This is a genomic window from Mesorhizobium sp. M0139 (assembly GCF_040322455.1).
Lineage (GTDB): Bacteria > Pseudomonadota > Alphaproteobacteria > Rhizobiales > Rhizobiaceae > Mesorhizobium.
Genome location: NZ_JAMYTN010000002.1, coordinates 446,104 through 490,564, shown reverse-complemented (window position 1 = coordinate 490,564; position 44,461 = coordinate 446,104). Strand labels below are relative to the sequence as shown.

The following is a 44,461-nucleotide window of genomic DNA, read 5'->3' as shown; positions in this document are numbered from 1 at the left end:
TCCATGCCCACCCGCTCGGCATCATCGACACACGGCACATGAAGCTTGTCCGCCGCAGCGCCGCGCCAACCAATCCGCTTGGCGCTGCGGCGGACACATAGGGGGAGAGAAGTGTCACCTATGTATCCGGTTCAAAGTGTTACCCATCTATCGGCTGGACATCGGCAGGACAATGAGGGGCAGCACGCATGCAGGCGATTGGCGAACGGCCTTAGCAGTTGGCGCCTTCTGACAATCGGTTCAGCATCGAACTACAATTTGCAGGCGTTGGCGCCGCCCCTCATCCGCCTGCCGGCACCTTCTCCCCGTATAGTGACGGGGAGAAGGGGGCGAACTTCGATCAGTCTTCGTTGGCCTTGACGTGGACGCCCAGCGTCTTGGTCAGGTCGGCCGGGTTGGACATGGCGCCGGCCATGATCAGCGCGAACGGCACCGCTGCGGGCGGCTCGGCCGAAATCTCGAGGCTCTTCGGATCGTCGAGATACTTGCTCACCGCGGCCGTCACTTCGGCGGTCAGTTCGGGATTGTTGAGCTGCGCCATGCCGAACGGCACGATCGCCTTGGCCTGGTTGGCGATGTCCTTGCCCGACATGCCCTGCTGCTTGCCGACATACTCAAGCACTTTGCCGGTGAGCGAATCGTCGTCGAAGCGGATCGATGCGCTGTTGAAGGAGAGCTGCTGCAATAGTCCGAGCAGGGCCATGCCTTGCGCCGAATTGTCGGCGCCTTCCGGCTGCGCCGCCATCTTCTTCTGCATCTCCTGCAGCGACTTGACGAAGTCGACCGTGTAGCCGCCGAGGCCGAAGGTCATGCCGAGCGTGCCGGCATTCTCGACCGAGATGTCGTATTTCGACAGGTCCATCTTGCCGTCGCTCGGCTGCCAGGTGCCGCCGATTTCGATATTGCCCGAGATGTTCTGGTAGCCGAGGGCCTCGATGGCTTCCTTGGATTTCGCATCGTCGACCAGGGTCAGGTCGGCGTTGAACTTTTCCGTGGTGGCGGAAAACTCCATCGCCTTGCCGTCGGCCGGCGGCGTGATCTGGACAGCAAGCCCATCCACCGAGAAGGCGGTCTTGTCGGCAACCTTGACCGTCAGGTTTTCGAGTTCGGCCGACTTGTAGATCATCATCGAGCCGAGCGGGCCTGTAGCGCCCTCAGCCGGGATGTTGGCGTCGTGGATGACGAAGGGGGTGAGGTTGAGCGTGACGCCGTCCTTGCTGTGCTCGAAGGCCGAAGTCGTGATGGTCGCGACATCGAAGCCGCCATTGGCTTCGGTCACGCCCTCGAGCTTGACGTCGCCGATCGGCAGCGCCTCCTTTTCGGCCGCCGGTTTGACCGACACGCCCTGCAGCACCATGCTGGAATTGTCGCCGGTAACGCCGGTCCAGGTGATATCGACGCCCTGGACGGCAAGTGCGGCCTTCAGTCGGTCGGCAACCGCCGTGTCTTGCGCAAAGGCGGCATTCAGCGGCAGCGTCAGCAAAAAGGTCGAAAAAGCAAGTTTCTTGAGTGTCGAACGTTGGATTGTCATCGCGAGTTCCCTGAGAGAGTCCTGAAAAAAGTGTTTTCTCAATTCTACGCCATCACCATTCCGTGACGAACTGGACGGGAAAAAGGCGCCTTCCCGCAGATTTGTCGAAAATCACGGCGAAAGGCAAATCGGAGCGGGAGCCTTCGCCCGATGCGGTGAATATGTCATGAAGGTCGGGCTCCCCTGCGTACCGTCTCCTGCCTTAGAGAGGGCGTGTAACAGATTGATGTTGGTTGGCAACAGCACTGCTACCGTTGCTGTTGCACAGGGACGGCAAGGGGGAACATGAAGTCCGTCACATCCATTGTCGGACCTTGAGCCGCCCTCGTAAGCCCAAAGGCTGCAAAGTGCGGATTTCCGCAGCCCCGCCTTGCCGCGAATCACCCGCTCGGCTAGTCCAGCCGCATGGGAAAAAGGATTTTGCCGCCTGAAAATGGCGGCGGTGACCACATCGAACCGGTCGATCTGAAGAAGGCGCTGGAAGAGCGCTATCTCGCCTATGCGCTCTCGACCATCATGCACCGGGCGCTGCCTGACGTGCGAGACGGGCTGAAGCCTGTGCATCGCCGCATCATGCATGCCATGCGGCTGCTCAGGCTCAACCCCGACCAGGGCTTTGCCAAATGCGCCCGCATCGTCGGCGACGTGATGGGCAAGTTCCATCCGCACGGCGACCAGTCGATCTACGACGCGCTGGTGCGCCTGGCGCAGGATTTCTCCATGCGCTATCCCCTCGTCGACGGGCAGGGCAATTTCGGCAATATCGACGGCGATAACGCCGCCGCCATGCGCTATACCGAGGCGCGCATGACCGAGGTGGCGAGCGATTTGCTTGCCGGCATCACCGAGGACGCCGTCGATTTCCGGCCGACCTACAATGAGGAGGATGAGGAGCCAGTGGTGCTCCCCGGCGCCTTCCCGAATCTGCTCGCCAACGGCTCCTCCGGCATTGCGGTCGGCATGGCGACGTCCATCCCGCCGCACAATGCCGCCGAGCTTTGCAACGCAGCGCTGCAGCTGATCGAGCAACCGGACGCGCCGGTGACAAAGCTGATGGAGTTCGTCCAGGGACCGGATTTCCCGACCGGCGGCATCATCGTCGACAGCCGCGCTTCCATCCTGGAGGCCTATGAGACCGGCCGCGGCGGTTTTCGCGTGCGCGCCAAATGGGGCCAGGAGGACCAGGGCAGGGGCACCTGGAGCATCGTCGTCACCGAAATCCCCTACGGCATCCAGAAGGCCAGGCTGATCGAAAAGATCGCCGAGCTTTTGATCGCGCGCAAATTGCCGCTGCTCGAGGATGTCAGGGATGAAAGCGCCGAGGACGTCCGCATTGTGCTGGTGCCGAAGAGCCGTTCAGTAGATCCCGGCATTCTGATGGAATCGCTGTTCAAGCTGACCGAGCTTGAAAGCCGCTTTCCCCTCAACATGAACGTTTTGTCGCGGGGCAAGGTGCCTAACGTCCTGTCGCTGAAGGGCGTGCTGAAGGAGTGGCTCGACCATCGCCGCGATGTGCTGATCCGCCGCTCGAAGCATCGGCTTGGCGAGATCGAGAAGCGGCTGGAAATCCTTGCCGGCTACCTGATCGCCTATTTGAACATCGACGAGGTCATCAGGATCATCCGCGAGGAGGATGAGCCCAAGCAGGTGATGATGGCCCGCTGGTCGCTCACCGACACCCAGGCCGAAGCCATCCTCAACATGCGGCTGCGCGCCTTGCGCAAGCTGGAAGAGTTCGAGATCCGCAAGGAGTTCGACGGTCTCACCACCGAAAAGAAGCAGATCGAGGCATTGCTGGCATCCGACGCCAAGCAATGGTCGACGATCAAATGGGAAGTCACGCAGGTTCGCGACAAGTTCGGCCCCGAGACCGAACTCGGCAAGCGCCGTACCCAGTTCGCCGACGCGCCGGAGCATGACCTGACCGACATTGCGCACGCCATGATCGAGCGCGAGCCGGTCACCGTGGTGGTCTCGGAAAAAGGCTGGCTGCGAGCGATGAAAGGCCATCTGGCCGACCATTCCACGCTCACCTTCAAGGAAGGCGACAGCCTCAAGCTCGCCTTCCATGCCCAGACCACCGACAAGATCCTGGTCTTCACCACCGGCGGCAAATTCTACACCATCGGCGCTGACCGGCTGCCAGGCGGCCGCGGCCATGGTGAACCGATCCGCATCATCGTCGACATGGACAACGACCAGGACATCGTCACCGCTTTCGTCCACGACCCGAAGCGCAAGCTGCTGCTCGTCTCCTACGATGCCAATGGTTTCGTCGTGCCGGAGGAGGAGGTCGTCGCCAACACCCGAAAGGGCAAGCAGGTGATGAACGTCAAGGCGCCCGACGAGGCCAAGGCCTGCGTCCCCGTGTCAGGCGATCATCTCGCCATTGTCGGCGAGAACCGCAAGATGCTGGTGTTTGCGCTCTCCGAAATTCCGGAGATGGGCCGCGGCAAGGGCGTTCGCCTGCAGAAATACAAGGATGGCGGTCTGCTCGACCTGAAACCCTTCACGCTGGCGAGCGGCCTGTCGTGGCAGGATTCCGCAGACCGCACCTTCGTCAGGTCGCGCGAGGAGCTGGCGGAATGGATCGGCGCGAGAGCGTCGGCCGGTCGCATGGTGCCGAAGGGATTCCCGCGGACCGGGAAATTTGGTTGAAGCTGCTGATCTCCCCCCAAGTGGGGGAGATGGCCGGCAGGCCAGAGGGGGGCGCTGTCCCGCCAGCGCATCAAATGGTCATGGCTCGCCACTCGGTCGCAACTCTTGGGTCTTCAATGTCGGGTGCCAGGCTGGCGATCCTTCGCGACCCCCTCTGGCCTGCCGGACATCTCCCCCACAAGGGGGGAGATTGGCAGCTTCACCAACCATTTGGACTATCGTCACGATTGCGGCACTATAACAGTGCATAAACGCTGTTAGGCCGGGGAGAATTGACCGTTTGAAGGAAGCGAAGATCCAGAAGCCTGAGCGTCAGCAGCGCCTGTTCGGCCTGTCGACTCCGTTGCGATCAGCTGTCATTCCTCCGCTGTCGGCGGCGCGCTGGCTGTTGGTGCTGATCGTCGCCGCCGGCGTTTATTTCTTCCACGGGTTCCTGTTTCCCGTGCTGGCAGCCCTCGTCATTGCTTTTGCCAGCTGGCCGCTCTACCGCCGGCTGCTTGCCGGTGTCGGCGGTAACCGCACCGTCGCCGCGACGCTCGCCATCCTATTCATCCTCGCCTTCCTGGTGGTGCCGATAGCGCTCGCCGGCACCTACGCCATCAACGAGGTCCGCGAATGGGTCGGCTGGGCGATCGAGACCAACAGGCACGGCGCGGTCACACCGCACTGGATCACCTCGCTGCCTGTCGTCGGCGAGTGGCTGAACGAACAGTGGATCGACAATTTCGGCCATCCCGGCGGCATCGGCGAGCTGATCCAGCTGGTCAGCGGCGCTAATATCGGCAGCATCTATCGCGGCGTGCTGGCTGCCGGCGGCAGCGCCTTCGGCCTGTTGCTGACGCTGCTGTTCATGATGATCGCGCTGTTCTTCGCCTACCGCGACGGCGAACACTTTGCCAGCCAGATCGACCGGCTCGGCGAACGCATCCTGCCGACGCGCTGGGAGCGGATTTCGCGCGTCGTGCCGGCGACCATTTCCTCGACCGTTACCGGCATGACCGTGATCGCCATCGGCGAGGGGCTGGTGCTCGGCATCGCCTACTGGCTGGCCGGGGTGCCGTCGCCGGTGACGCTGGGCGCATTGACCGGCGTGATGGCGCTGATCCCCGGTGGCGCGCCGCTGTCGTTTACGCTTGTGTCGATCTACCTCGCCGCCAGCGGCTCGCCGATGGCGGGTCTGGCGCTGTTCATCTGGGGCGCAGTGGAACTGTTCATCGTCGACAAGACCTTGCGCCCGAAGCTGGTCGGCGGGCCGATCAAGCTGCCCTTCCTGCCGACCTTTTTCGGCCTGATCGGCGGCGTAAAGACAATGGGCTTTCTCGGCCTGTTCATCGGCCCGGTGCTGATGGCGCTGCTCGTCGCGATCTGGCGCGAATGGCTGCGCGAGGTGGAACTGGCCGAAGACACCGTTCCCGACGCGGCGGCCGAGCTCGAAGGCGGGCCGCCGCAGATCGAGATTGTCGCCGGCCCGGCGAAGAAAAGTCAGGCTGGGTAAGCGACGGCGAGCGCTGCCCGGCGCTTGCGCCCTTCATGCAACTGCCACAGGGAATGGGCAACCAGCGTGACGATCAGGATCACGCCGCCGATCAAGCTGTTGCGCGACGGCGTCTCGGCAAAGATCATCCATATCCAGACCGGCGCCAAAACCGTTTCCAGGAGATAGAACATCGCCACTTCCGGGCCGGAAATGTATTTCGGCCCGTTGGCCAGGCAGAAGAAGGCGAACGGCATGATGACGGCGCCGTTGAAAATGATCCACCATGGCGCTTCCACCTGGAAACCGGTCCTGGAGACCATGAGCGCCGCCAGCCAGAACGGCAGCAGGACGCCGGTCAGCGCGGTGAATCCCATATCCCTGCCGCTGGCGCGTGAAACGGTGATGGCGCAGGCAATCGCCAAGGCCGAACACAGCGCCATCACATCGCCGAACAGATTTCCCGTGCCGACGGAATCGCCGACGATGATCGCGATGCCGACGATCATCAGCGCCATTGCCGCAACCGTCAGCGGCTGCGGTCGCTCCTTCAGAAACAGCCACGACAGCAGCGCCGAGAACATGGTGGAGAAGGCCAGGATGAAAACCAGATTGGCGGTCGAGGTGTTGTAGACGGCGGTGATGAAGGCGATTGCGCCGAGCCCGTAGAGTGTGGCGACCACGAGCCCCGACCAGCCGGGTATCAGCTGCGGAGCATTCTTGCTGAACGAGCGCCAGATGGCCCATACGATCAGCCCTGCCACGAAGGTGCAGCCGGTGCGCAGCAAAAGGATCGTCCAGGCTTCGCCATGGGCGAGCCGGATCAGGGGAATGTCGATGGTCAGCGCCAGCCCGCCAAGCGCGGTGAGCAGAAGTCCTTTGGTGTGGGCATTGTGAGAGGACATGCAACGGCTTTCGCAATGAGTTGAGCAGATGCCGGTCGGCGCAATCGCCCGCCAACGGGCGGAAGACCAGCATCGTCTCGGCTGAAAATGTTTAGATCAGGATCTGGTAAGAAGAAAAATCAGCGCGTGACCGCTTCGTGGTCGTAGCGTTCCCAGCCCTTCGGGCCGAGATGCTCCTGCGGCATGAAGCGCATTTTATAGTTCATCTTGCGCGAGCCGTTGACCCAGTAGCCGAGATAGACATGGGGCAAGCCCATGGCCCGGGCGCGGGCGATATGGTCGAGGATCATGAAGGTGCCGAGCGAGCGGTCCTCGAACTCGGGATTGAAGTAGGAATAGACCATCGACAGGCCATCGGCCATCTTGTCGGTCAGCGCCACGGCGATCAGCTCGCCCTGGCCCTTGCCGGTGATAAATGTGTCGGGGCCGCGGCGCCGGTATTCGATCACCTTGGTGTCAACATGGGTATCCTCGACCATCATGGCGTAATCGAGCACCGTCATGTCGGACATGCCGCCGCGGCGGTGGCGGGCGTCGAGATAGCCGCGAAACAGCGAATACTGCTCGGTCGACGGCTGCGCGTCGTGCATGGCGCCGATGAGATCGGAATTGCGCTGGATCACCCGCTTCATGTTGCGGCTGGCGGTGAACTCCTGCGCCAGGATGCGCACCGAGACGCAGGCGCGGCAGGTCTCGCAGGCGGGACGGTAAGCGATGTTCTGCGAGCGCCGGAAACCGCCTTGCGTCAACAGGTCGTTCATCTCCGGCGCCTTGTCGCCGACCAGATGCGTGAACACCTTGCGTTCGAACTGGCCCTCAAGATACGGACACGGCGATGGCGCGGTCAGGAAGAACTGCGGCGACTGGGTCGGATGGTGCGTCATCGAACCTTGGGAACACTCCTGCGAATCGCTCTACCTTTGGCTTGGCTGGCGAAAAATTCAACAGGATTGTGAAGGCGGGGTTGAACGGACCCCTTCACATTTGCGCACAAATGCCTGTTGGCGTCGGTTGAACGCCGGTTCAACGGTCGCTGCGGCTGACGACGGTGCCAAGCAGCAGGTCGTGCAGTGTGCGCTTGCGATCGGAAAACAGCGTCACCAGGAGGACGAGCGGCGTCAGGATGACCGTGCTCGCCCAGAACAGCACCGAATGGACAACGGCGGTGAGGCCGTCGATACGGCTGCCGTCGAGACGATCGAGCCGAATGCCCATCATCTTCATGCCTGATGTGGCCTGGTTGCGACCGCCCAGCGTGTTCCAGATGTAGAGAATGGCGACCGCCGGCACGAGGATGGAATACAGCGCCCAGCCAAGACCGAATGTCAAAAGGCCAAGCACGGCCACCAGGATCGCGAACGGAATGGTGAGCAGCGCCACGATGCAATAGTCGATGATGAAGGCCAGGATGCGCCGCGTGCGCACACCGTCATAGGCCCTGACGTCGTCGAGCCTGCTGGTGATGATTTCGCCGTCAAGTACGCGCGCGTTCATGTCATGTCCTCATAACAGGCGCCACGCTAGGGTGCGCCGCCACTGAAATGGTGAAGACCGCGGGCGGAATCAAGATCGGTTCGTCCATCGGTCCGGCTCGGCAGTGTGACGCGGTTGAGCCGATTGAATTTGGTGGACGGATGGCGTTAGCTTGCTGCGGCGCAACAAGACGCCGAGGGGACGGGGTTACATGGATTACGACATGCTGGTCATCGGCAGCGGCCCTTCCGGGCGCCGCGCCGCGGTGCAATCGGCCAAGCTCGGCAAATCGGTGCTGGTGGTCGACAGGGGCCGGCGCCTCGGCGGCGTCTCGGTGCACACCGGCACCATCCCGTCGAAGACGCTGCGCGAGACGGTGCTGAACCTGTCCGGCTGGCGCGAGCGGGGCTTTTACGGCCGCGGCTACCGGGTCAAGCAGGACATCTCCATCGCCGACCTGGTCGAGCGGCTGCACAAGACGCTCGACCACGAGGTCGAGGTGCTGCAGCACCAGTTTATGCGCAACGCCGTCAAAAGCGTGCGCGCCATGGCGAAATTCGTCGGCCCAAACAAGGTCAGCCTGACGGCAGACAATGGCGACTACTCGGAGGTTGGTTTCACCAATGCGCTGATCGCGGTCGGCACCAGGCCGCACCGGCCGCGCGACGTGCCTTTCGACAAGATCCGCGTCTTCGACAGCGATGAGATGCTGGAACTCGACCATCTGCCGCGCACGCTGACGGTGATCGGCGCCGGCGTCATCGGCGTTGAATATGCGACGATCTTTTCGGCGCTCGACGTGCCGGTGACGCTGGTGGAGCCGCGCAACACCATCCTCGATTTCGTCGACCGCGAGATCGTCGACGACTTCATCCACCAGATGCGCGACCGCGGCATGACCATTCGCCTCGGCAGTACGGTCAAGGAAATCGTCTCAAAACCCGACTATGCCGAAGTGACGCTCGCCGATGGCCGCACCATCCGCTCCGAGATCGTGCTTTACGCCGCCGGCCGCAGCGGCAATCTCGGCAGCCTCGGCCTCGACGTGGTCGGCATCGAGGCCGATTCCCGGGGCCGCATCAAGGTCGATCCGCAGACCTTCCAGACCAGTGCGCCCAACATCTATGCCACCGGCGACGTCATCGGTTTCCCCAGCCTTGCCTCGACATCGATGGAGCAGGGCAGGGTGGCCGCCTGCCACGCCTTCGGCGTGCAACTGCCACCGCCGCCGGAAACCTTCCCCTATGGCATCTACGCCGTGCCGGAAATCTCCACCGTTGGTCAGTCGGAGGAGCAGGTGCGCGAGAGCGGCGCTGCTTATGAAGTCGGTCTGGCGCGGTTCCGCGAAACCTCGCGCGGCCACATAATGGGCGTCAACTCCGGCTTTCTGAAACTGCTGTTCTCGGTCGAAACGCGCCGCCTGCTCGGCGCCCACATCGTCGGCGAAGGCGCCACCGAACTGATCCATATCGGCCAGGCGGTGATCAACCTCGGCGGCACGGTTGATTTCTTCGTCAACAACACCTTCAACTATCCGACGCTGGCCGAAGCCTACAAGATCGCCGGGCTCGATGCCTGGAACCGGATGGGACAGGGCTAGGCGACGAGCATCTGCTCAGCCGTTCCGCCGGGCGCCGATGCGGTCTACCAAGGTCTCTTAGCCTGCCTGGCGTGCGACCAATGCTGGTCCCGCCAGCCATTGCCGGACGATGGCGGCATCCGGGTCGCCGATTTCGTGACCTGAAGGCACGATGCGCGCATCGACCTCGGCGCCATGTTTGTTGAGCAGCCTCACCAGTGGCGGCGCAAACGGCCCGTAGGTCTCATCGGCGGCACCGGCGACAATCAGGACGCGCGTTCCGGTCAGATTGGTTGCCGGCGCATCGTCAAGCACGGGCATTGCTCTCAGCAACGCCGCTTTTCGGACGAGGCCGGAGTTGAGCAGCATCAGGCTGGAAACCAGATTGGCGCCGTTGGAATAGCCGAGGAAAGTCGCCCGGGCGAGGTCGAGCCCGTGGCGCTTTGCGGCCTCGCTTGCGAAGGCGGCAAAGGCCAATGTTTCGGCACGGATGCTCGCCTGTTCGAAACTGGTCGGCGTGATCCGCTCGAACCAGCGGAAGCCGTCTTCTTGGCGGATGCGGCCACGCACCGCGACCAGCGTGGCGTTGGGGGCGATCTGCCTCGCAATCGGCACCATCGTCGTTTCGTCGACACCCGATCCGTGCAGTAAAAACAGGCTCTCGCCGCCGGCATTCTCCGGCTTGAGGAGGCGGTAGGGAAACGCCAGATCCTGATGCAGAAAGGCGTTCTCGTCGCTATATCGATGCACGCTCATATCTCATTGATTTCACGGAGACATTGGTCCTTTGCCAGCTTCAAAACGGAATATTTTCACGCTCCGCGAAATGTGATTGCAACAGGCTCATTTCAGACCGTTTCTGCGCCGATATGCTCCCTGCGGGAGGAATCGAAGCGGTGTGCGCCGATGGTCGCATCCCGGCATGAACAACGCGAGCACCCTTGCTCTCCTTTGAGGCCTTTTGTCGATGACCCTGCCAGTTCCGCCCGATCGCGCCCCGCGTATCGCCGATCGCGCTCCGCGTATCGCCGATCGCGCTCCGCGTATCCCCGATCGCGACACGCGCATTGACGTGTTCCGTGCGCTCGCACTCCTGACCATCTATATCGACCACGTGCCGGGCACCGTCTTCGAAACGCTGACCTACAAGAATTTCGGATTCTCGGACGCGGCGGAAGCCTTCGTGCTGATTTCCGGCATGTCGGTCGCACTCGCATATGGCACCAAGTTCCAGCCGGGCGGCCGGCTGCTGGCGATGTTGAAGATGTGGCGCCGGGCCGGCGTGCTTTACAGCGCCCACATCGTCACCACCATGGTTGTGATGGCGTTGTTCTGCGCCGCGGCGGTGTTCGGCCGGCGGCCGGAACTGCTCAAGCTGATCAACATCGAGCCGCTGATGAAGAACACGCCGGAGGTCATGATCGGCATTGTCACGCTCGGCCACCAGCTTGGCTACAACAACATCCTGCCGGTCTATGCGGCGCTGCTGTTGATGGCGCCGCTCTTCCTGCTCTTCGTCAGCTACCGGCCGCTGCCGGCGCTGGTCTTTTCCGGCGCGCTGTGGCTCGTCGCCGGCCTCTGGCAGATCGCGCCGCCGAACTATCCCGAGCCCGGCTTCTGGTTCCTCAACCCGCTGTCCTGGCAATTCCTGTTCAACATCGGCCTTGCCGGCATGCTGCATGTCAGGCGCGGCGGCACAATTCCCGTCAATCGTTGGCTGGTGGGCGCCGCGGCGACCTATGTCGCGGCAGCGGCGGTCTGGGTGCACAGCCCGCTCTGGGGCGAGATAACGTGGTTTAACCTGCCCGTGGTGATCGGCGGCTTCGACAAGACGTTCCTGTCGCTGCCGCGGCTCCTGCACATATTGGCGGTGAGCTATCTGATCGTCGCCCTGCCGGCTTTCTCGAACCTGTTCCGTCTCAGCCCGGACCATCCGCTTGCCCTGCTCGGCAAGCGCTCCTTGCCGGTGTTCCTCGCCGGCACGCTGATCGCCATGGCGGCGCAGGTGATGAAGCTGATCAATCCGGGCGGCTTTGCCTATGACGTCTTGCTGATTTCGGCCGGCATCGCCATGCAATTCGCGCTCGCCTTCTATCTTGAGTGGCTGTCCGGCATCGGCTTGGGCAAAAAGCCGGTTCGCAAAGAAGCGCCAGCCGTTCACCAGACCTTCGGCATGCCCGCGATGCCAAGGCTAAGCCGATGATCCCACATCAGCCGCCTAGCTAGCAGGCGAGGGGCCGGACGACCCCCGCACCACAAGATCGACCGGCAGCAATTGCCGGTGCTGCGAGCCGTCATTTTCGAGGATCGCCTTGACGGCCAGCCGGCCCATCTCGGCGATCGGCTGGGCGACAGTGGTTAGTGGCGGCTCGGAGTCGGCGCCTTCCGGCACGCCGTCGAAGCCGACGATTGACACATCGCCCGGCACGGCAATGTTACGCTCGCGCAGCCAGTCGAGCGCATGCAGCGCGATCTTGTCCGACATGGCCAGGATTGCCGTCGGCGTCTGCGGCAGCGCGAAAATATGATCGAGGCCGGCCCGAACGCTCGCCTCGTCATTGAGGGTTTCGTAGATTGGCACTTGCGAGACGTCGATGCCGAAGCGGGAGAGCTCGCCGAAATAGCCACGCAGACGGTCGCGTGTGCCCGAGTAGAGGGATGTCGTCTCGACTTGCTCCTGCGTGACGGGACCAAAGCCAGCGTCGGCAGATTCCAGGGCGAGTACGGCAAAGCTGCGATGGCCGAACTCGGCCAGATGGCGCGCCGCCAGACCCGCGCCGGCGACGTTGTCGACGCCGATCGCAGCGACCGCCTCATTTTCCGAATCGAGATCAAGCGCCACGAAAGGCAGTTTGCGTTCGCGCGCCAGTTCGACCAGCCGCGACCCACCCTCGATGCAGAACACGATGAAGCCGTCGACCAGGGCGCTCTGGATGTTCCAGGCGAGCTGCTCGCTGTTGGCGGCCGAGACCAGCGAAATTCCGGCGCCGGTGGCGTCGCAGGCCTGCGAAATGCTGGCCATCATGACGCGGGCAAAGGGATCGTCGAAGAAATAGGACAATGGTTCTGCCGTTGCCACGCCGATGGCGTTGACCTTGCCGGCGCGCAGCAGCCGGCCCTTGGGATCCGGGCCGGCATAGCCCATCGCTTCCGCCGCCGCCTTGACCCGCTCGCGGACCTCTTCGCGCACGATTTCCGGGCGAGCGAACACGTTGGACGCGGTACCGTGCGAGACCCCGGCCGCCTTGGCGATGTCGGCAAGCCGCACTGGTCTCGTCTTGCCGGAGGTCAATGCCGTCATTTTCGTCTCCTGAACCGGAGCCTGTTTAGCACTTTCGTTGGATCGGTTCAAATTTTCCCTTGATCGGACGGCGGAGAGAGTCTATATTTGAATCGATCCAAGGGATTCACCAAGTACAACATGGATCGATTCAAGAGGAGGGTGCCATGCATCCCGTGAATTATCTGTTCGAAGACATCTATGGCAATGATTGGGGCATAGTCTCCGACGCCGCCACCCGCAAGCGCCGCGACAAGGTCGGGCCGTGGAGGCGTGACCTGCAATACCTTGTGAAACGCAAGCGCAACTGATCGGCCCCGGCATTTTCGTGCCAGCTGATTGGATCGATTCAAGTTCTTGAAGAGGAGAACGAACATGCATCCCGTGAAGCATCTGTTCGAAGACATTTATCGCAACTACTGGGGTATCTCGCCTGCCACGGAGCAGCCGGAAAGGCGGCGGCCGACCAAGTCTGCCAAGCGCAACCGCGACCTGCTGCCGCAAAACCGGCAGGATTAAGCCTCGTGTGATATCTGATGGGGCAGGGTTCTTGGCTCGTCAGGACCGTTGCCGCACGAGCGCCGAGGCCGCGATCACCAGCCAGCCCGCGATGAGCAAGGTGCCGCCGATCGGCGCCGACATCGGGAACAGCCGCGATCCCACGAAATCCCGTGCCAGCAGATCGCCGCAGAACAGAACAAGCCCGACGAGCAGCACCAGGCTGCCGATCCGCAAGATCCGGTTTGCGCCGGCGAGGCCGACGGCCAAAAACACCGGCGCATGCATGAGCAGGAAGGATGCGGCCGTGCCGACGAACGCGCCGCCGAGATGCGCTGAAGCCGCCGACAGCGCCACGCCCGCCGCGCCGGCAATGCCGCCGGCGAAAACGAGGATGCGCGCGCTGTTTGCTGGTGCTGACTCGGCGATGCTCATGTCTCGGGCTCCGTGATTGACGATAGGCGGCGCGACCTGTCTGTCAGGATTTTTCCGATATCGCCAGCATGTCGCGCGTGCGGCGCGCCTGGGCCAGCCAATTATACGCGGCACCGCCCGCCATCAGCACCGACGTGCCGAGAAACACCGCGCGCATGCCGAAATGGCCGCCGACGAAGCCGCCCAGCAGCGGCCCCGCGACCTGGCCGACATATTGCGCCGAGATTGCCAGGCCCAGCACATTGCCGCCGACCCCATCGGGAACATTGTGGCGGATGACGCTGGTGATGCAGGGCAACAGCCCGCCCAGCACCAGACCCATAAGGAACCGCAGCCCGACCAACTGCCAGCTCTCGGTGACGAAGGCCTGCGGTATCAACAGCAGCGCCGAGACGGCCAGCGATGCGACGATGACGTTCCAGTGGCCGATGCGGTCGGCGAGCTTACCCAGCCGTGACGCCGACAGGATGGCGCCCAGCGCCGCCGCCGACATGACGACACCGGAGACCAGCGTCACCCGGCTTGCGTCCGCGACCAGTTGCTGGACGTAGACGGTGATGATCGGCTCGATCGACATGTTGGCGAAGGTGAACAGCATGCCGGTTGCCAGCATCGCCACGACAGGGCGTTTGTCGGGGATCTGCGCCCAACCGCCCTTTGGTTTCTCCTTGGGTTGTGCCTGCATTGGCGGGCGAGGCATCTCCTTGATCAGGAACGTCGTCGCCAGCGCCGCCAGGAAAATGACGCCGCCCGCGATGAGGAAGGTGGCGCGAATACCGATCAATGGCGGCAGCGCGCCGCCAAGCAACGGGCCGACCAGGGAGCCTGCGGTGATGCCGGCCGACAGCACGCCAAGCGCCCAGCCGGAGCGCTCCTTCGGCGTCTGCATGGCGACAAGGATCGTCGAGCCTGAGGAATAACCGCCGGCAAAGCCGATCAACAGGCGCAAAAGCACCAATTGCCAGACGGTCTGCACCATGCCGGTCAGCGACATGCAGATCGCCATGCCGAAACTGGCGCGCACCAGCATCACCTTGCGGCCATAACGGTCACCCAGCCGTCCCCACAGTGGCGCGACAAGGGCGGCGGCAAGGAAGGTGGCGCCGAAAGCAATGCCGGACCATTGCACGATCGCCGCGTGGCCCACGGCGCCCAGCTGTTCGACATAGAGCGGCAGGAACGGCAGCAGCAACGTCATCGCCACAAGCGTGCTGAATGATCCGGCAAAGCACACGAACAGGTTGCGCCGCCAATGAATGTTGTAGGTGGAAGGCGCTTCGGCGGCCTGCGCTGCACTGTCCTGCGGCATGTCCTGTCCTGTCCGCTTGCTGCGGATACCATTTTGGGATACCAACTTGGTACCTCATGGACGCAAAGCCCGGCTGCTGTCAATCAGGCGCTCTCAAAGTGATCGGCAAGACCAACGGCCGATCGCCAGCAATGGAAGCAACTATGTCGCAGATGCAGATCGTCGAAAAAGCGCTTCGCGAGATGATCCTTGGCCTCGAGATCGGTCCTGGCGAGCGGCTGACGGAGCGCTGGATCGAGAGCCGCTTCGGCGCCTCGCGCACGCCGGTCAGGGCAGCCCTGCTGCGGCTGGAGACGGAAGGGCTGATCTGCCGCGACGGGCGCGGTTGGACCGTGTCGCCGATCAACCTTGCCGAATTGGAACAGATCGCTGTGTACCGCGAAGCGGTCGAGGTCGCGGCGGTCAGGCTGACTTCGGCGCTGGCCGACAGGAGCGCAGCCGATGTCATCGAGGCGATGCTGGACTCCTGCGACACTGCCACGCCGCGCGAGGAATGGCACCGCGTCGGCATGGATTTCCATATCGAACTGGCGCGGCTCTCCGGCAACGAGTTCCTGTTTCGGGCCGTGCGCGATGCCATGACGCGCCTGTCGCGGGCGCGCTGGCTGGAGGTGCGCGACGAGGCGGCGCTTGGCCGCGCCTGGAGCGAGCATCACGCCATTCTGGCAGCGGTGCGGGCCGGCGATGCCGATGCGGCGGCGGCGCGACTTTCCGCCCATATCGCCGGCAGCCGCGCCCGCCTGGTGACGTCGTTGCACAATGACCGGCGCGGCCTGCGCGCCAGGGGTTTTGCCGTCGTCGCCGCTTGATACCGGTCACGAAAACGAAAGAACGCCGACGCCATCCGCTTTCGGCCTCGCTTCGCGGACGCCGATGGCGTAAGAGGCGGCCATGGAAAACAACCGATTTGAAACACCCGTGACCGTTAAGTCGGGCACGGAGGGAAGCACTCAGCTCTTGCGTACGGTGCGCGAGGCTTCCGATTACCTGCTCAACAGCTGGCCCGGCAAGCGCAGCCCCAAGCACCGCGAAGCGCTGCAGGCCTGCCATGACGCGCTGGCCGGCGACAAGCCGGCGATGATTGCAAGACGCGCCTTCATCGCCGCCGCGCGCGAGGTCAACGTCTTCGTCAGCGACAAGGCCCCGGCCTGATCACATCGGCCTGATCACACCGGCATTTTGCCAGGATCCGGCCCGTTTCGCGGGCCGGTGATCCTGTCTTGCCTATTTTTCTGTCTCGGTGTCGGTTTTGGAACTTGCCTCGTTCTCAGGCTCGGCGCGCTCCTTGGCCGCGACCTTGGCGGCGAGCTTCTCCGCCTTCTTGGCGGCCTTCTGCCGGTCGCGCTCTTTGCGTTCCTGACCGTAATTCGGTGGTCGAGCCATATCGTTTCCTTTCGCTGTGCCTGATCCTGCCTAGAAGCATTGGCCGGCAAACACAACAGCGCCGCGAGGGCAGATGCCAGCGGTTCTGGACTTGCGTGATGGCGAACACAATGGTTTAGAAAAGGCTGCGGGACAGTTGCTGGAGCCGCCGCCGACCGATTTCGAATCAAAACGACCGATGGCCACGCTTCAAAGAAACGCACAGAAGCTGATCTACTATGCGCGCAACGCCATGCGCGACATCGCGCCGCCGGTTCTTTTCCGGCGCCGGCTCGGCCGGCTGCTCGATCAGGCCAGGCTTTCCGACGCATCGGTCCGCCAGCGGCTCAATTACTACAACACGCTGCGGGAGCCTTTTAGCCCCAGCCCCGAGGCCGTGCCGGTCAGCCGGCTGCCGTCGGACCGCAGCATGTACTATTACGATCTGAAGGAGTTCACCCGTTATTTCGACCCAGATCTGCGCATCGACCTGGAATTCGGCGACGTCATCGAAGTGCCGAAGATGCCGTCGATCGTCAAGGACCGGCCGATAGCGGGCGACAACGGCAACGGCGTCCTGTTCAAGCTGAACAAGTTCCGTCATTTCTACATGCCGGCCGACGATGTCGCCTTCGCCGACAAGCATCCGCTCGTCGTTTGGCGCGGCGAACTCAACAATCCGATCCGCACCTTGTTGCTGGATGCAGCCCGCAATCTGCCGTTCTGCGATGTCGGCACGCCGAGGGCGACAGCACTTGCGGAATACCGCAAGCCCTATCTCAGCATCGATCAGCAGCGCCGCTATCGCTACATCATCTCGCTCGAAGGCAATGATGTCGCGACCAATCTGAAATGGATCATGAGCTCGAACTCGCTCTGCCTGATGCCGCCGCCGACTTACGAGACCTGGTTCGCCGAGGGGCAACTCGAGCCCGATGTCCATTATGTGCCGCTGGCGCCCGACTTCAGCGATCTGGCCGAGCGGGTGCATCATCTCGAGCAGCATCCGGCCGAGGCCCAGCGCATCGTTGCGGCGGCCAACGCCTATTGCCGCAAATTCGCCGACGAGCGGGCCGAGCAGGCGATCTGCCTGCTCGTGCTCTACAAATATTTCGTGCTCAGCGGCCAGATCGAGCCCGATCCGCAGGTCTGGCGGTTTATCGCGGGCTAGCCGCTTCCGGCGCCCTTAAGTCAGATAACGCTGCGGTCCATAACCAGATCGGCCGGGCCGAAGCGGTCCTTCGCCGTAAACTGCTGGTGCCAGTAGGGATAGAGCACCGGCGGCCGGCTGACGGCATCGAGGCGCTGGCGTTCATCAAAGGACAGCGTCAGGCTTGCCGCGGCGAGATTGTCTTTCAACTGGGCCTCGTTGCGTGCGCCAATCACCAGCGAACTGACGGCCGGCCGGCCAAGCAGCCAGGCCAGCGCCACCTGGGCCGCCGAGACGCCGCGAGTGGCGCCGATGTCGACCAGCACGTCGACGATCCGCCACAGCCGGTCCTCGTCGCGGATCGGTGGTTCCGACCAGCCGCCGATCTGGCGCGCCGTCGGACTGTCGCGGCGGTATTTTCCCGACATCAGGCCGCCGGCGAGCGGGCTCCACACCAGCACGCCAAGGCCCTGGTCGACCGAGATCGGCAAGAGCTCATACTCGGCCTCGCGTGCTTCCAGCGTGTAGTGGATCTGCTGGGTGACGAAGCGCGGCTGGTGCTGGCTGTCGCTGATGCCGAGCGCCTTCATGACCTGCCAGCCGGAATAGTTGGAGCAGCCGACATAGCGGATCTTGCCCTGGGCAACCAGCGTGTCGAGCGCGGCGATGGTTTCCTCGAGCGGCGTCGCGCCATCCCATTCGTGCAGGAAATAGATGTCGATGACATCTGTCCTGAGGCGCTTCAGGCTCTTCTCGCATTCGCGGATCAGATGATGGCGCGACAGGCCCTCGTCATTGGGGCCCTTGCCGATCCGCATGCGCGCCTTGGAGGCGATCAGCACGTCGTTCTTGCGCTTGCCGCCGAGCGCCTCGCCGATGATCTCTTCCGACAATCCGTTCGAATAGACATTGGCGGTGTCGATGAGATTGATGCCGGCATCGATGCAAGTGTCGATGATGCGCGAGGCCTCCGCGAGATCGGAATTGCCGACGGCAGCGAACGGCCCGCTGCCGCCGAAGGTCATGGTTCCCAAGGTCAGCGTCGAAACTTTCAAGCCGGAACGGCCAAGCGTGCGGTATTCCATGTCGGTCCTCGCAATTTTGGTGGGTGGGGATTTACTGGAGAAGGGCGGGCAGCCCGAACGGGTCGGCCATTTGTAGGACAATTTGAGCGGCTTGTCGCCATGCCACGGCGATGGATCAGCCATGCCTCGCCGATTTGCAGCGATGATCGGCTGGCTGGCGGGTTGCAATAAAACCGTCATTGCCGGCCTATATCAAGTCGGCTCAGGGTTTCATGTCAGCCGGCAAGCGGAGCAGTGGAAATGACCGAGTTGAAGCAGAATTCTCCGGCCAGGGATTGGCTGGAAGCCGAACTCGCCGACATGCTCGACGAGGACTATGAGCTTGAAATGTCGGAGCCGGCGCTGTCGCTGGAGATCTCCAAGATCTACAAGAACGCGCATCCGCCGTCGATCGACCGCATGCAGTATTTCCGCGACCTGATCGGCTTGCAGTCGGAACTAATCAAGCTGCAGTCCTGGGTCGCCTACCACAAGAAGAAGCTGGTGGTGGTTTTCGAAGGACGCGATTCCGCCGGCAAGGGCGGCGTCATCAAGCGCATCACCCAGCGCCTCAACCCGCGCATCTGCCGCGTCGTGGCGCTGCCGGCGCCGACCGAGCGCGAAAAATCGCAGTGGTATTTCCAGCGCTACGTGCCGCATCTGCCGGCCGGCGGCGAGATCGTGCTGTTCGACCGCTCCTGGTACAACCGCTCCGGCGTCGAGCGGGTGATGGGCTTTGCCGAACCCGATCAGGTCGAAGAGTTCTTCCGCGACGTGCCGGAGTTCGAGCGCATGCTGGTCCGCTCCGGCGTCACGCTGGTCAAATACTGGTTCTCGATCACCGACGAGGAACAGCAGATGCGCTTCATGATGCGCATCCACGACCCGATGAAGCAGTGGAAGCTGTCGCCGATGGACCTGCAGTCGCGCGTGCGCTGGGAGCAGTACACCAAGGCCAAGGAAGAGACGTTTGCCCGCACCAACATCCCAGAGGCACCGTGGTACATCGTCGAAGGCAACGACAAGAAGCGGGCGCGGCTGAACTGCATCGACCATCTCCTCAAACAGCTGCCCTATGAGGACGTGCCGCACGAAGAAATCACGCTGCCCGAGCGGGTGTTCAACCCGGAGTACGAGCGCCAGGTCCTGCCGCGCGAGCTTTACGTGCCGGAGAAGTATTGAGCGTCTTCGCAATTGAAGACACGAGAGGACGGCATTCTTTCGCGCCCCCCTCTGTCCTGCCGGACATCTCCCCCACAAGGGGGGAGATTGGCAGCTTCGCCGATGGCGCCCTTCTTGCTACGTTGATGAGTGGCGAAAGCCGGCGCGACATCCGATCTCCCCCGGCGTGGGGGAGATGTCCGGAAGGACAGAGGGGGCGCGACGGATCGCAATTTTCCCAAATGAGGCTTACACCCGCTTGATCGTCACATGCGTGGCGAGCGCTGTCGCCACCTGCTCGGTGCACTGGTAACCCAGCTTCAGCATATCCAGCCCGGCAAACAGGCTCTCGCCCCTCCCGAGCAACACCGGCGACACCGCCAGATGCAACTCGTCGATGAGCTTCTCTTGCAGATATTGCCGGATGGTGGAAACGCCGCCGCCGACGCGGACATCCTTGCCGCCGGCCGCGGCCTTTGCTTGTTCGAGCGCGGCGTGGATGCCGCCGGCAACGAAGTGGAAAACGGTGCCGCCTTCCATCACAATGGGGTCGCGCTTGTAGTGGGTCAGCACGAAGGTCGGCACGTGATAGGGCGGGTTGTCGCCCCACCAGCCTTTCCAGCTCTCGTCTGGCCATTCGCCACGGATCGGGCCGAACATGTTGCGGCCGAGGATCCAGGCCCCGACATTGTCGAAGCTGCGGACAGTGAACCGGTCGTCCACATCGGTGGTGCCGCCATCCTTGCCGACCATCTCATGGAAGGTGCGGGTGCCGGTCATCCATTTGTGCAGATATTCGCCACCAACGCCGAGCGGATTTTGCAGGTCCTGGTCAGGACCGGCGCCGAAACCGTCGAGCGACAAGGTGAAGGCATTGACGCGAAGTTTGGACATGGAGACTCCCTTTCGGTGACCAGTTGTGATTTGCAATCAGTATTCAAACTGATTGCATTTTGCAACTAGTATTTTAGAGGCAAGCCGATCTGTGGAATGCGCAGGGACCTCAAGCCGCCACGCGCTTCGGCATCACCGCAAACGGGCTGAGCCCAAGCCAGATCTGCATCTTGCCGGCGACGTCGAGATCGCCGGTCAGGCTGATCTTGTCGCGTTCCTTGTGAACTGTCGTCAGCCCCATCCAGATCGAGGTCATGGTGCACAGATCGGTCGAGACGTAGAGATCGACGTCGAAGCCCGGATCGTACCAGCAAAGATCGACCTCGCCCTGCTTTTCGACGATCAGCCACCACGATCGTTTTGACGCCGGCAGGTCATGGTACAGGAATTGTATCACGGTGCGCCCGTCCGGCAGCGGACTGGGGTTCAGATTGCGCCGCATGTCCCACATCAGCAGCGACGGATCGAGGTTTTTGAGCGACAGCCTGGCCTCGACCCATTTCTGGCCCCAAAACCCCATCGCCTCGACAACCGGGCGCAAATCCCGGCCCGCCTCGGTCAGCCGGTATTCGAACACGCCCTTCTCGGTCGCGATCTCGGTCCGCTCGACGATGCCGCCGGCCTCGAGGTCCTTGAGCCGTTGCGACAGAAGGGTTGGCGACATTTTCGGCACGCCGCGGCGCAAATCGTTGAAGCGGGTCGACCCCGCCACCAGTTCGCGCAGCAGCACCATGGTCCAGCGTGTGCAGAGCAGCTCGGCGGCCATGGAGAGCGGGCAGAATTGCTTGTAACCGGCTTGTGTCATGTGGTGAGCTCCAAAAGATGTTGCCGGACCTTATTCAGAAAACCTGAGTTCAGCCAGTACAGAAGCTGTACTGGCACCCCCGGTACAGTTCTGTGACTGGAGCGGTCCGGCGCCGCCATGCGAGGCAGCGGTCACGTCACCGGGCAGTCCGGTGCCGATCCATGAGGAGTTGGACAATGACCGCTTACGTGATCGCAGACATCAAGGTGAAGGACGACAAATGGGTGCCGGCCTATGCCGCTTCGGTGCATGACCTCGTCCACAAGCATGGCGGCAAGTATCTCGCCCGCAGCGGCAATGTGAAGACGCTGGAGGGCAAGCCGCTCGACACCAGCCTGATCGCCATCATGGCGTTTCCGTCGGCAAAGGCAGCCGAAGCCTTCACCAACGATCCGCAATACGCTCCGTTTGTGGCGGAGCGTCAGAAGGGCAGCGACAGCCGCTTCCAACTGATCGACGATACCGATCTCGCCGGAACGATTCCTTATTTGCCAAAGGCGTGAGGAAAAGCCGGAACCCGGAGCATCCAGGTTCCGGCTAACCCTTCAGCAGTTGCGCCACTTCCGGCGCGAAGTAAGTCAGGATGCCGTCACAGCCGGCGCGCTTGAAGGCGAGCAGCGATTCCAGCATCGCCTTTTCGCCGTCGATCCAGCCATTGGCGGCCGCCGCCTTGATCATCGAATATTCGCCTGACACCTGGTAGGCGAAGGTCGGCATCTGGAACTCGTCCTTCAGCCGGCGGATGATGTCGAGATAGGGCAGGCCGGGCTTGACCATCAGCATGTCGGCGCCCTCGGCGATATCCTGCTCGGCCTCGCGCACCGCTTCGTCGGAATTGGCGTGGTCGAGATAGTAGGTCTTCTTGTCGCCCTTGAGCAGGCCGGCGGTGCCGACCGCCTCGCGGTAGGGGCCGTAGAAGGCGGAGGCGAATTTCGTCGCATAGGACATGATCGCCACATCCTGAAAACCATTGGCGTCGAGTGCGTCGCGGATGGCGCCGATGCGGCCGTCCATCATGTCGGACGGCGCGATGATGTCGGCGCCGGCCGCTGCCTGGATGACGGCCGCGGCGGTCACCTGTTCCACTGTCTCGTCATTGACGATGATGCCGTCGCGCAAGATGCCGTCATGGCCGTGCGAGGTGAACGGGTCGAGCGCCGCATCGGTGATGATGCCGATCTCCGGCACCGCGTCCTTGATGGCGCGGGTGGCGCGGTTGATGATGTTTTCCGGGTCGAGGATGTGCGATCCCGTCTGGTCGCGCAGGCTGAGTTCAACATTGGGGAAGGTGGCGATCGCCGGAATGCCGAGCTTAGCGGCCCGCTCGGCCTCCTTGACGGCGAGGTCCAGCGACAGGCGGAAGACGCCGGGCATGGCGGCGATCGGCTCGCGCGTGTTCTTGCCGTCGATCACGAAGATCGGCCAGATCAGATCGTCCACGGTAAGCCGGTTTTCCTGCACCAGGCGGCGCGACCAGTCGGCCTTGCGCATGCGCCGCAAGCGGCGGCTGCCGGTGATCTCGTCGACGCTGCGCGCACCGGCGGGCTTTGCCGGTGCGAATTTGTTGCTCGTCGCGGGGGTGAATTTGTTCATCGCAAAAACTCCGGGTCGAGGCGGCTTTTACCACGAGGCCTTGCCTCTGACCAATGCGACACGATTGTGCCAGTCGATAACGCGCTGCTTACGGCTTCGGCGGCCACGCCAGCTCGGGGCCGGTTTTGAAGAACGACACATTGTTGGTGAAGATGCTCTCCGGGGCGAGCCGGATCAGGCGCCCGTCCGGATGGTCGATGTCGGCCACATTGTCGATGAACCAGCGGTTCCAGGTCGCCTCCGGGCCGAGATATTTGTGCAGCAGCCGTTTGAAGCGGTTCGGCGCCATCGCTTCGATGGTGGCGACGCCGCGCAGGCCGAGATGCAGCAGGATGCCGGCCTCATTGTCGAAATGGACGATCTCCACGGCGCAGCGGGTCACGTTCGAGGTGTTTGACAGCACTTGCCCCGGTCGAGCCGAGCAGCCAGATCGCAGCGTCCTCCCAGATGAACCACATCGGCGCGTTGCGCGGCGCGCCGTCAGGCGTCACGGTCGCCAGATTGGCCATCAGCGGGCGGCTGAGAACATCATCCGGGTCGAACTTTTTCGGCATCTCCCAGCCATGGCTCGGCGCTGCGGTTTCAAGCGTCATGCGTTTGTCCCTGCATCAGAAGAAAGGCTGTTTTGCCCGGCAATTTTGCGCGCATTTCTGTCGGGGGCAAAGCACGGTCGCGTTCCCTTGCGAAAATCCAAACCGCGCCCGCCGGTTGACGCACCCATGCGCCACCTTTAGCACTTCAGTCCCGCAGGCGCGGGGAGGGATTCTCTGACGATGGTTTTTGGCGGCGGCGACGAGATCCGCTTCGAACGGTTGGGCAAGGCGGGCGTCGTCACGCTGACGCGGCCGCAGGCGCTCAATGCGCTGACACATCGCATGATCAAGGCGCTGGACAAGGCGCTCGACGCTTTTGAGCGCGATACCGGCGTCGATGTCGTCATCGTCAAGGCCGAGGGCAGGGCGTTTTGCGCCGGCGGCGACATCATGCACGTCTACGAGGCCCGCGCCGGAAAGCCGCCGGTCGAGTTCTTCGCCGACGAATACCGGCTCAACGCCCGCATCAACAGTTACAAAAAGCCCTATGTCGCGCTGATCGACGGGATCGTTATGGGCGGCGGCGTCGGCATCTCTTTCCACGGTTCGCAGCGTGTGCTGACCGAGAACGCCCAGTTCGCCATGCCCGAAGTCGGCATCGGTTTCTTCCCCGATGTCGGCGGCAGCCATCTTCTGCCCGACCTTGGCGGCAGCTTCGGCATGTATCTGGCGCTGACCGGCAACCGCATTCGCTATGGCGATGCGCTGTGGTCTGGCCTGGCCACCCACACCATCAAGGCCGCCGACCAGGCTGCCTTTCTCGATCGGCTCTGCGCCAATGGCGATCCGGAATCGGTGCTGCGCGGCTTTTTCGTGCCGGCCAGGCGGGAGACCGGCCAGCCGGTGCTGGAAGCCATTGCCCGGCATTTTTCCCAACCCTCGCTCGCCGAAATCCTCGATAGCCTGGAGCGGGCGGCAGGCGCCGACGAGTTTGCCGCCAAGACGCTGGCCACCATCCGCACCCGCTCGCCGACCAGCCTCAATGTCGCGTGGCGCCAGATCAGCGCCGGGCTGACGCTGTCGATGGAAGCCTGCATGAAGATGGAGTTCCGCATCCTCAACCGCATGCTGGCCGGGCACGACTTCTATGAAGGCATCCGCGCCGTCCTCGTCGACAAGGGTTCGACGCCGCAGTGGCGGCCGGCAAGCCTGGCCGAGGTCGACGCTGCTTCGGTGGACGCCTATTTCGCGCCGCTCGAACGGGAGCTCGAACTGTGAGCGAGGTCACGTCGCGGCGCATCGTGCTGCAGCCCTCGGGTGTCGAGATCATCTTCGCCTGGTTCCAGCGCGTCATAGCGGGCTATTGCCTGCTGTTCGGCATCCTGTACTGGATCCGGCTGATCGGCTTTTATCCCGGCCCGCTGTGGCGCTTCGACCTGATGCCGGTGCACTGGCAGGTCGTGGCGGTGATGCTGGCCGTGTTCTTCCCCTTCGCCGCCGCCGGCCTCTGGATGCTGGCGTCGTGGGGCCCGGTGATCTGGTTCATCTGCGCGGTGACCGAGACCATCATGTATGCCGGCTTCCCCGATCTGTACGGCCACCGGCCGCTGATCGTCTTCTCGCATGCCGCGGTGGCGCTGCTCTACATCGCCTTCCGCGCCGTTATCTGGATGCGCAAGCGCCCCGCGCGCGCCTGAAACGCCGCCCCGCAGCCATTGGGTAAATCTTTAGGTTAATTATCCTTGCTCGGGTGACCGTTCGTTAAGCGTCTTGCGAAACCTATTACCGGTAAGCTCTTGTTAGCCCTAGCGTTTAAGTCGAATTTTATGAGTATTCGATAGTGTCGCAATCAAGGTGAAAAACAAAAAATCACCAGGGCGACAAACGAGAGGCAAAGACAATGATCAATTCGCGTCCGGCGGCGAAGACCGCCAACGTATCCGACGATCGCCGCGAGGCTATCCGTTCGCTTTACATGGAATCGCTGCAGCTGGTGGAGCGTCTGCATCGCCGTCTGCTTGACGTGATCAAGGACGAGTTCGACCGCAACGGCCGTTCCGACATCAATGCCATCCAGGCGCTGCTTCTGTTCAATATCGGCAATTCCGAACTGACCGCCGGCGAGCTGCGCTCGCGTGGCTACTATCTCGGCTCGAACGTCTCCTACAATCTGAAGAAGCTGGTCGATCTCGGCTTCATCAACCACCAGCGCTCGCGCATCGACCGCCGTTCGGTCCGCGTTTCGCTGACGCCGAAGGGCAATGAAGTGGCGGAAGTCGTCGCCGGTCTCTATGAGCGCCATGTCGGCTCGATCGAACAGGTCGGCGGCATCAACAGCGAAGAGTTCAAGCAGATGAACCGCGCGCTGCAGCGCCTCGACCGCTTCTGGAACGACACGATTGCCTACAGGATGTAATCAGCGGGCCATTGAATAGCAGCTGCGCCGGAAGAAGCGCGGCCGGAGGCAAGTCTCAGCCAACAGGCCGGTGCCGAAAAGCACCGGCCTTTTCTTTTTCGAGCCGCCTGCGCTTCCAATTCGGCGCAAAGCCACGTTGCCGCCATATTCGCGGTGGAAGCGAGGGGTGTGGGTATGCGGCGGCGAAAGCTGTTCGCGCGCCTGTAAGGTCGCATCGCCGTCCGCTTTTGACGGCCAGGTGACGCAGGTCATGTTGGCTAATTGTTAACAGTGCCAACTTTAAAGTGCGGGCGATATCGCCCAACATCGAGCACGTAGCCGAACGCTGCAACAGCCAAACGCTACAAGCCAAACACGACAAGAATGTCTGGAACGTCCATGAGAACCAGCCGCCGCTTTTTCCTTTCTGGAGCCTCCGCGCTCGCCGTCGCCATGGTTGCCAATGCCGCCAGCGCGCAGGATGTCATCGACGATATCCTGAAATCTTCGGCCCGCGGCAATTGGGACGACCAGTTCGACGCCCGCGCCTCGGAAGGCGGCAAGGTCGCCTCGACGCTGCCGATCTTCAGCCTGCAGACGGTCGCCTTCACCGAACAGGCGGTGGCGCAGTATCAGAACATCGTCGCCCAGGGCGGCTGGGGCGAGGTGCCGGCGACCAAGAAGCTGCAGCTTGGCGTCGACGATCCGGACGTGGTGCCGCTGCGCAAGCGGCTGATGATTTCGGGCGACCTGGCGCAGAGCGCCGGCATTTCGACGTCGTTCGATTCCTATGTCGACGCCGCGGTCAAGCGCTTCCAGGCGCGCCATGGCCTGCCGGCCGACGGCGCCATGGGCAAATACACTTATGCGGCGATGAACGTTTCGGCGCAGATCCGCCTCGGTCAGCTGCAGACCAACCTGGAGCGCCTGCGCGAAAAGGCCGGCACGCTGGGCAGCCGTTATGTGCTGGTCGATATCCCGGCGGCACAGATCGAGGCGGTCGAGAACGATCGCGTCGTGCTGCGCCACACCGCAATCGTCGGCAAGATCGACCGCCAGACCCCGGTGGTCAATTCCAAGATCAACGAGATCATCGTCAATCCTTACTGGAACGCGCCGGTCTCGATCGTGCGCAAGGACATCATTCCGCTGATGCGGAAGAACCCCGACTATCTCAAGGACAGCCACATCCGGCTGTTTGCGCCTGATGGCAGCGAAGTCGATCCGATGACTGTCGACTGGTCGACGGATGATGCCGCAAAATACCGCTTCCGCCAGGATCCGGGTTCCGGCAACGCCATGGCCTCGGTGAAGATCAACTTCCCCAGCCCCGACGGCGTCTACATGCACGATACGCCGCAGCAAAGCCTGTTCGGCAAGATGATGCGCTTCGATTCCTCGGGCTGCGTGCGTGTCCAGAACGTGCGCGACCTCGTCACATGGGTCCTGCGCGACACACCCGGCTGGGACCGCCAGCATTTCGAGGCGACCATCAAGACCGGCGAGAACACGCCGGTGCAGGTCGTCAACCCGGTTCCGGTCCACTTCCTCTATGTGTCGGCTTGGTCGACGGGTCCGGGCGTCGTGCAGTTCCGCGACGACGTCTACGCGCTCGATGGCGCCAGCGAACTGCAGATCACCTCTTCGCTCTAAGCTGCTGATCTCAGTCAAGAAAGGCCACCGCAAGTGGCCTTTCCGTTCGAAGTCCCACGAGGCGGGGCTGGTGGCGCCGGCCATGCGCCAGGCTTGCCGCCGCCGAAAACATCGTCGCCGGCTACCGGCGCCCGATCGCCACTTCGGACGAGGCCGACGACGGCCGGGCAGAGGCCCGCGAAGCCGGGCTGCTGGAGCTCGAAATGCGGCCTGCCGGCATCGAGGCCGAGCGCATCGCCGTGCGCGACATGTTAAGCAGCGGCGCGATCAACGACCATACGGCGCGGGCGCTGTTTACCGAGATCACGCTCACCGAAGCCTTGCTGCAGGGGCGGCAGGAGCGAAAATAGCGGTACAGGGCCGCTCTGGCGCAATCCGGCCAGCAAATTTCGCGCTGCAAACGTGGCGAGGCGAAAACAACTGTGTTAATGGCGCGGCAATGCATGTCGCCCGCAACCGTGCAGCGGTTTCGGGGCAACGATATGCATAGATAAATGCCCCGAACCGAAGGATTTCAGGCCATGGCAACTGCAGCGGCAGCGTCGAACAAGTTCGAATCCTTCTTCGAAACCACGCTGGAAGATGCCGATCCGGAGATCTTCGGCTCGATCCGCAACGAGCTTGGCCGCCAGCGTCACGAGATCGAGCTGATCGCCTCGGAAAACATCGTTTCGCGCGCCGTGCTCGAGGCGCAGGGCTCGATCATGACCAACAAATACGCCGAGGGTTATCCGGGCAAGCGCTATTATGGCGGCTGCCAGTTCGTCGACGTCGCCGAGGAACTCGCCATCGAGCGCGCCAAAAAGCTGTTCGGCTGCAACTTCGCCAATGTCCAGCCGAATTCCGGCAGCCAGATGAACCAGGCGGTCTTCCTGGCGCTCTTGCAGCCCGGCGACACCTTCATGGGCCTCGACCTGAATTCCGGCGGCCACCTGACGCACGGCTCGCCCGTCAACATGAGCGGCAAATGGTTCAAGGTCGTTTCCTACGGCGTGCGCAAGGACGACCATCTGCTCGACATGGACGCGATCGAAAAGACCGCGCATGAGACCAAGCCGAAGCTGATCCTGGCCGGCGGCACCGCCTATTCGCGCATCTGGGACTGGAAGCGCTTTCGCGAGATCGCCGATGCGGTCGGCGCCTATCTGATGGTCGACATGGCCCACATCGCCGGCCTGGTTGCCGGCGGCGTGCATCCGTCACCGCTGCCGCACGCCCATGTCGTGACCACGACCACGCACAAATCGTTGCGCGGCCCGCGCGGCGGCATGATCCTGTGCAATGACGAGGACATCGCCAAGAAGATGAACTCGGCGGTTTTCCCCGGCCTGCAGGGCGGGCCGCTGATGCATGTCATCGCCGCCAAGGCGGTCGCCTTCGGCGAGGCGCTGAAGCCGAGCTTCAAACTCTATGCCGAGAGTGTCGCCGCCAACGCGAAGGCGCTGGCGTCGAGCCTCAAGGAAACCGGCCTCGACATCGTCTCCGGCGGCACAGACAACCATCTGATGCTGGTCGATCTCAGGCCCAAGAACGCCACCGGCAAGCGCGCCGAGGCAGCGCTCGGGCGCGCCAACATCACCTGCAACAAGAACGGCATCCCGTTCGATCCGGAAAAGCCTTTCGTCACCTCTGGCGTGCGTCTGGGCACGCCGGCCGGCACCACGCGCGGCTTCGGCCAGGCCGAGTTCCGCGAGATCGGCAAGCTGATCGCCGAAGTGCTGGACGGGCTGAAGGTCGCCAATTCCGACGAAGGCAATGCGGCGGTCGAGGCGGCGGTGAAGGCAAAGGTCGTGGCGCTGACCGATCGTTTCCCGCTCTATCCCTATCTCGGTTGACCACCAGCGGCGCTTCGTCTTTTATCCCGCGCTCTGCGCCGCTTGCTGTCCGGGCGGCGCGGCCTGTTGGAGATCTGACGATGCGCATGTTCCGTCCTGCCGTTCTGGCCTTCATCGGCTCGCTTGCCGCTTTCACCGCGTCAGGCGCGATAGCCCAGGAGCAGACGCAGCCGGGCACGGATATCCCGGCCACCAACACCTTTGGCAGGTGGACCACCATCATCGATGCGCTCGACACCGGCCAGGATTCGCACAAGACCTGTGCGGCCTCGACAGCCTTTGTCGACGGCAACGGCAATGCCGGCACGCTGACGCTTTCGATCTCGACTGGCGACGCCCTGCCGCCCGATGCCTATCCGGCGATCATGTTCACCATCGCCAACAAGGAGCTGCCGACCGGCAAGAAGATCGCCGCGACCTTTGGCGACCCCGGCGTCAAGGTTTCCGCGACCGTCTATTCCAATGATGCCGGCCGCCCGAGCTGGACCGTCGACAACCAGGCCAAGACCAGTCTCGCTTTGTTGCGGGCCATGCGCCAGGTCATCTCGCTCGATGTGACGTTCGGCAAGCAGGCTGTCGCCAGCATCCCGATGGATGGCTTCACCAAGGCCTACCGCAACCTCGGAACGTCCTGCGGCTTCCCGACCAAGGACGTCGCCCCCTGACATATCTGGCGCGGCTGGCAATTTTCCTCCCGCCTCGCTATCTCTGAGGGCGCGAGCGGCCGTTGCCGAACCTTTGCCGTCCCGGCAAAAACCTCTAAGCCTATCGTTCCGCCAGAATCGCCAACCCGAAGGCTCTCCATGCGCTGTCCCTATTGCCAGTCCGAAGATACGCAGGTGAAGGATTCGCGCCCCGCCGAGGATGGCGCCGCGATCCGCCGGCGGCGCGTTTGCCCCGATTGCGGTGGCCGTTTCACCACCTTCGAGCGCGTCCAGTTGCGCGACCTCGTGGTGGTCAAGAAGTCCGGCAGAAAGGTGCCGTTCGACCGCGACAAGCTCTTGCGTTCGGTGGAGATCGCGGTGCGCAAGCGCAATGTCGATCCCGAGCGCATCGACCGCGCCGTCACCGGCATCGTGCGCCAGCTCGAAAGCTCCGGCGAGACTGAAATCGCCTCGGGCGAGGTCGGCCGGCTCGTCATGGAAGCGCTGAAGTCGCTCGACGACGTCGCCTATGTCCGCTTCGCCTCTGTCTATCGCAATTTCCGTGAGGCCAAGGATTTCCACGATGTGCTGGGTGAGCTCAAAGGCGACGAGCTCAAGGGCGACGAGCTGAAGAGCGAAGAGGACGCCGGCTGAGCATGGCAACCCAAACGTCAGGGAAGGCCGATCAGCAGGCTCTCGATCGCGGTTTCATGGCGGCAGCGCTGAGACTCTCGCGCCGAAATGCCGGCCGCACCTCGACCAACCCTTCGGTCGGCACCATCATCGTTCGCGACGATGGCGCCGGGCCGATGATCGTCGGCACCGGCGTCACCGCTGTTGGCGGCCGGCCGCATGCCGAGACCGAGGCGCTGGCTGAAGCCGGCGAGTTGGCCCGCGGTGCCACCGCCTATGTCACGCTGGAGCCCTGCGCCCACCATGGCCGCACCCCGCCTTGCGCCAACGCGCTGGTCAATGCCGGAGTGGCGCGGGTCGTCGGCGCCGCCAGCGATCCCGATCCGCGCGTCTCCGGCAAAGGCTATGCCATCCTGCGCGCCGCCGGCATCGAAGTGGTCGAAAAGGTGCTGGCCGAGAAAGCCGCCGAGCAGATGGCCGGCTATTTGATTCGGTCCCTGAAAAAGCGCCCGGAAGTGATTCTGAAGCTTGCGCTTTCCAGCGACGGCAAGATCGGCAGGCACGGCGCCGGCCAGGTCGCGATCACCGGCGATATCGCCCGCCGCGAAGTCTATCTGATGCGCGCCGAAGCCGATGGCATACTGGTCGGCATCGGCACGGCGCTGGAGGATGATCCGGCGCTCACCGTGCGGCTGCCGGGGCTGGAGAACCGCTCGCCGGCGCGCATCGTGCTCGATCGCCAGATCAGGCTGCCGGAAGCCTCGAAGCTGGTCTCCGGCACCGACCGAGTGCCGCTCTATGTCGCCGCGAGCCTGGGGGCCGATCCGCTACGGCGGTCGGTGCTGGAGCGTGCCGGTGTGCGCTTCATCGGCACCGAAACCCATGAAGGCGGCGTGGCCTTGCCGGAACTGCTCGAGGATCTCGGCGCGCTCGGCATGGCCAGCGTTCTGGTCGAAGGCGGCGCCAAGGTGGCCAGCGCCTTCCTCGCCGAAGGACTGATCGACCGCATCGTGCTGTTCCAGGGGCCGGAAGCGATCGGCGAGGGCGGCATTGTATCGCCCGTCGACGCCAACCATATCCCGGCAGGCTTCCGCAAATTGCGCGAGATGCGCTTCGGGGAAGATGTCTATGCGGAATGGATAAGGGACCTCTAGGGATCAGCATCGATGTTTACCGGAATTGTCACCGATGTCGGCACCGTCGCGGCCGTCAAGCCGCTGAGCGAAGGTGTCGGCCTGCGCATCGACACTGCCTATGATCCCGCGACCATCGCCATTGGCGCCTCGATCTCTTGCGGCGGCGTCTGCCTGACGGTCACGGCTTTGCCCGACGATGGCTCGAACGCCCGCTGGTTCGAGGTCGAAGCCTGGGAAGAGGCACTCAGGTTGACCACGGCGTCGGGCTGGAAATCAGGCACCAGGGTCAATCTGGAGCGGGCGCTGAAGATCGGCGACGAGCTCGGCGGCCACATCGTCTCCGGCCATGTCGATGGCATGGCCGAAATCGTCGAACGCAAGGACGAGGGCGATGCGGTGCGCTTTACGCTGGAGGCGCCGCGCGAACTGGCGAGATTCATCGCGCCAAAAGGCTCGGTCGCACTTGATGGCACCTCGCTTACCGTCAACAAGGTCGAAGGCACCCGTTTCGACGTGCTTTTGATCCATCATTCGCTGACCGTGACCACTTGGGGCGAGCGCAAGGTCGGCGACAAGGTCAACCTCGAGATCGACACCATGGCCCGCTACGCCGCGCGCCTAGTCGAGGCGGCGAAAGAGGGGCTTTGATGGCCGCAAGACTCACAATCGAACAGAAAAAGCGGCTTACGCGCGAAGCAATGGCCGATGTAGTCGGGGGTCGTGTAGTGGATCACGAAGCTGTTCTCGTCTGGGCTGAAAGCCTCTGCAGCGAGTGCCCGCTACCGACGCCCAGCCCAAAGACGCGCTAGGCCAGGCTTCGCCTCCAGCAATCTTCCGCTTGCGATCAAACCGGCTTCAGCCTAAGTCACCGGCTACCCCCGGAGACATTTATGGCTGGCACATCCCAACACGGCAAAGCGTTCATTCGCCCGAAGAAGAAGGCCCACCTTCTGATCATCGAGGCGCGCTTTCATGACGATCTTGCCGACGCGCTGCTCGACGGCGCGACGAGCGCGCTCGACGAAGCTAGCGCGACCTATGACGTCGTCACCGTTCCCGGTTCGCTGGAAATTCCAGCCGTGATCACTTTTGCGCTCGACGGCATGGGCGAGGGCGGCAAGGACTATGATGGTTTTGTCGCGCTCGGCACCATCATCCGCGGCGACACTTATCATTTCGACATCGTCGCCAATGAATCGAGTCGCGCGCTGATGGATCTCTCGGTCCAGGAAGCGATTGCGATCGGCAACGGCATCCTGACCACCGAGAACGACGCGCAGGCCTGGACGCGCGCCAAGCGCTCGGAGGGTGACAAGGGCGGCTTTGCCGCGCGCGCGGCGCTGACCATGATCGCGCTCAAAGAGAAGCTGGGAGCGCAATCGTGAGCGAACCCGCTTCGCCCGGCCAGCCCGCGATACGCCACGCCAACAAGCGTGGCGCCGCCCGTCTGGCCGCCGTGCAGGCGCTTTACCAGATGGACGTGGCCGGCAGCGGCGTCTTCGAGATCACCGCCGAATACGAGGCGTTCCGGCTCGGCAAGGAAGTCGACGGCGCGCTTTATCGCGAGGCCGACGCGCAGTGGTTCCGCGCCATCCTGGCCGGCGTCGTCGAGAACCAGACGACCATCGATCCGATTATACGCCAGGCGCTGACGGAAGACTGGCCGCTGTCCAGACTCGATTCGACGTTGCGCGCCATCCTGCGGGCTGGCGTCTACGAACTGATGAAGCGCGACGACGTGCCGGTGGCCGTCATCGTTTCGGAATATGTCGACATCGCCAAGGCCTTCTACGAGGAAGACGAGCCGAAGCTGACCAACGCCGTGCTCGACCGTGTGTCGCGCCGGGTGCGGGGCGAGGGGCGCGGCAAGGACGCATTGTGACCGGCACCGTCCCCGGCGCAGCAAGGGAAGCGCGCCGCACGGCGATCATCCTGGCGACGTCGCAGGCGATTATCGGTTCGGCCGCGCCGATTGCCATTTCCATGGGCGGGCTGGCCGGGCAATATCTGCTTGGCCCCGATAAGTCGCTGGCAACGGCGCCAATCACCGGCTTCAACATCGGCGTGGCGCTCGGCGCGTTGCCGGCCGCGGCCATCATCCGCTGGCTCGGCCAGCGCGGCGGCTTCATGACCGGCACCATCGTGACCGCGCTTGGCGGCGTCATCTCCACGCTGGCACTGTTCCACGCCAGCTTCTGGCTGTTCGCTTTCGCGCTGCTGGTGATCGGCGTCGGCGGCGCCTTCGTCCAGCAGTTCCGCTTCGCCGCCGCCGATAATGCTCCGCCCGAATTCAAGGCGCGCGCCATTTCCTTCGTGCTGGCCGGCGGCGTCATCACCGCGATCCTCGGGCCGCAGATCGTCATCTTCACCCGCGAATTGCTGGCGCCGGTGATGTTTGCCGGCTCGTTCGTGGCCATTCCGGTTCTGGCGGCGGCCGGCGCCATCATCCTGTCATTCCTGCGCATCCCGGCCAAGGCTCCCGGCCACGCGGAAGTCGCGTCAAGCGACGCCCGGCCGCTGTCCGATATCGTCACCCGGCCGCGTTTTGTCGCGGCGCTGTTTTGCGCCGTCGGCAGCTATGCGCTGATGAGTTTCGTCATGACCGGCGCGCCGCTGGCCATGGTCGGCTGCGGCCTGTCGACAGACGACGCCACGCTCGGCATTTCCTGGCATGTGATGGCGATGTTTGCGCCGAGCTTCTTCACCGGATCGCTGATCCATCGCTTCGGCGCCGAACGCATCGTCGCCACCGGCCTGGTCCTGCTCATCGGCTGCGCCGCGGTGGCATTGTCCGGCCTGCATTTGTGGCAGTTCTGGACGGCGCTGATCCTGCTTGGCCTCGGCTGGAATTTCGCCTTCATCGGCGCCACCTCCATGGTCGCCGACAGCTACCATCCGTCCGAAAAGAGCAAGGTGCAGGGCTTCCACGACTTCGTCCTGTTCGGCTCCGTCGCCTTCGCCTCGCTAATGTCGGGCGCCATCTACAATGCCTGGGGCTGGGAGATGCTGAACTGGCTGGTTTTCCCGGTCGTCGCCCTGTGTTTCGTCGCCCTTGGCGCGCTCAAACTGACCGGATCGCGCAAAGCCCGCGCCTGATCCGGTTCTATCTTTGGCTTGGCACGACCTGTCAGCATGGCGCCGACCGAATCGCGGCGACCGCACAAAATTATTGCGTCTGTACCCATTGTTATGAAACCGTGTGCCCCGACGGGGCGTTGAAGCCATGCTCATATGCGGCCACCGCATTTCGGTCCAAAGCAAGGGGTTTTCACAATGTTTTCAGTCAAGATTCTGGCCGGCGCGGCGTTGGCGCTCGGCATCACGGCCGCCTCCGCCAATGCCCAGGTGGTCGTCTCCTCGAAGATCGACACCGAGGGCGGCGTGCTCGGCAACATCATCCAGCTTGTGCTCAACGCCAACAACATCAAGACCACCGACCGCATCCAGCTCGGCGGCACGCCGGTGGTACGCAAGGCGATCACCGCCGGCGAGATCGACATCTATCCCGAGTACACCGGCAATGCCGCTTTCTTCTTCGAGAAGGCCGACGATCCGGTCTGGAAGGATGCCGCCAAGGCCTATGAGACCGCCAAGAAGCTCGACTATGACGCCAACAAGATCGTCTGGCTGTCGCCGTCACCGGCCAACAACACCTGGGCGATCGCGCTGCGCAAGGAGGTTGCCGAGACCAACAAGCTGGCGACCCTGACCGACTTCGGCAAATACGTCGCCGGCGGCGGCACGGTGGTTTTGGCGGCGTCGGCTGAGTTCGTCAATTCGGCGGCAGCCCTGCCGGCGTTCCAGACCACTTACGGCTTCACGCTGAAGCCGGAGCAGTTGATCACGCTTTCGGGCGGCGACACCGCCGCGACAATCGGTGCTGCCGCCAACCAGACCAACGGCGCCAACGCCGCCATGGTCTACGGCACCGACGGCGGCATCGCGCCGTCCGGCCTGGTCGTGCTCGCCGACGACAAGGGCGTGCAGCCGGTCTACCAGCCGGCGCCGATCATCCGCGAAGCGGTGCTGAAAGAGCATCCGGAGATCGAGACGCTGTTGAAGCCGGTGTTCGCCAAGCTCGACCTCGTCACGCTGCAGGAACTCAACGGCCGCGTCCAGGTCGGCGGCGAGCCGGTCAAGGGTGTCGCCGAGGACTTTTTGAAGAAGAACGGGTTTTTGAAGTAGTCAGCGCATAGCTGATCGTGACGCTGGTGCGAGACACCCCTCTCTGGAAGCTGCTGATCTCCCCCCTTGCGGGGGAGATGTCCGGCAGGACAGAGGGGGGTGCTGTCCCGCCGACCTCACAACCGGTAGCAGGTGCGTGCCTCGACAGGGTTGCTTCCGAACAGGCCGACGCTCGAGAGCTGACGATCCTTCACACCCCCCTCTGGCCTGCCGGCCATCTCCCCCGCAAGGGGGGAGATCGGACTTCGCGTCGGCTTGCACCGATCACCAGCGTAGTCTGCGCAACGTGGAAAATCGCTCCTCATGAGGGGCATCCATGACCCTGCGTTTCGACAAGCTCGGCATGGTTATCGCGGCGATCGTTGCCTATGCGGCGTTTCTGGCTCCGTTCGCCACCTTCCGCGCCAATCGTATCGTTCCCGGTCAGGCGCGCTCGATCCTGGAGGCGCTGCCGGCCACAGTCGGGCCGCTACTGCTGGCGATCGTCGTCGTGGCCGCAATTGTTGCCTTGCTGAAAACCCCGCTTGTCCTGCGCCTGGCCGCAAGCGTCGTGGCGCTCGCCGCCCTTGCCATCCTGATCGGTGTCGCCGGCACCTTCCTGACGCCGGCCGGCAACACCTTCGCCCGCATCTCGCCGGCTTCCGGGTTCTGGCTGTTGATCTTTGCCTTCACATTGTTGCTCGCCGACGTGCTGACCAGGCTCAATCTGTCGCCACCGGCCCGCGTCGGCGTGCTCGTCCTCGCGGCGCTGGCCATCGGCTTGTTGCTGATATCGGGGCAGTGGGACAGCCTGTCGATCCTCAAGGAATATGCAAACCGCGCCGATAGTTTCTGGGCCGAAGGCTCCAAGCACATCACGCTGGCGCTGGGGTCGCTGGCGGCGGCGGTGATCGTCGGCCTGCCGCTCGGCATCCTGTGCCACCGCGTCGAACGGTTGCGGGCCGGCGTGCTCAATGTGCTCAACATCGTCCAGACCATACCCTCGATCGCGCTGTTCGGCCTGCTGATCGCGCCGCTGGGCTGGGTCGCCGCGCATGTTCCGGGTGCCGCAGCGCTCGGTATCAGAGGCATCGGCACCGCGCCCGCCTTCGTGGCTTTGTTCCTCTATTCGCTGCTGCCGGTGGTGGCCAACACCGTGGTCGGGCTTGCCGGCGTACCCCGCGCGGCCAATGATGCAGCGCGCGGCATGGGCATGACCGATGGCCAGCGCCTGTTCGGCGTCGAGTTTCCGTTGGCCTTTCCGGTGATCCTCACCGGCATCCGCATCGTGCTGGTGCAGAACATCGGCCTGGCCACCATCGCCGCACTGATCGGCGGCGGCGGCTTTGGCGTCTTCGTCTTCCAGGGCGTCGGCCAGACCGCAATGGACCTGGTGCTGCTCGGCGCCGTGCCGACGGTGGCGCTGGCCTTCGCCGCGGCCATCATCCTCGACGCAGTAATCGAGATGACCGCCACCAGGCGCAGGGTTGAAACGGCATGATCGAGATCGAAGGCATTACCAAGCGCTATGACGCGACGACCGTGGTCGACGACGTGTCCATGGTCGTCGAGCCGCGTACGGTTTGCGTCATTGTCGGTACCTCCGGTTCCGGCAAGACGACGCTGCTGCGAATGATCAACCGGCTGGTCGAGCCGACCGCCGGCGTCATCAAGCTCGACGGCAACGACAACCGCACGCTGCCCGGCTACGAGCTGCGCCGCAGCATCGGCTACGCTATCCAGGGCCACGGCCTGTTCCCGCACCGCACCGTTGCGCAGAACATCGCCACCGTGCCGGTCCTGCTGGGCTGGGACAAGGACCGCATCAAGGCCCGCGTCGATGAGTTGATGACACTCTACCAGCTCGACCCCGAGGCCTATGGCCCGCGCTACCCGCACGAACTGTCCGGCGGGCAACAGCAGCGTGTCGGCGTCGCGCGCGCGCTCGCCGCCGAGCCCAATGTGCTTCTGATGGACGAGCCGTTCGGCGCACTCGACCCGATCATCCGCACCAAGGCGCAGGAAGATCTGCTGGCGATCCAGAAGCGCTTCGGCACCACCATCATCCTCGTCACCCACGACATGGAGGAGGCGGTCCATATGGGCGACAAGATCGCCGTCATGGATGCCGGAAAGCTGGTGCAATACGCCAAGCCGGAAGAGATCCTGGCGCGGCCAGCGAACGCCTTCGTCGAAACCCTGGTCGGCGCCAGCGAAAAGCCGTTCCGGCTCTTGTCGCTCGGCCGCGTGCGCGACGCCGTGGAAAAGGGGACTGCCGAAGGCGAGGCGATCCCAGGCGACGCCAGCCAGCGCGACGCGCTGGCCGAGCTTCTGTGGTCGGGCCGGCCGGCGCTGCCGGTCAAGGGCGAAGACGGCAAGCTGCTCGGCCGCGTCACCGTCGACGGGCTGGTGAAGCGCGCGGCGAGGCCGGCATGAAAGGGGCCGGTCTAAAAGCCTGGCTGCCTTCGCTGCTCAGGCTTGCACTGGTGGTGCTTCTCATAGCCTTCGTCACCAATCCCGGCTGGTTCGAGCCGCTGTTGAAGCCGCTGACCGAAAACAATGCGCCGGCGATCTACAATCAGGGCAGCCTGCTGACGCTGACCCTGCTGCATCTCAGGACCGTGCTGATCGCTACCGTCGCCGCAACCATCGTTGCCGTGGCGCTTGCCATCCTGGTGACCAGGCCGGCGGGCGCCGAATTCCTGCCGCTGTCGCGCAGTCTGGTCAATATCGGCCAGACCTTTCCGCCGGTGGCGGTGCTGGCGCTGGCGGTGCCCGCCGTCGGTTTCGGCGAGAAGCCGACGCTGATTGCGCTGTTTCTCTACGGCCTGCTGCCGATCTTCGAGAACGCGCTGACCGGCCTCACAACGCTGCCCGGCAACATCATGGAGGCCGCGCGCGGCGCCGGCATGACGGGCTGGCAAAGACTGGTCAAGGTCGAATTGCCGCTGAGCGCGCCGATCATTCTGGGAGGAATAAGGCTGTCGGTGGTGATCAGCCTGGCCACGGCGACGATCGGCTCGACGGTTGCCGCCAAGACGCTGGGCGAGGTGATCATCGCCGGCCTGCTGTCCAACAATCTCGCCTTCGTCCTGCAAGGCGGCCTGATCGTCGCGGCGCTGGCGATGCTGATCTATGACGGACTGTCCGCCATCGAGCGCTATACGGCGCGCAAGATGGGGCAGGAGACTGGCGACTGACCTTCGCTGGACTGCGGGCAAAGCATTGACTGACGCAGCGTCATTTCAACCGATCTAATAGCAAGGCATCGGCCACGGGAATGTTCTGGCCTAAACCTTTTGGCTGAAAGCGGGGCAAAAACCGAACAATATCTTGACGTTCCGAGCCCTGTTTCGCATACACCGCTGCGAAGGACGGATTCCGCCTAGGCTTATCCGCTCCCCGCACCAACGGCCCAGGGAGGGGTTCTTTTGGGCCATCAATCGAGGAAAATTCGGCAATGACCATCATTTCTGCCGTCATCGCCTGCGGCTTGCTTTCAATCCTTTACGCCATCTGGGCGACACGATCGGTTCTTGCAGCCGATCAGGGCAACGCACGCATGCAGGAAATCTCCGCCGCCATCCGCGAAGGCGCGCAAGCCTATCTGGCGCGCCAGTACACCACCATCGCCATTGTCGGCGTGGTCGTGCTCGTGCTCGCCTGGTGGCTGCTTTCGATCACCGCCGCGGTCGGCTTCCTGATCGGCGCCGTGCTTTCGGGCGCCGCCGGTTTCATCGGCATGCACGTCTCGGTGCGCGCCAATGTGCGCACCGCGCAGGCGGCGTCCAACAGCCTCGCCGCCGGTCTCGACATCGCCTTCAAGTCGGGCGCCATCACCGGTATGCTGGTGGCTGGCCTGGCGCTGCTCGGCGTGTCGATTTACTACTATATTCTGACCGGCCCGATGGGCCTGCAGCCCAATGACCGCATCGTCATCGATGCGCTGGTTTCGCTCGGCTTCGGCGCTTCGCTGATCTCGATCTTCGCCCGTCTGGGCGGCGGCATCTTCACCAAGGGCGCCGACGTCGGCGGCGATCTCGTGGGCAAGGTCGAAGCCGGTATTCCCGAAGACGATCCGCGCAACCCGGCCACCATCGCCGACAATGTCGGCGATAATGTCGGTGATTGCGCCGGCATGGCCGCCGACCTCTTCGAGACCTATGCGGTGACCGTCGTTGCCACCATGGTGCTGGCTGCCATCTTCTTCGGCGGAACCGCCGCTCTGGGTGCGGCGATGCTCTATCCGCTCGCTATCTGCGGTGCCTGCATCCTGACCTCGATCGTCGGCACCTTCTTCGTCAAGCTCGGTTCCAACGGCTCGATCATGGGCGCCCTCTACAAAGGCCTGATCGTCACCGGCCTGCTGTCGATCGTCGGTCTCGGTGTCGCTACCTCGGCAACCGTCGGCTGGGGCGAGGTCGGCACCGTCGCCGGCATGACCATCATCGGCAAGAACCTGTTCATCTGCGGCCTGATCGGTCTCGTTGTGACCGGTCTCATCGTGGTGATCACCGAATACTATACCGGCACCAACAAGCGCCCGGTGAACTCCATCGCCCAGGCCTCGGTGACCGGTCACGGCACCAACGTCATCCAGGGACTTGCGGTGTCGCTCGAATCGACCGCACTGCCGGCAATCGTCATCGTCGGCGGCATCATCTCGACCTACCAGCTCGCCGGCCTGTTCGGGACGGCGATCGCGGTCACCACCATGCTCGGCCTTGCCGGCATGATCGTCGCCCTCGACGCCTTCGGCCCGGTCACCGACAATGCCGGCGGCATTGCCGAAATGGCCGGCCTGCCCAAGGAAGTGCGCCACTCCACCGACGCGCTCGACGCGGTCGGCAACACCACCAAGGCGGTGACCAAGGGCTATGCCATCGGTTCGGCCGGCCTCGGCGCGCTGGTGCTGTTTGCGGCCTATTCGAACGATTTGAAGTTCTTTGCCGCCAATGGCGACAAATATCCGTACTTCCAGGGCATGGGCGATGTCTCCTTCGACCTCTCCAATCCCTACGTCGTCGCCGGCCTGATCTTCGGCGGTCTGATCCCGTATCTGTTCGGCGGCATCGCCATGACGGCCGTCGGCCGTGCGGCCGGCGCCATCGTCGAGGAAGTGCGCAAGCAGTTCCGCGAGGATCCGGGCATCATGGCCGGCACCTCCAAGCCAAACTATGCGCGCGCCGTCGACCTTCTGACCAAGGCGGCGATCCGGGAAATGATCATCCCCTCGCTGCTGCCGGTGCTGGCGCCGCTCGTCGTCTATTTCGGCGTGCAGCTGATCTCGGGCTCCAAGGCGTCCGCCTTTGCGGCACTCGGCGCCTCGTTGCTCGGCGTCATCGTCAACGGCCTGTTCGTCGCCATCTCGATGACTTCGGGCGGCGGCGCCTGGGACAATGCCAAGAAGTCGTTCGAGGACGGTTTTGTCGACAAGGACGGCGTCAAGCACCTCAAGGGGTCCGAAGCGCACAAGGCTTCGGTCACCGGCGACACGGTTGGCGATCCCTACAAGGACACCGCCGGCCCGGCGGTCAACCCGGCAATCAAGATCACCAACATCGTGGCGCTTCTGCTGCTGGCCGTGCTCGCGCACGGCTGAGGCAAAGCCACTGATTCAAGAAAAAACCCGCGGAGCGATCCCGCGGGTTTTTGTTTGAGATTCATGCGGGGGTCTGTTCAGACCTCACCCGGCTCGCTGCCGGCATCGCCACGCTTGCTGTAGCGATCGAGCAATTCGCTCACGCCAGGCTCGCGCTCAGGCATCGGCGCCAGGCCACGCAGGCGCCGCAGCTTGGCGACGAAAGCGCCTCGCTTGTACTTGCGGCGGAAGGCGCGGGCGCGGGGATGGATGCCAAGAGCCGCCATCAGCCTGCGCCTGAGATAACTCGATGCCGCCAGGCGAATGGGTTCGCCCGCGCAGCCAAGGATTTTCACGCGCAAGGCGTCCGGCGTCTGCATGGCGTCCAGAAGATCCTTCTGTTCCTGCGCATTGTCGCCGAGATAGGAGCCCTTGCGTATGCCGGAGTGCAGCTTGATCACGGTGAGGTGCGGCATCGTCGCGATCACCGCGCCCTTTCGCCATGCCCGAAACAGCCAGTCCTGCGAGCTTTCGCAAAAGCACTGGCTGGCGGGTCGCCAAGGTCCGAGCAGGCTGAACGAAGCGCGGCGAAACATGTGTGCCGAGCCAAATCCTTCCGTCGTGACGGGGTCGTAAAAACCATCCTTGCCGATCCCGAAGATCGAATTGACAGGATTGCCGGCCGCCGACGGCGGCTGGATGACGGCACCGCGCGCCAGCACCACGTCGGCGCCCGAGGCGTCGATCCAGCCGGTCATCGCCGCCAAATGGTCGGGAAACCACAGATCGTCGTGGTTGAGCAAGGCGACGAAGCGGCCACGCGCCCTGGCAAAGCCGATATTGTTGGGACCGGACTGTTCGCCGAAATTGACAGGAAGATCGATGTAGACGATGCGGGCATCGTCAAATTCAGCGACAACGGCCGCCGTATCCGGCCTGCAACCGTCGCCAATGACCAAGGCTTCCCAGTCTTGCAACGTCTGGCGCATGACGCTGGTCAATGCCTGCCGCAGTGCTGCCGGCCGGTTGTGCGTCGCGATCACGATCGAAACCAGCGGTTCGCCGCCGGCCTGATCGCGCTGCGCCGATGCTTCCACGCTACACCAGTCTGTAGGGAATGTGGTCGGTGTCTGGCGGCAGGCGCCAATGGTCGGGCTGATCGTAGGCATAGGCCTTGTCGACGAGGTTGAGCAGCACCGCCGTCTCCGCTCCGAGCGAAACAACACCGTGCCATATTCCGGGTGGAATGATGACGACCGCCGGGCGCAACGGGCCGATAATCTTGTGCCAGACGGCGCCGAAGGTCGGCGAGGCCTTGCGTCCGTCAAACAGCGAAATGCGAACGCTGCCGACGCAGCAGAACAGCCGGTCGGTCGTCACCGCATGGGCATGCCAGCCCGTCACCGCGCCGGGATACAAGGTGCGTTGGAAGACCTGGCCGACCGGCTCCGAATCGAGCTCCCACTCCTGGCGAAAGATCTCGGTCAGATAGCCGGTGGAGGTTGCGACCGGCCTGATCTCCTTGACCCTCACGCCATCGATCGTCACCGGCTCGATGGGCATCCAGTCAGGCGTGACCACTTGGCTGTCAGCCGTTCCGGTCGCCATCCAGCCTGTCGGTTTTGTCCGGGTTTTTTCCGGCACGGATGCTCCTCCCAATTCAGCGTGATGCGCCATTGGCCAGCACGGTCTGATACGAATTTGACCGGTCGCTGGCAAGTACGCGTCAAGATTGCTGATGGGTTTCGACCTCACGGCACTTGATGTTTCCGACGCAATCGGAGGGCCGCATTGCCCAAAACATCGTTCCATCCTACCCAAGCCCGGACCGTCCGCCTGCTTTAATACCCCGGCCATTGGCCAGGACATTGCAATAGGCGCGGTGTCGGGCTCGCCTCTGCGGCGATTTTGGCCAGGGAAACGACATTCGGGCAGGGAAAAGACATGGACATTTTCTTGATGGCGGCTTCGCTTGCGCTGGCTGGAATTATTGCCGGCATCTACGTCTCGGGCGTAATCCACGATTTTCGCATCGATGATCTTACCGCCGGCCAGTACATGGCCATGCATCAGATGCGCGACCGGACGTTTACCCGGGTGATGCCGTTCGTCAGGCTGACGACGCTGGTGCTGATCGCGGCGATGGCGATGTTTGCGGTCGATGCCGGCCTGCCGCGCATCCTGACCATCGTCGCCGCGGCGCTGGTGGTGATCGACATTGGCTTCACCGTCAGCCGTCAGGTGCCGCTCAACAAACAGGTGCAGAGCTGGACGCCGGTGACCATCCCCGATGATTGGGCGCAGACGCGCGACAGCTGGGCGGCCAACCACAATTTGCGCCTAGTGCTTGGACTGGCCGAATACGCCTGCCTGTTTGCCGCGGTCATCCTGACGCTCAGCCGGTGATTCAGTTTTTACGGAACGCCGCGGCATGGGTCGGCACTTCTGCCGGCCGCCGCCGTTGAAAACAGGAGTATTGCCATGCTGCATCACGCTTCATTCAACGCCCGCGATCCGCAGGCCGTCGCCAGCGTCCTTGCCGAAATGCTTGTCGCCACCGCGGTTCGTGCGCCGTCGCCGCCATTTCCTGAGGGGGCATGGTTTGTCTGCCTCGGCGGCGATTTCGGCTCGCTGATCGAAATCCTGCCGTGCGGCACGGTTCTGGACCAGCAAGCGCCGCTCGGCATCGGCTTCGACCCGAACATGCGCCTGCGCT

Annotated in this window: 49 protein-coding genes (1 of these 49 cut by a window edge); 31 read left to right on the top strand and 18 right to left on the bottom strand. The window is 63.4% G+C overall.

Annotation, left to right across the window (positions count from 1 at the left end; all coding sequences use genetic code 11):
* Nucleotides 1-340 precede the first annotated feature (340 nt).
* Nucleotides 341-1,531, bottom strand: a complete 1,191-nt coding sequence (locus NKJ58_RS05015; protein ID WP_023697470.1) for an aq_1923 C-terminal domain — start codon at nucleotides 1,529-1,531, stop codon at nucleotides 341-343.
* A 405-nt stretch (nucleotides 1,532-1,936) separates the two neighbouring features.
* Here NKJ58_RS05015 and parC point away from each other — a divergent pair, with 405 nt between their 5' ends.
* The gene (parC, locus tag NKJ58_RS05010; RefSeq protein ID WP_023694915.1) at nucleotides 1,937-4,189 is read left to right on the top strand and encodes a DNA topoisomerase IV subunit A; all 2,253 of its coding nucleotides are present in this window, start codon (nucleotides 1,937-1,939) and stop codon (nucleotides 4,187-4,189) included.
* 280 nt (nucleotides 4,190-4,469) lie between these two features.
* Nucleotides 4,470-5,684 (top strand): AI-2E family transporter, encoded by a 1,215-nt coding sequence (locus NKJ58_RS05005; protein ID WP_023682419.1) that lies wholly within the window; start codon nucleotides 4,470-4,472, stop codon nucleotides 5,682-5,684.
* Here NKJ58_RS05005 and NKJ58_RS05000 read toward each other — a convergent pair.
* The 3 genes from NKJ58_RS05000 to NKJ58_RS04990 form a co-directional block, all read right to left on the bottom strand.
* On the bottom strand, nucleotides 5,672-6,568 hold the full coding sequence (locus NKJ58_RS05000) for a DMT family transporter (protein ID WP_352852847.1): 897 nt from the start codon (nucleotides 6,566-6,568) through the stop codon (nucleotides 5,672-5,674). The two genes, NKJ58_RS05005 and NKJ58_RS05000, sit on opposite strands and share 13 nt — an antisense overlap.
* Before the next feature lie 119 nt (nucleotides 6,569-6,687).
* A complete protein-coding gene (locus NKJ58_RS04995) occupies nucleotides 6,688-7,452 on the bottom strand; it encodes an arginyltransferase (RefSeq protein WP_023682417.1) in 765 nt (254 codons plus the stop codon).
* A 139-nt stretch (nucleotides 7,453-7,591) separates the two neighbouring features.
* Nucleotides 7,592-8,062, bottom strand: coding sequence for an RDD family protein (locus tag NKJ58_RS04990; protein WP_023673020.1), 471 nt, complete (start codon nucleotides 8,060-8,062; stop codon nucleotides 7,592-7,594).
* A gap of 190 nt (nucleotides 8,063-8,252) precedes the next feature.
* Between NKJ58_RS04990 and sthA the strand changes: the two genes are divergently transcribed.
* Complete coding sequence (gene sthA, locus NKJ58_RS04985; RefSeq protein WP_023682415.1) at nucleotides 8,253-9,641, top strand: Si-specific NAD(P)(+) transhydrogenase; 1,389 nt, start codon at nucleotides 8,253-8,255, stop codon at nucleotides 9,639-9,641.
* 57 nt (nucleotides 9,642-9,698) lie between these two features.
* On the opposite strand, the gene NKJ58_RS04980 is transcribed toward sthA, so the two are convergent.
* Complete coding sequence (locus tag NKJ58_RS04980) at nucleotides 9,699-10,370, bottom strand: alpha/beta hydrolase (RefSeq protein WP_352519968.1); 672 nt, start codon at nucleotides 10,368-10,370, stop codon at nucleotides 9,699-9,701.
* Between the two features lie 217 nt (nucleotides 10,371-10,587).
* On the opposite strand from NKJ58_RS04980, the gene NKJ58_RS04975 reads away from it, so the two are divergent.
* Entirely contained in the window at nucleotides 10,588-11,823 is a 1,236-nt protein-coding gene (locus tag NKJ58_RS04975) for an OpgC family protein (RefSeq protein WP_023700562.1), read from the top strand.
* Between the two features lie 15 nt (nucleotides 11,824-11,838).
* On the opposite strand, the gene NKJ58_RS04970 is transcribed toward NKJ58_RS04975, so the two are convergent.
* Nucleotides 11,839-12,921, bottom strand: a complete 1,083-nt coding sequence (locus tag NKJ58_RS04970) for a LacI family DNA-binding transcriptional regulator (protein ID WP_023682412.1) — start codon at nucleotides 12,919-12,921, stop codon at nucleotides 11,839-11,841.
* 146 nt (nucleotides 12,922-13,067) lie between these two features.
* Here NKJ58_RS04970 and NKJ58_RS04965 point away from each other — a divergent pair, with 146 nt between their 5' ends.
* A complete protein-coding gene (locus NKJ58_RS04965; protein ID WP_023700561.1) occupies nucleotides 13,068-13,211 on the top strand; it encodes a hypothetical protein in 144 nt (47 codons plus the stop codon).
* A gap of 64 nt (nucleotides 13,212-13,275) precedes the next feature.
* Nucleotides 13,276-13,419: a hypothetical protein gene (locus NKJ58_RS04960; protein WP_023673014.1), complete on the top strand. Its 144-nt coding sequence runs from the start codon at nucleotides 13,276-13,278 to the stop codon at nucleotides 13,417-13,419.
* Nucleotides 13,420-13,458: 39 nt separating this feature from the next.
* Here NKJ58_RS04960 and NKJ58_RS04955 read toward each other — a convergent pair whose 3' ends face one another.
* Together NKJ58_RS04955 and NKJ58_RS04950 are read right to left on the bottom strand one after the other, a co-directional pair.
* Complete coding sequence (locus NKJ58_RS04955; protein ID WP_023673013.1) at nucleotides 13,459-13,833, bottom strand: DUF423 domain-containing protein; 375 nt, start codon at nucleotides 13,831-13,833, stop codon at nucleotides 13,459-13,461.
* A 43-nt stretch (nucleotides 13,834-13,876) separates the two neighbouring features.
* On the bottom strand, nucleotides 13,877-15,142 hold the full coding sequence (locus NKJ58_RS04950; protein ID WP_352852846.1) for a multidrug efflux MFS transporter: 1,266 nt from the start codon (nucleotides 15,140-15,142) through the stop codon (nucleotides 13,877-13,879).
* 143 nt (nucleotides 15,143-15,285) lie between these two features.
* Here NKJ58_RS04950 and NKJ58_RS04945 point away from each other — a divergent pair, with 143 nt between their 5' ends.
* Nucleotides 15,286-15,951 (top strand): GntR family transcriptional regulator, encoded by a 666-nt coding sequence (locus NKJ58_RS04945; RefSeq protein ID WP_023727510.1) that lies wholly within the window; start codon nucleotides 15,286-15,288, stop codon nucleotides 15,949-15,951.
* Nucleotides 15,952-16,060: 109 nt separating this feature from the next.
* Nucleotides 16,061-16,294, top strand: coding sequence for a DUF982 domain-containing protein (locus NKJ58_RS04940; protein ID WP_245259900.1), 234 nt, complete (start codon nucleotides 16,061-16,063; stop codon nucleotides 16,292-16,294).
* 72 nt (nucleotides 16,295-16,366) lie between these two features.
* Here the strand turns inward: NKJ58_RS04940 and NKJ58_RS04935 are convergent, their stop codons facing one another.
* Nucleotides 16,367-16,525: a hypothetical protein gene (locus tag NKJ58_RS04935; RefSeq protein WP_023673009.1), complete on the bottom strand. Its 159-nt coding sequence runs from the start codon at nucleotides 16,523-16,525 to the stop codon at nucleotides 16,367-16,369.
* Between the two features lie 178 nt (nucleotides 16,526-16,703).
* On the opposite strand from NKJ58_RS04935, the gene NKJ58_RS04930 reads away from it, so the two are divergent.
* The gene (locus NKJ58_RS04930) at nucleotides 16,704-17,675 is read left to right on the top strand and encodes a glycosyl transferase family 90 (RefSeq protein ID WP_023682407.1); all 972 of its coding nucleotides are present in this window, start codon (nucleotides 16,704-16,706) and stop codon (nucleotides 17,673-17,675) included.
* Between the two features lie 20 nt (nucleotides 17,676-17,695).
* Here the strand turns inward: NKJ58_RS04930 and NKJ58_RS04925 are convergent, their stop codons facing one another.
* Nucleotides 17,696-18,739: an aldo/keto reductase gene (locus NKJ58_RS04925; RefSeq protein ID WP_023715391.1), complete on the bottom strand. Its 1,044-nt coding sequence runs from the start codon at nucleotides 18,737-18,739 to the stop codon at nucleotides 17,696-17,698.
* A 240-nt stretch (nucleotides 18,740-18,979) separates the two neighbouring features.
* Here NKJ58_RS04925 and ppk2 point away from each other — a divergent pair, with 240 nt between their 5' ends.
* Entirely contained in the window at nucleotides 18,980-19,900 is a 921-nt protein-coding gene (ppk2, locus tag NKJ58_RS04920) for a polyphosphate kinase 2 (RefSeq protein ID WP_023682405.1), read from the top strand.
* 228 nt (nucleotides 19,901-20,128) lie between these two features.
* Here the strand turns inward: ppk2 and NKJ58_RS04915 are convergent, their stop codons facing one another.
* On the bottom strand, nucleotides 20,129-20,773 hold the full coding sequence (locus NKJ58_RS04915; protein ID WP_023697456.1) for a dihydrofolate reductase family protein: 645 nt from the start codon (nucleotides 20,771-20,773) through the stop codon (nucleotides 20,129-20,131).
* A gap of 109 nt (nucleotides 20,774-20,882) precedes the next feature.
* Nucleotides 20,883-21,578 carry a winged helix-turn-helix transcriptional regulator gene (locus NKJ58_RS04910; protein WP_023682403.1) on the bottom strand — a complete coding sequence of 232 codons (696 nt, stop codon included), beginning with the start codon at nucleotides 21,576-21,578 and terminating at the stop codon, nucleotides 20,883-20,885.
* Nucleotides 21,579-21,754: 176 nt separating this feature from the next.
* Here NKJ58_RS04910 and NKJ58_RS04905 point away from each other — a divergent pair, with 176 nt between their 5' ends.
* A complete protein-coding gene (locus tag NKJ58_RS04905) occupies nucleotides 21,755-22,081 on the top strand; it encodes a DUF1330 domain-containing protein (RefSeq protein WP_023693250.1) in 327 nt (108 codons plus the stop codon).
* A gap of 34 nt (nucleotides 22,082-22,115) precedes the next feature.
* Here the strand turns inward: NKJ58_RS04905 and hemB are convergent, their stop codons facing one another.
* From hemB to NKJ58_RS04890, 3 genes are all read right to left on the bottom strand, one after another.
* Complete coding sequence (gene hemB, locus NKJ58_RS04900) at nucleotides 22,116-23,171, bottom strand: porphobilinogen synthase (protein ID WP_352852845.1); 1,056 nt, start codon at nucleotides 23,169-23,171, stop codon at nucleotides 22,116-22,118.
* 88 nt (nucleotides 23,172-23,259) lie between these two features.
* Nucleotides 23,260-23,553, bottom strand: a complete 294-nt coding sequence (locus NKJ58_RS04895; protein WP_245260449.1) for a hypothetical protein — start codon at nucleotides 23,551-23,553, stop codon at nucleotides 23,260-23,262.
* The gene (locus NKJ58_RS04890; protein WP_245260289.1) at nucleotides 23,513-23,764 is read right to left on the bottom strand and encodes a pyridoxamine 5'-phosphate oxidase family protein; all 252 of its coding nucleotides are present in this window, start codon (nucleotides 23,762-23,764) and stop codon (nucleotides 23,513-23,515) included. Before NKJ58_RS04890 ends, NKJ58_RS04895 begins: the two co-directional genes overlap by 41 nt.
* Before the next feature lie 180 nt (nucleotides 23,765-23,944).
* Here NKJ58_RS04890 and NKJ58_RS04885 point away from each other — a divergent pair, with 180 nt between their 5' ends.
* From NKJ58_RS04885 to ldtR, 3 genes are all read left to right on the top strand, one after another.
* Nucleotides 23,945-24,982, top strand: coding sequence for an enoyl-CoA hydratase/isomerase family protein (locus tag NKJ58_RS04885; protein WP_352852844.1), 1,038 nt, complete (start codon nucleotides 23,945-23,947; stop codon nucleotides 24,980-24,982).
* On the top strand, nucleotides 24,979-25,401 hold the full coding sequence (locus NKJ58_RS04880; RefSeq protein ID WP_023736468.1) for a DUF6163 family protein: 423 nt from the start codon (nucleotides 24,979-24,981) through the stop codon (nucleotides 25,399-25,401). The genes NKJ58_RS04885 and NKJ58_RS04880 overlap by 4 nt, the downstream gene beginning before the upstream one ends.
* A 203-nt stretch (nucleotides 25,402-25,604) precedes the next feature.
* On the top strand, nucleotides 25,605-26,120 hold the full coding sequence (ldtR, locus tag NKJ58_RS04875) for a transcriptional regulator LdtR (RefSeq protein ID WP_023672997.1): 516 nt from the start codon (nucleotides 25,605-25,607) through the stop codon (nucleotides 26,118-26,120).
* Here ldtR and NKJ58_RS04870 read toward each other — a convergent pair whose 3' ends face one another.
* Nucleotides 26,121-26,372, bottom strand: coding sequence for a hypothetical protein (locus NKJ58_RS04870; RefSeq protein ID WP_023711543.1), 252 nt, complete (start codon nucleotides 26,370-26,372; stop codon nucleotides 26,121-26,123).
* 126 nt (nucleotides 26,373-26,498) lie between these two features.
* On the opposite strand from NKJ58_RS04870, the gene NKJ58_RS04865 reads away from it, so the two are divergent.
* The 15 genes from NKJ58_RS04865 to NKJ58_RS04795 all read left to right on the top strand — a co-directional run bounded on the left by NKJ58_RS04865 (nucleotide 26,499) and on the right by NKJ58_RS04795 (nucleotide 41,766).
* Nucleotides 26,499-27,752, top strand: a complete 1,254-nt coding sequence (locus NKJ58_RS04865; protein ID WP_023711542.1) for a L,D-transpeptidase family protein — start codon at nucleotides 26,499-26,501, stop codon at nucleotides 27,750-27,752.
* Between the two features lie 203 nt (nucleotides 27,753-27,955).
* Nucleotides 27,956-28,102, top strand: coding sequence for a hypothetical protein (locus NKJ58_RS04860; RefSeq protein WP_023705070.1), 147 nt, complete (start codon nucleotides 27,956-27,958; stop codon nucleotides 28,100-28,102).
* Nucleotides 28,103-28,273: 171 nt separating this feature from the next.
* On the top strand, nucleotides 28,274-29,587 hold the full coding sequence (gene glyA, locus NKJ58_RS04855) for a serine hydroxymethyltransferase (RefSeq protein ID WP_023669349.1): 1,314 nt from the start codon (nucleotides 28,274-28,276) through the stop codon (nucleotides 29,585-29,587).
* A gap of 80 nt (nucleotides 29,588-29,667) precedes the next feature.
* Complete coding sequence (locus tag NKJ58_RS04850) at nucleotides 29,668-30,252, top strand: invasion associated locus B family protein (RefSeq protein ID WP_023689508.1); 585 nt, start codon at nucleotides 29,668-29,670, stop codon at nucleotides 30,250-30,252.
* Between the two features lie 138 nt (nucleotides 30,253-30,390).
* Entirely contained in the window at nucleotides 30,391-30,885 is a 495-nt protein-coding gene (gene nrdR, locus NKJ58_RS04845) for a transcriptional regulator NrdR (RefSeq protein ID WP_023669351.1), read from the top strand.
* A gap of 2 nt (nucleotides 30,886-30,887) precedes the next feature.
* Nucleotides 30,888-32,018, top strand: a complete 1,131-nt coding sequence (gene ribD, locus NKJ58_RS04840) for a bifunctional diaminohydroxyphosphoribosylaminopyrimidine deaminase/5-amino-6-(5-phosphoribosylamino)uracil reductase RibD (RefSeq protein WP_352852843.1) — start codon at nucleotides 30,888-30,890, stop codon at nucleotides 32,016-32,018.
* 12 nt (nucleotides 32,019-32,030) lie between these two features.
* Nucleotides 32,031-32,648 (top strand): riboflavin synthase, encoded by a 618-nt coding sequence (locus NKJ58_RS04835; RefSeq protein ID WP_352519972.1) that lies wholly within the window; start codon nucleotides 32,031-32,033, stop codon nucleotides 32,646-32,648.
* Between the two features lie 242 nt (nucleotides 32,649-32,890).
* Nucleotides 32,891-33,385, top strand: a complete 495-nt coding sequence (ribH, locus tag NKJ58_RS04830; protein WP_023682391.1) for a 6,7-dimethyl-8-ribityllumazine synthase — start codon at nucleotides 32,891-32,893, stop codon at nucleotides 33,383-33,385.
* A complete protein-coding gene (gene nusB, locus NKJ58_RS04825) occupies nucleotides 33,382-33,882 on the top strand; it encodes a transcription antitermination factor NusB (RefSeq protein WP_023682390.1) in 501 nt (166 codons plus the stop codon). The genes ribH and nusB overlap by 4 nt, the downstream gene beginning before the upstream one ends.
* On the top strand, nucleotides 33,879-35,096 hold the full coding sequence (locus tag NKJ58_RS04820; RefSeq protein WP_023682389.1) for an MFS transporter: 1,218 nt from the start codon (nucleotides 33,879-33,881) through the stop codon (nucleotides 35,094-35,096). The genes nusB and NKJ58_RS04820 overlap by 4 nt, the downstream gene beginning before the upstream one ends.
* A 177-nt stretch (nucleotides 35,097-35,273) precedes the next feature.
* A complete protein-coding gene (gene osmF, locus NKJ58_RS04815; RefSeq protein ID WP_023689505.1) occupies nucleotides 35,274-36,185 on the top strand; it encodes a glycine betaine ABC transporter substrate-binding protein OsmF in 912 nt (303 codons plus the stop codon).
* Nucleotides 36,186-36,501: 316 nt separating this feature from the next.
* Entirely contained in the window at nucleotides 36,502-37,665 is a 1,164-nt protein-coding gene (locus NKJ58_RS04810) for an ABC transporter permease (protein ID WP_023689504.1), read from the top strand.
* Entirely contained in the window at nucleotides 37,662-38,600 is a 939-nt protein-coding gene (locus NKJ58_RS04805; protein WP_023689503.1) for an ABC transporter ATP-binding protein, read from the top strand. The genes NKJ58_RS04810 and NKJ58_RS04805 overlap by 4 nt, the downstream gene beginning before the upstream one ends.
* A complete protein-coding gene (locus NKJ58_RS04800; RefSeq protein ID WP_023834248.1) occupies nucleotides 38,597-39,364 on the top strand; it encodes an ABC transporter permease in 768 nt (255 codons plus the stop codon). The genes NKJ58_RS04805 and NKJ58_RS04800 overlap by 4 nt, the downstream gene beginning before the upstream one ends.
* A 260-nt stretch (nucleotides 39,365-39,624) precedes the next feature.
* The gene (locus NKJ58_RS04795; protein WP_023689501.1) at nucleotides 39,625-41,766 is read left to right on the top strand and encodes a sodium-translocating pyrophosphatase; all 2,142 of its coding nucleotides are present in this window, start codon (nucleotides 39,625-39,627) and stop codon (nucleotides 41,764-41,766) included.
* Between the two features lie 77 nt (nucleotides 41,767-41,843).
* On the opposite strand, the gene NKJ58_RS04790 is transcribed toward NKJ58_RS04795, so the two are convergent.
* Both NKJ58_RS04790 and NKJ58_RS04785 read right to left on the bottom strand, forming a co-directional pair.
* On the bottom strand, nucleotides 41,844-42,842 hold the full coding sequence (locus tag NKJ58_RS04790) for a glycosyltransferase family 2 protein (protein WP_023734148.1): 999 nt from the start codon (nucleotides 42,840-42,842) through the stop codon (nucleotides 41,844-41,846).
* Between the two features lies 1 nt (nucleotide 42,843).
* On the bottom strand, nucleotides 42,844-43,389 hold the full coding sequence (locus NKJ58_RS04785; RefSeq protein WP_245260844.1) for a dTDP-4-dehydrorhamnose 3,5-epimerase family protein: 546 nt from the start codon (nucleotides 43,387-43,389) through the stop codon (nucleotides 42,844-42,846).
* A 300-nt stretch (nucleotides 43,390-43,689) separates the two neighbouring features.
* Between NKJ58_RS04785 and NKJ58_RS04780 the strand changes: the two genes are divergently transcribed.
* On the top strand, nucleotides 43,690-44,151 hold the full coding sequence (locus tag NKJ58_RS04780) for an anthrone oxygenase family protein (protein ID WP_023669364.1): 462 nt from the start codon (nucleotides 43,690-43,692) through the stop codon (nucleotides 44,149-44,151).
* A gap of 75 nt (nucleotides 44,152-44,226) precedes the next feature.
* Nucleotides 44,227-44,461 carry the beginning of a hypothetical protein gene (locus NKJ58_RS04775; RefSeq protein ID WP_352852842.1) on the top strand. Its footprint extends 323 nt past the window's final position, so 235 of the gene's 558 nt are visible here — the first part of the coding sequence; it begins with the start codon at nucleotides 44,227-44,229; the stop codon falls past the right edge of the window.

Excerpts from the sequence above, each read along its gene's own strand:
- NKJ58_RS05015 (WP_023697470.1), bottom strand. The coding sequence starts at position 1,531 with ATGACAATCCAACGTTCGACACTCAAGAAACTTGCTTTTTCGACCTTT.
- parC (WP_023694915.1), top strand. The coding sequence starts at position 1,937 with ATGGGAAAAAGGATTTTGCCGCCTGAAAATGGCGGCGGTGACCACATC.
- NKJ58_RS05000 (WP_352852847.1), bottom strand. The coding sequence starts at position 6,568 with ATGTCCTCTCACAATGCCCACACCAAAGGACTTCTGCTCACCGCGCTT.
- NKJ58_RS04995 (WP_023682417.1), bottom strand. The coding sequence starts at position 7,452 with ATGACGCACCATCCGACCCAGTCGCCGCAGTTCTTCCTGACCGCGCCA.
- NKJ58_RS04990 (WP_023673020.1), bottom strand. The coding sequence starts at position 8,062 with ATGAACGCGCGCGTACTTGACGGCGAAATCATCACCAGCAGGCTCGAC.
- sthA (WP_023682415.1), top strand. The coding sequence starts at position 8,253 with ATGGATTACGACATGCTGGTCATCGGCAGCGGCCCTTCCGGGCGCCGC.
- NKJ58_RS04975 (WP_023700562.1), top strand. The coding sequence starts at position 10,588 with ATGACCCTGCCAGTTCCGCCCGATCGCGCCCCGCGTATCGCCGATCGC.
- NKJ58_RS04970 (WP_023682412.1), bottom strand. The coding sequence starts at position 12,921 with ATGACGGCATTGACCTCCGGCAAGACGAGACCAGTGCGGCTTGCCGAC.
- NKJ58_RS04965 (WP_023700561.1), top strand. The coding sequence starts at position 13,068 with ATGCATCCCGTGAATTATCTGTTCGAAGACATCTATGGCAATGATTGG.
- NKJ58_RS04960 (WP_023673014.1), top strand. The coding sequence starts at position 13,276 with ATGCATCCCGTGAAGCATCTGTTCGAAGACATTTATCGCAACTACTGG.
- NKJ58_RS04955 (WP_023673013.1), bottom strand. The coding sequence starts at position 13,833 with ATGAGCATCGCCGAGTCAGCACCAGCAAACAGCGCGCGCATCCTCGTT.
- NKJ58_RS04950 (WP_352852846.1), bottom strand. The coding sequence starts at position 15,142 with ATGCCGCAGGACAGTGCAGCGCAGGCCGCCGAAGCGCCTTCCACCTAC.
- NKJ58_RS04945 (WP_023727510.1), top strand. The coding sequence starts at position 15,286 with ATGTCGCAGATGCAGATCGTCGAAAAAGCGCTTCGCGAGATGATCCTT.
- NKJ58_RS04935 (WP_023673009.1), bottom strand. The coding sequence starts at position 16,525 with ATGGCTCGACCACCGAATTACGGTCAGGAACGCAAAGAGCGCGACCGG.
- NKJ58_RS04930 (WP_023682407.1), top strand. The coding sequence starts at position 16,704 with ATGGCCACGCTTCAAAGAAACGCACAGAAGCTGATCTACTATGCGCGC.
- NKJ58_RS04925 (WP_023715391.1), bottom strand. The coding sequence starts at position 18,739 with ATGGAATACCGCACGCTTGGCCGTTCCGGCTTGAAAGTTTCGACGCTG.
- ppk2 (WP_023682405.1), top strand. The coding sequence starts at position 18,980 with ATGACCGAGTTGAAGCAGAATTCTCCGGCCAGGGATTGGCTGGAAGCC.
- NKJ58_RS04915 (WP_023697456.1), bottom strand. The coding sequence starts at position 20,773 with ATGTCCAAACTTCGCGTCAATGCCTTCACCTTGTCGCTCGACGGTTTC.
- NKJ58_RS04910 (WP_023682403.1), bottom strand. The coding sequence starts at position 21,578 with ATGACACAAGCCGGTTACAAGCAATTCTGCCCGCTCTCCATGGCCGCC.
- NKJ58_RS04905 (WP_023693250.1), top strand. The coding sequence starts at position 21,755 with ATGACCGCTTACGTGATCGCAGACATCAAGGTGAAGGACGACAAATGG.
- hemB (WP_352852845.1), bottom strand. The coding sequence starts at position 23,171 with ATGAACAAATTCACCCCCGCGACGAGCAACAAATTCGCACCGGCAAAG.
- NKJ58_RS04890 (WP_245260289.1), bottom strand. The coding sequence starts at position 23,764 with ATGACGCTTGAAACCGCAGCGCCGAGCCATGGCTGGGAGATGCCGAAA.
- NKJ58_RS04885 (WP_352852844.1), top strand. The coding sequence starts at position 23,945 with ATGGTTTTTGGCGGCGGCGACGAGATCCGCTTCGAACGGTTGGGCAAG.
- ldtR (WP_023672997.1), top strand. The coding sequence starts at position 25,605 with ATGATCAATTCGCGTCCGGCGGCGAAGACCGCCAACGTATCCGACGAT.
- NKJ58_RS04870 (WP_023711543.1), bottom strand. The coding sequence starts at position 26,372 with ATGACCTGCGTCACCTGGCCGTCAAAAGCGGACGGCGATGCGACCTTA.
- NKJ58_RS04865 (WP_023711542.1), top strand. The coding sequence starts at position 26,499 with ATGAGAACCAGCCGCCGCTTTTTCCTTTCTGGAGCCTCCGCGCTCGCC.
- NKJ58_RS04860 (WP_023705070.1), top strand. The coding sequence starts at position 27,956 with ATGCGGCCTGCCGGCATCGAGGCCGAGCGCATCGCCGTGCGCGACATG.
- glyA (WP_023669349.1), top strand. The coding sequence starts at position 28,274 with ATGGCAACTGCAGCGGCAGCGTCGAACAAGTTCGAATCCTTCTTCGAA.
- NKJ58_RS04850 (WP_023689508.1), top strand. The coding sequence starts at position 29,668 with ATGCGCATGTTCCGTCCTGCCGTTCTGGCCTTCATCGGCTCGCTTGCC.
- nrdR (WP_023669351.1), top strand. The coding sequence starts at position 30,391 with ATGCGCTGTCCCTATTGCCAGTCCGAAGATACGCAGGTGAAGGATTCG.
- ribD (WP_352852843.1), top strand. The coding sequence starts at position 30,888 with ATGGCAACCCAAACGTCAGGGAAGGCCGATCAGCAGGCTCTCGATCGC.
- NKJ58_RS04835 (WP_352519972.1), top strand. The coding sequence starts at position 32,031 with ATGTTTACCGGAATTGTCACCGATGTCGGCACCGTCGCGGCCGTCAAG.
- ribH (WP_023682391.1), top strand. The coding sequence starts at position 32,891 with ATGGCTGGCACATCCCAACACGGCAAAGCGTTCATTCGCCCGAAGAAG.
- osmF (WP_023689505.1), top strand. The coding sequence starts at position 35,274 with ATGTTTTCAGTCAAGATTCTGGCCGGCGCGGCGTTGGCGCTCGGCATC.
- NKJ58_RS04810 (WP_023689504.1), top strand. The coding sequence starts at position 36,502 with ATGACCCTGCGTTTCGACAAGCTCGGCATGGTTATCGCGGCGATCGTT.
- NKJ58_RS04805 (WP_023689503.1), top strand. The coding sequence starts at position 37,662 with ATGATCGAGATCGAAGGCATTACCAAGCGCTATGACGCGACGACCGTG.
- NKJ58_RS04800 (WP_023834248.1), top strand. The coding sequence starts at position 38,597 with ATGAAAGGGGCCGGTCTAAAAGCCTGGCTGCCTTCGCTGCTCAGGCTT.
- NKJ58_RS04795 (WP_023689501.1), top strand. The coding sequence starts at position 39,625 with ATGACCATCATTTCTGCCGTCATCGCCTGCGGCTTGCTTTCAATCCTT.
- NKJ58_RS04780 (WP_023669364.1), top strand. The coding sequence starts at position 43,690 with ATGGACATTTTCTTGATGGCGGCTTCGCTTGCGCTGGCTGGAATTATT.